54 protein-coding genes and 1 other RNA gene (2 of these 55 cut by a window edge) are annotated in these 56,299 nt (G+C 60.9%); 19 read left to right on the forward strand and 36 right to left on the reverse strand.

What is annotated here, in order from left to right; translation table 11 throughout:
* The 3 genes in view from ubiH to ATE40_RS16870 are tightly spaced (at most 55 nt apart) and all read right to left on the reverse strand, a layout consistent with a single transcriptional unit that may run on beyond the window.
* Positions 1 to 263 carry the 5' end (the start) of a 2-octaprenyl-6-methoxyphenyl hydroxylase gene (ubiH, locus tag ATE40_RS24790; protein ID WP_063917979.1) on the reverse strand. The gene continues 916 nt to the left of window position 1, outside the view, so only the first 263 of its 1,179 coding nucleotides appear in the window; it begins with the start codon at positions 261 to 263; its stop codon lies off the left edge, out of view.
* A 4-nt stretch (positions 264 to 267) separates the two neighbouring features.
* Positions 268 to 1,581 (reverse strand): Xaa-Pro aminopeptidase, encoded by a 1,314-nt coding sequence (pepP, locus tag ATE40_RS16865; RefSeq protein WP_063917980.1) that lies wholly within the window; start codon positions 1,579 to 1,581, stop codon positions 268 to 270.
* Positions 1,582 to 1,636: 55 nt separating this feature from the next.
* Entirely contained in the window at positions 1,637 to 2,215 is a 579-nt protein-coding gene (locus ATE40_RS16870) for a YecA/YgfB family protein (RefSeq protein ID WP_025160211.1), read from the reverse strand.
* A gap of 319 nt (positions 2,216 to 2,534) precedes the next feature.
* Here ATE40_RS16870 and zapA point away from each other — a divergent pair, with 319 nt between their 5' ends.
* The 3 genes from zapA (at position 2,535) to ATE40_RS16885 (ending at position 3,749) form a co-directional block, all read left to right on the forward strand.
* The gene (gene zapA / locus ATE40_RS16875) at positions 2,535 to 2,864 is read left to right on the forward strand and encodes a cell division protein ZapA (RefSeq protein ID WP_019455629.1); all 330 of its coding nucleotides are present in this window, start codon (positions 2,535 to 2,537) and stop codon (positions 2,862 to 2,864) included.
* Between the two features lie 41 nt (positions 2,865 to 2,905).
* A non-coding RNA gene (gene ssrS / locus ATE40_RS16880) (6S RNA) lies at positions 2,906 to 3,088 on the forward strand.
* Positions 3,089 to 3,140: 52 nt separating this feature from the next.
* Entirely contained in the window at positions 3,141 to 3,749 is a 609-nt protein-coding gene (locus tag ATE40_RS16885; protein ID WP_063917981.1) for a 5-formyltetrahydrofolate cyclo-ligase, read from the forward strand.
* 53 nt (positions 3,750 to 3,802) lie between these two features.
* On the opposite strand, the gene serA is transcribed toward ATE40_RS16885, so the two are convergent.
* Together serA and rpiA are read right to left on the reverse strand one after the other, a co-directional pair.
* Entirely contained in the window at positions 3,803 to 5,041 is a 1,239-nt protein-coding gene (gene serA / locus ATE40_RS16890; protein WP_025160210.1) for a phosphoglycerate dehydrogenase, read from the reverse strand.
* Positions 5,042 to 5,334: 293 nt separating this feature from the next.
* On the reverse strand, positions 5,335 to 5,991 hold the full coding sequence (gene rpiA, locus ATE40_RS16895) for a ribose-5-phosphate isomerase RpiA (protein ID WP_063917982.1): 657 nt from the start codon (positions 5,989 to 5,991) through the stop codon (positions 5,335 to 5,337).
* Positions 5,992 to 6,195: 204 nt separating this feature from the next.
* Here rpiA and ATE40_RS16900 point away from each other — a divergent pair, with 204 nt between their 5' ends.
* Positions 6,196 to 7,089: a LysR family transcriptional regulator ArgP gene (locus ATE40_RS16900; RefSeq protein WP_019455625.1), complete on the forward strand. Its 894-nt coding sequence runs from the start codon at positions 6,196 to 6,198 to the stop codon at positions 7,087 to 7,089.
* Between the two features lie 48 nt (positions 7,090 to 7,137).
* On the opposite strand, the gene ATE40_RS16905 is transcribed toward ATE40_RS16900, so the two are convergent.
* Positions 7,138 to 7,869, reverse strand: a complete 732-nt coding sequence (locus tag ATE40_RS16905) for an oxidative stress defense protein (protein ID WP_071892035.1) — start codon at positions 7,867 to 7,869, stop codon at positions 7,138 to 7,140.
* 121 nt (positions 7,870 to 7,990) lie between these two features.
* Positions 7,991 to 8,608 (reverse strand): arginine exporter ArgO, encoded by a 618-nt coding sequence (gene argO, locus ATE40_RS16910; RefSeq protein ID WP_019455623.1) that lies wholly within the window; start codon positions 8,606 to 8,608, stop codon positions 7,991 to 7,993.
* Positions 8,609 to 8,817: 209 nt separating this feature from the next.
* Between argO and ATE40_RS16915 the strand changes: the two genes are divergently transcribed.
* Positions 8,818 to 9,516 carry an RluA family pseudouridine synthase gene (locus ATE40_RS16915; RefSeq protein WP_063917984.1) on the forward strand — a complete coding sequence of 233 codons (699 nt, stop codon included), beginning with the start codon at positions 8,818 to 8,820 and terminating at the stop codon, positions 9,514 to 9,516.
* A 7-nt stretch (positions 9,517 to 9,523) separates the two neighbouring features.
* On the opposite strand, the gene ATE40_RS16920 is transcribed toward ATE40_RS16915, so the two are convergent.
* Positions 9,524 to 10,063: a DUF2058 domain-containing protein gene (locus ATE40_RS16920; RefSeq protein WP_025160208.1), complete on the reverse strand. Its 540-nt coding sequence runs from the start codon at positions 10,061 to 10,063 to the stop codon at positions 9,524 to 9,526.
* Positions 10,064 to 10,381: 318 nt separating this feature from the next.
* Here ATE40_RS16920 and ATE40_RS16925 point away from each other — a divergent pair, with 318 nt between their 5' ends.
* From ATE40_RS16925 to ATE40_RS16935, 3 genes are all read left to right on the forward strand, one after another.
* Positions 10,382 to 11,359, forward strand: coding sequence for a DUF1852 domain-containing protein (locus tag ATE40_RS16925; protein ID WP_019455621.1), 978 nt, complete (start codon positions 10,382 to 10,384; stop codon positions 11,357 to 11,359).
* A gap of 25 nt (positions 11,360 to 11,384) precedes the next feature.
* Complete coding sequence (locus ATE40_RS16930; protein WP_025160207.1) at positions 11,385 to 12,416, forward strand: methionine synthase; 1,032 nt, start codon at positions 11,385 to 11,387, stop codon at positions 12,414 to 12,416.
* 172 nt (positions 12,417 to 12,588) lie between these two features.
* Positions 12,589 to 13,938: an MFS transporter gene (locus ATE40_RS16935; RefSeq protein WP_063917985.1), complete on the forward strand. Its 1,350-nt coding sequence runs from the start codon at positions 12,589 to 12,591 to the stop codon at positions 13,936 to 13,938.
* 82 nt (positions 13,939 to 14,020) lie between these two features.
* Here the strand turns inward: ATE40_RS16935 and mscS are convergent, their stop codons facing one another.
* Positions 14,021 to 14,887: a small-conductance mechanosensitive channel MscS gene (gene mscS / locus ATE40_RS16940; protein WP_019455618.1), complete on the reverse strand. Its 867-nt coding sequence runs from the start codon at positions 14,885 to 14,887 to the stop codon at positions 14,021 to 14,023.
* 205 nt (positions 14,888 to 15,092) lie between these two features.
* On the opposite strand from mscS, the gene ATE40_RS16945 reads away from it, so the two are divergent.
* Positions 15,093 to 15,761 carry a DUF1345 domain-containing protein gene (locus tag ATE40_RS16945; RefSeq protein ID WP_019455617.1) on the forward strand — a complete coding sequence of 223 codons (669 nt, stop codon included), beginning with the start codon at positions 15,093 to 15,095 and terminating at the stop codon, positions 15,759 to 15,761.
* Positions 15,762 to 15,817: 56 nt separating this feature from the next.
* Here ATE40_RS16945 and fbaA read toward each other — a convergent pair whose 3' ends face one another.
* The 4 genes from fbaA to ATE40_RS16965 form a co-directional block, all read right to left on the reverse strand.
* On the reverse strand, positions 15,818 to 16,897 hold the full coding sequence (gene fbaA / locus ATE40_RS16950; protein ID WP_019455616.1) for a class II fructose-bisphosphate aldolase: 1,080 nt from the start codon (positions 16,895 to 16,897) through the stop codon (positions 15,818 to 15,820).
* Positions 16,898 to 17,013: 116 nt separating this feature from the next.
* Positions 17,014 to 18,177, reverse strand: coding sequence for a phosphoglycerate kinase (gene pgk, locus ATE40_RS16955; protein ID WP_025160206.1), 1,164 nt, complete (start codon positions 18,175 to 18,177; stop codon positions 17,014 to 17,016).
* A gap of 70 nt (positions 18,178 to 18,247) precedes the next feature.
* Entirely contained in the window at positions 18,248 to 19,264 is a 1,017-nt protein-coding gene (gene epd / locus ATE40_RS16960; RefSeq protein WP_004931582.1) for an erythrose-4-phosphate dehydrogenase, read from the reverse strand.
* Positions 19,265 to 19,577: 313 nt separating this feature from the next.
* Positions 19,578 to 20,537: a LysR family transcriptional regulator gene (locus ATE40_RS16965; RefSeq protein WP_275507215.1), complete on the reverse strand. Its 960-nt coding sequence runs from the start codon at positions 20,535 to 20,537 to the stop codon at positions 19,578 to 19,580.
* Positions 20,538 to 20,619: 82 nt separating this feature from the next.
* Here ATE40_RS16965 and ATE40_RS16970 point away from each other — a divergent pair, with 82 nt between their 5' ends.
* The 5 genes from ATE40_RS16970 to ATE40_RS16990 all read left to right on the forward strand — a co-directional run bounded on the left by ATE40_RS16970 (position 20,620) and on the right by ATE40_RS16990 (position 27,333).
* Positions 20,620 to 21,705, forward strand: coding sequence for a tartrate dehydrogenase (locus ATE40_RS16970; RefSeq protein WP_004931578.1), 1,086 nt, complete (start codon positions 20,620 to 20,622; stop codon positions 21,703 to 21,705).
* A gap of 365 nt (positions 21,706 to 22,070) precedes the next feature.
* Positions 22,071 to 23,681: a BCCT family transporter gene (locus ATE40_RS16975; protein ID WP_063917986.1), complete on the forward strand. Its 1,611-nt coding sequence runs from the start codon at positions 22,071 to 22,073 to the stop codon at positions 23,679 to 23,681.
* Between the two features lie 25 nt (positions 23,682 to 23,706).
* Complete coding sequence (locus ATE40_RS16980) at positions 23,707 to 24,831, forward strand: aromatic ring-hydroxylating oxygenase subunit alpha (RefSeq protein ID WP_063917987.1); 1,125 nt, start codon at positions 23,707 to 23,709, stop codon at positions 24,829 to 24,831.
* A gap of 46 nt (positions 24,832 to 24,877) precedes the next feature.
* Positions 24,878 to 26,326: an NAD-dependent succinate-semialdehyde dehydrogenase gene (locus tag ATE40_RS16985; protein WP_063917988.1), complete on the forward strand. Its 1,449-nt coding sequence runs from the start codon at positions 24,878 to 24,880 to the stop codon at positions 26,324 to 26,326.
* A gap of 41 nt (positions 26,327 to 26,367) precedes the next feature.
* Entirely contained in the window at positions 26,368 to 27,333 is a 966-nt protein-coding gene (locus ATE40_RS16990) for a PDR/VanB family oxidoreductase (RefSeq protein ID WP_063917989.1), read from the forward strand.
* Positions 27,334 to 27,363: 30 nt separating this feature from the next.
* Here ATE40_RS16990 and ATE40_RS16995 read toward each other — a convergent pair whose 3' ends face one another.
* The 4 genes from ATE40_RS16995 to ATE40_RS17010 form a co-directional block, all read right to left on the reverse strand.
* Positions 27,364 to 28,434: an ABC transporter ATP-binding protein gene (locus ATE40_RS16995; protein ID WP_019455608.1), complete on the reverse strand. Its 1,071-nt coding sequence runs from the start codon at positions 28,432 to 28,434 to the stop codon at positions 27,364 to 27,366.
* A complete protein-coding gene (locus tag ATE40_RS17000; protein WP_019455607.1) occupies positions 28,427 to 30,196 on the reverse strand; it encodes an ABC transporter permease in 1,770 nt (589 codons plus the stop codon). Before ATE40_RS17000 ends, ATE40_RS16995 begins: the two co-directional genes overlap by 8 nt.
* Positions 30,197 to 30,274: 78 nt before the next feature.
* Positions 30,275 to 31,363 carry an ABC transporter substrate-binding protein gene (locus ATE40_RS17005; protein ID WP_025160204.1) on the reverse strand — a complete coding sequence of 363 codons (1,089 nt, stop codon included), beginning with the start codon at positions 31,361 to 31,363 and terminating at the stop codon, positions 30,275 to 30,277.
* Positions 31,364 to 31,529: 166 nt separating this feature from the next.
* A complete protein-coding gene (locus ATE40_RS17010) occupies positions 31,530 to 32,447 on the reverse strand; it encodes a DMT family transporter (protein ID WP_063917990.1) in 918 nt (305 codons plus the stop codon).
* Between the two features lie 293 nt (positions 32,448 to 32,740).
* On the opposite strand from ATE40_RS17010, the gene ATE40_RS17015 reads away from it, so the two are divergent.
* The 3 genes from ATE40_RS17015 to brnQ all read left to right on the forward strand — a co-directional run bounded on the left by ATE40_RS17015 (position 32,741) and on the right by brnQ (position 35,517).
* Complete coding sequence (locus tag ATE40_RS17015; protein WP_019455604.1) at positions 32,741 to 33,073, forward strand: tRNA-binding protein; 333 nt, start codon at positions 32,741 to 32,743, stop codon at positions 33,071 to 33,073.
* Positions 33,074 to 33,103: 30 nt separating this feature from the next.
* On the forward strand, positions 33,104 to 33,985 hold the full coding sequence (locus ATE40_RS17020) for a 2OG-Fe dioxygenase family protein (protein ID WP_063917991.1): 882 nt from the start codon (positions 33,104 to 33,106) through the stop codon (positions 33,983 to 33,985).
* 209 nt (positions 33,986 to 34,194) lie between these two features.
* Positions 34,195 to 35,517, forward strand: coding sequence for a branched-chain amino acid transport system II carrier protein (brnQ, locus tag ATE40_RS17025; RefSeq protein ID WP_019455602.1), 1,323 nt, complete (start codon positions 34,195 to 34,197; stop codon positions 35,515 to 35,517).
* A gap of 69 nt (positions 35,518 to 35,586) precedes the next feature.
* Here brnQ and tkt read toward each other — a convergent pair whose 3' ends face one another.
* Positions 35,587 to 37,581, reverse strand: coding sequence for a transketolase (gene tkt, locus ATE40_RS17030; RefSeq protein ID WP_049274185.1), 1,995 nt, complete (start codon positions 37,579 to 37,581; stop codon positions 35,587 to 35,589).
* Positions 37,582 to 37,819: 238 nt separating this feature from the next.
* Between tkt and loiP the strand changes: the two genes are divergently transcribed.
* Positions 37,820 to 38,572 carry a metalloprotease LoiP gene (gene loiP, locus ATE40_RS17035; protein WP_019456034.1) on the forward strand — a complete coding sequence of 251 codons (753 nt, stop codon included), beginning with the start codon at positions 37,820 to 37,822 and terminating at the stop codon, positions 38,570 to 38,572.
* Between the two features lie 41 nt (positions 38,573 to 38,613).
* Here the strand turns inward: loiP and ATE40_RS17040 are convergent, their stop codons facing one another.
* The 14 genes from ATE40_RS17040 to ATE40_RS17105 all read right to left on the reverse strand — a co-directional run bounded on the left by ATE40_RS17040 (position 38,614) and on the right by ATE40_RS17105 (position 51,584).
* On the reverse strand, positions 38,614 to 40,254 hold the full coding sequence (locus ATE40_RS17040) for a thiamine pyrophosphate-binding protein (protein WP_063917992.1): 1,641 nt from the start codon (positions 40,252 to 40,254) through the stop codon (positions 38,614 to 38,616).
* 52 nt (positions 40,255 to 40,306) lie between these two features.
* A complete protein-coding gene (locus ATE40_RS17045; RefSeq protein WP_019456036.1) occupies positions 40,307 to 41,776 on the reverse strand; it encodes an aldehyde dehydrogenase in 1,470 nt (489 codons plus the stop codon).
* Positions 41,777 to 41,792: 16 nt separating this feature from the next.
* Positions 41,793 to 42,587 carry an aspartate dehydrogenase gene (locus tag ATE40_RS17050; RefSeq protein ID WP_063917993.1) on the reverse strand — a complete coding sequence of 265 codons (795 nt, stop codon included), beginning with the start codon at positions 42,585 to 42,587 and terminating at the stop codon, positions 41,793 to 41,795.
* A 15-nt stretch (positions 42,588 to 42,602) separates the two neighbouring features.
* Positions 42,603 to 43,397 (reverse strand): SDR family oxidoreductase, encoded by a 795-nt coding sequence (locus ATE40_RS17055; RefSeq protein WP_019456038.1) that lies wholly within the window; start codon positions 43,395 to 43,397, stop codon positions 42,603 to 42,605.
* Positions 43,394 to 44,212 carry an alpha/beta fold hydrolase gene (locus ATE40_RS17060; protein ID WP_063917994.1) on the reverse strand — a complete coding sequence of 273 codons (819 nt, stop codon included), beginning with the start codon at positions 44,210 to 44,212 and terminating at the stop codon, positions 43,394 to 43,396. The genes ATE40_RS17055 and ATE40_RS17060 overlap by 4 nt, the downstream gene beginning before the upstream one ends.
* Positions 44,212 to 44,736 (reverse strand): cupin domain-containing protein, encoded by a 525-nt coding sequence (locus ATE40_RS17065; protein ID WP_019456040.1) that lies wholly within the window; start codon positions 44,734 to 44,736, stop codon positions 44,212 to 44,214. The genes ATE40_RS17060 and ATE40_RS17065 overlap by 1 nt, the downstream gene beginning before the upstream one ends.
* Positions 44,737 to 44,768: 32 nt before the next feature.
* A complete protein-coding gene (locus ATE40_RS17070) occupies positions 44,769 to 46,025 on the reverse strand; it encodes an MFS transporter (RefSeq protein ID WP_016930045.1) in 1,257 nt (418 codons plus the stop codon).
* A 23-nt stretch (positions 46,026 to 46,048) separates the two neighbouring features.
* Complete coding sequence (locus ATE40_RS17075; RefSeq protein WP_063917995.1) at positions 46,049 to 47,260, reverse strand: NAD(P)/FAD-dependent oxidoreductase; 1,212 nt, start codon at positions 47,258 to 47,260, stop codon at positions 46,049 to 46,051.
* Positions 47,257 to 48,198, reverse strand: a complete 942-nt coding sequence (locus ATE40_RS17080) for a VOC family protein (RefSeq protein ID WP_063917996.1) — start codon at positions 48,196 to 48,198, stop codon at positions 47,257 to 47,259. The genes ATE40_RS17075 and ATE40_RS17080 overlap by 4 nt, the downstream gene beginning before the upstream one ends.
* 109 nt (positions 48,199 to 48,307) lie before the next feature.
* Positions 48,308 to 49,102, reverse strand: a complete 795-nt coding sequence (locus tag ATE40_RS17085; protein ID WP_004937625.1) for an IclR family transcriptional regulator — start codon at positions 49,100 to 49,102, stop codon at positions 48,308 to 48,310.
* Positions 49,103 to 49,139: 37 nt separating this feature from the next.
* Complete coding sequence (locus ATE40_RS17090; protein ID WP_063917997.1) at positions 49,140 to 49,895, reverse strand: SDR family oxidoreductase; 756 nt, start codon at positions 49,893 to 49,895, stop codon at positions 49,140 to 49,142.
* Positions 49,892 to 50,935: an aromatic ring-hydroxylating oxygenase subunit alpha gene (locus tag ATE40_RS17095; RefSeq protein ID WP_025160349.1), complete on the reverse strand. Its 1,044-nt coding sequence runs from the start codon at positions 50,933 to 50,935 to the stop codon at positions 49,892 to 49,894. The genes ATE40_RS17090 and ATE40_RS17095 overlap by 4 nt, the downstream gene beginning before the upstream one ends.
* Before the next feature lie 20 nt (positions 50,936 to 50,955).
* Positions 50,956 to 51,264, reverse strand: a complete 309-nt coding sequence (locus ATE40_RS17100; RefSeq protein ID WP_019456046.1) for a recombinase-like helix-turn-helix domain-containing protein — start codon at positions 51,262 to 51,264, stop codon at positions 50,956 to 50,958.
* A 2-nt stretch (positions 51,265 to 51,266) separates the two neighbouring features.
* On the reverse strand, positions 51,267 to 51,584 hold the full coding sequence (locus ATE40_RS17105; RefSeq protein WP_004937614.1) for a non-heme iron oxygenase ferredoxin subunit: 318 nt from the start codon (positions 51,582 to 51,584) through the stop codon (positions 51,267 to 51,269).
* A 397-nt stretch (positions 51,585 to 51,981) separates the two neighbouring features.
* Between ATE40_RS17105 and ATE40_RS17110 the strand changes: the two genes are divergently transcribed.
* Positions 51,982 to 53,223: an MFS transporter gene (locus ATE40_RS17110; RefSeq protein WP_063917998.1), complete on the forward strand. Its 1,242-nt coding sequence runs from the start codon at positions 51,982 to 51,984 to the stop codon at positions 53,221 to 53,223.
* Positions 53,224 to 53,333: 110 nt separating this feature from the next.
* On the opposite strand, the gene ATE40_RS17115 is transcribed toward ATE40_RS17110, so the two are convergent.
* The 4 genes from ATE40_RS17115 to ATE40_RS17130 form a co-directional block, all read right to left on the reverse strand.
* Positions 53,334 to 53,486 (reverse strand): Hok/Gef family protein, encoded by a 153-nt coding sequence (locus ATE40_RS17115; RefSeq protein ID WP_004937610.1) that lies wholly within the window; start codon positions 53,484 to 53,486, stop codon positions 53,334 to 53,336.
* A 334-nt stretch (positions 53,487 to 53,820) separates the two neighbouring features.
* Positions 53,821 to 54,741, reverse strand: a complete 921-nt coding sequence (speB, locus tag ATE40_RS17120) for an agmatinase (RefSeq protein WP_004937606.1) — start codon at positions 54,739 to 54,741, stop codon at positions 53,821 to 53,823.
* Between the two features lie 352 nt (positions 54,742 to 55,093).
* Entirely contained in the window at positions 55,094 to 55,726 is a 633-nt protein-coding gene (gene msrA / locus ATE40_RS17125) for a peptide-methionine (S)-S-oxide reductase MsrA (protein WP_338053988.1), read from the reverse strand.
* 115 nt (positions 55,727 to 55,841) lie between these two features.
* Positions 55,842 to 56,299: the 3' portion of a cytochrome c biogenesis protein DipZ gene (locus tag ATE40_RS17130; protein WP_063919979.1), read on the reverse strand. It continues 1,276 nt past the right edge of the window; the window shows 458 of its 1,734 coding nt (coding positions 1,277-1,734); its start codon lies beyond the right edge, outside the window; the stop codon is at positions 55,842 to 55,844.

The raw sequence follows: 56,299 nt of genomic DNA on the forward strand, positions 1-56,299 counted from the left end.
CCGGCGTGGCCGCGATCGCTGACGTGCACCTGAGTGATCGGCGTGGCGCAATCGCGCAGCGCCGGCCAAACGCCGATGCGCGTCAACTGTTGGCAAGTGCCCTGCGCCAGCGCGATGGCGCGAGCGTCAAAGCCCGGGTGGCTGCGGTCGTCCGGCCGAGTCGCCTCGACCAGATCCACCGCCATTCTTCCCTGAGTGAGCGACGAAATGGCCAGCGCCAGCGTCGCGCCCGCCATACCGCCGCCAACGATAATTACGCTCATTCCGTTACCTTGCCGCCGCCATCAACGCTTCGATGGCATCGGCGTCTTTCACCACGGTGGCGGTCAGGTTTTCATTGCCGTCGGCGGTGATCACGATGTCGTCTTCGATACGGATGCCGATGCCGCGGTATTCCGCCGGCACGTCCGCATCCGGCGCGATATACAGCCCAGGCTCCACGGTCAGCACCATACCCGGCTCCAGCAGCCGATCGCGGCTCGGCGTGCCATAATGGCCGACGTCGTGCACGTCCAGGCCCAGCCAGTGGCTCAGCCCGTGCATAAAGAACTGACGGTGGGCCTGCTCGGCGATCAACTGGTCGACTTCACCTTTCAATACGCCCAGCTCCACCAGCCCGACCACCATGATGCGCACCACTTCGTCATTGACTTCGCGGATGCTGGTGCCGGGTTTGAACAGCTCCAGCGCACGCAGCAGCGACGCCAGCACGATGTCGTACACTGCGCGCTGCGGCCGGCTGAACTTGCCGTTGACCGGGAAGGTGCGGGTAATGTCGCCGGCGTACCCCTGATACTCGCAGCCGGCGTCGATCAACACCAGATCGCCGTCGCGCATCTGGCTCTCGTTCTCGGTGTAGTGCAGGATGCAGCCGTTTTCGCCGCTGCCGACGATGGTATTGTAAGACGGGTAACGGGCGCCTAGGCGGGTGAATTCATGATGAATTTCCGCTTCCAACTGGTATTCGAACATGCCCGGACGGCATTTTTCCATCGCGCGGGTATGTGCCAACGCGCTGATCTCGCCGGCGCGGCGCATCACCGCCAGCTCCTGCGGCGATTTGAACAGCCGCATGTCGTGCAGCCACGGCCGCCAGTCGGTGACGGTGGCCGGCGCCTGCAGATTCTGGCGGAATCCCTTGCGCAGCTTGTCCAGCGCGCCGAACAGGATCTGATCGGCGTAGGCGTATTCGCCCTGCGCGTGGTAGACCACGTCCAGGCCATTCAGCAGCAGGTGCAGCTGGTCATTGATTTCATCGAACGGCAGCGCGCGATCCACGCCCAGCTTCGCCGGCGCGGCGTCTTGCCCCAGACGGCGGCCAAACCAGATTTCCGCCGTCAGGTCGCGCACCCGGTTGAACAGCACGCTGTGGTTGTGCGTTTCGTCGCTTTTGATCAGCACCAGCACCGCTTCCGGCTCATTGAAGCCGGTCAGGTACCAAAAGTCGCTGTTCTGCCGGTAGGGATAGTCTGAATCTGCACTGCGCGTCGTTTCCGGCGCAGAGAAAATAACCGCCGCGCTGGCCGGCGCCATTTTCGCCAACAGCGCCTGACGGCGGTTGTTGAATTCCTGCTGAGTCATTACCTTCTCCTGAAATCATGCCATCCGCACCGCCGGCGGAGGGGCGATAGAACGTTTAGTGCAGCGTCGGTTTGATATTTTCCGGCGCCGTCGGCTTGTGACGAGTGAATTCGCCGTAGCACATGATGGCGGCGACCCGCACATACTCCGCCACTTCTTCCAGCGACTGTTCCAACTCTTCCTGATCTTCGTCTTCGTCGTAGCCCAGCTGCGCGATGTTACGCAGATCGTCGATCGCTTCACCGACCTCGTCTTTCACCTGGGCCAGCTTCGGCTGCATCATGCCCAAACCGAGCAGGAAGTGGTTGACCCAACCGGCCAGCGCGTCGGCGCGATCGAACACGCTGACGATCTCCCCTTCGGGCAGCATCAGTTGGAACAGGAATTCGTCGTCTTCCAGCGTTTCACGCGTCGCTTCATACAGCTGCTGCAACGGTTGGCTGAGCGCCTGCGGGAAGGCGACGCCTTCATTGGTCAGATCGTGCACCAGCGCCTGCCAGCCGGCATCACGGCTGCCGCCGCACAGCAGGCCGCTGATCAGGCCGTGCATTTCTGCCGCGGTCAACGCCACCGACTGTTGGTTGAGGGCCACGGTCAAAGATTGGTAACTTGGAAATGTATTCTGTATAGACATGCGCATTCGTCATCGTTGGCAGGATAAGTTCGTGGTATGCTACCACCAAGGTCCGTCGCTATACCAGATAAGCGCGACACCTCAGTGGCTAGTTATAATCGTGATGTGGCAGGTCTCACACTGCGCCGGCGGGTGACGAAAGTGCGGTAAATACGCATTTTGAAACCCTTTTTTGACTGGCGATGTCTGCCGCAGTAGATTACAACCAGGTACTGAAAAAGGGGTTGTATCTTGGTACCGAGGTATATATAGTGGCGCCCGCTTTGACGGCCCGGCCAGGGCGGACAAGGCTGGCGCGAAATTTAGGCAGGAAGGTGGCATGTCTGCACAACCGGTAGATATTCAAATTTTTGGCCGCTCGTTAAGAGTCAATTGCCCGCCAGAACAACAAGATGCGTTGAATATGGCGGCGGACGATCTTAACCAACGGTTGCAAGATCTAAAAGTTCGCACTAGAGTCTCCAATACTGAGCAACTGGTTTTCATCGCGGCATTGAACGTCTGTCACGAACTTGCTCAAGAACGGTTGAAAACCCGTGACTATGCGTCCAATATGGAACAACGCATACGGATGCTGCAGCAGACCATTGAACAAGCGCTGCTTGAACAAGGTCGCATCTCTGAACGTCAGGATGTGCAATTCGAATAACTTAAGTTGTTGAAATCACAGTTTTCAGCAACGAGTACAAAATTTCTCTGAGATGTTCGCCAGCGGGCCAGTCCCCTGAGCCGATATTTAGTACAAACAGAATGTGTTGCTCCGCGATCGGTGAGCACGCTCGGTGCGCCGAGAAGCCTTAAGATTGCGACGGCACGTTCACCTTGAACCATGGGTTCAAGGGTTACAGCCTGCGACGGCATCTCGGAGATTCCCCTTCTCAGCGGTTTATGTGTGCTGAACGCCACACTGAGCAAGCCTGATACGATGCCTTTTCAACCCCAATTCGCGCAGCAGCGCCAAGCCATTCGTCAACTCATTCGCCAACGTCGGCGCGAACTTACGCCGGGCCAGCAACGCTTTGCCGCAGAAAAGATAACCGAACGTCTCGTCGCACACGGCCGTATTCAGGCGGCGCACAGCATCGCGGTATTCCTGTCGTTTGACGGCGAACTCGATACCGGGCCGCTAATCGAGCGTTTGTGGACGCTCGGCAAACGGGTTTACCTGCCGGTGCTGCATCCGTTCAGCCCGGGGCACTTGCTGTTCCTACGCTATGCGCCGGAAACGCCGCTGGTGCGCAACCGCTTCAATATTCTCGAGCCGCACCTCGATGTGCGCCAGGTGCTGCCGCTGGGCGAGCTGGACGTGGTGTTGACACCGCTGGTGGCGTTCGATCATACCGGCCAGCGTCTGGGCATGGGCGGCGGCTTTTACGATCGCACCCTGCAAAACTGGCAGAGCGACGGCCCCTATCCCATCGGCCTGGCCCATGATTGCCAACAGGTGGAAAGCCTGCCGATCGAGCATTGGGATATCCCGCTGCCGGAGATCCTCACCCCGCTCTGCAGCTGGGCGTGGCGCGAGCCCAAATAGCAAAAGGCCGGAATCCATCCGGCCTTTTTCTTTCATTGCGGCATGCCGCCGAATCAGAACAGCAGACGGGCGCGAATGGTGCCGTCGATGGCCTTCATGCGCTGCAGCGCGGCGTCGGCGCGCGCGGTTTCCGCTTCGATATCGATCACCACGTAGCCGATTTCCGGCCCGGTTTGCAGGTACTGCGCGGCGATGTTAACTCCCTCTTCGGCGAAGATCTGGTTAATCTGCGTCAGCACGCCCGGACGGTTTTCATGAATGTGCAGCAGGCGGCTGGCGTTCGGGCCATGCGCCGGCAGCGACACTTCCGGGAAGTTGACCGCCGACAGCGTCGACCCGTTGTCGGAATACTTCGCCAGTTTGCCGGCCACTTCGTCGCCGATGTTCTCTTGCGCTTCCTGAGTTGAGCCGCCGATGTGCGGCGTCAGCAGCACGTTGTCGAACTCACACAGCGGCGAGTTGAACGGATCGCTGTTGGTCGCCGGTTCTTCCGGGAAGACGTCGATCGCCGCCCCCGCCAGATGATTGCTGGCCAACGCATCGCACAGCGCGGGGATATCCACCACGGTGCCGCGCGAGGCGTTGATCAGAATGGCGCCCGGTTTCATCAGCGCCAGCTCTTCTGCACCCATCATATTCTTGGTGGCCAGCGTTTCCGGCACGTGCAGCGTTACCACGTCGCTCATATTGAGCAGATCGGACAGATGGCGCACCTGTTGCGCATTACCCAGCGGCAGCTTGTTCTCGATATCGTAGAAGAACACCTTCATGCCCAGCCCTTCGGCCAGAATGCCCAGTTGGGTGCCGATATGACCGTAGCCGATGATGCCCAATTTTTTGCCGCGCGCCTCGTAAGAGCCCACGGCCAGTTTGTGCCACACGCCGCGGTGCGCCTTGGCGTTGGCGGCCGGAATGCCGCGCAGCATCAACAACAGCTCGCCCAGCACCATTTCGGCCACGGATCGGGTATTGGAGAACGGGGCGTTGAAGACCGGAATACCGCGCTTGGTCGCTGCGTTCAGATCAACCTGGTTGGTGCCGATACAGAAGCAGCCCACCGCCACCAGCTTTTCTGCGGCGGCGAAGACCTCTTCGGTCAGATGCGTGCGCGATCGGATGCCGACGAAGTGCGCATCGCGGATGGAGGCCTTCAGCGATTCGGTGTCTAACGCACCCTTGTGGTATTCGATGTTGGTATAACCGGCGGCACGCAGATTGTCTACCGTGCTCTGATGAACCCCTTCCACCAACAGGAATTTAATCCTGTCTTTCTCCAATGATACTTTTGCCATTTACCCGACCCTATGTTCAGACTTCAGAAGCGGCTGTTGCGACACAGCTCCCATCCAACATAACAAAAATAACGCGGGCGGCAATACAAACGATTGCCTGCCCGGCAGGACAAGGCGCAGCGTTCCTGGCGGTTTCTGGCAGAAAATGCCATAGGGAAAGTTTTCGGCAGAAGCTTTGGGGAGTCAGTTTTCACAATGTGACATAAGTCACCAAATTTGCCGCTTTTCAGAAAAGATATTTTAACCGAAGAAATTTTGCGGCCCGGCATGACCGGGCCACAGGCCATGGCGGCTTATTTGACCACTTTCACGCCTTCCGACGTGCCGACCAGCGCCACGTCCGCGCCGCGGTTGGCGAACAGCCCAACGGTCACCACGCCGGCGATGCCGTTGATCTTGTTCTCCAGCGCGATGGCGTCGGTGATGACCAGGTTATGCACGTCCAGGATCACGTTGCCGTTGTCGGTCACCACGTTTTGGCGATACTCCGGCAGGCCGCCCAGTTTCACCAGCTCGCGCGCCACGTAAGAACGCGCCATCGGGATCACTTCCACCGGCAGCGGGAACTTGCCCAACACGTCTACCTGTTTGCTGGCGTCGACGATGCAGATGAATTTCTTGGCGATGGCGGCGATGATCTTCTCGCGCGTCAGCGCTGCGCCGCCGCCCTTGATCATCTGCATATGGCCATTGATTTCGTCCGCGCCGTCCACGTAGATATCGAGCGAGTCCACTTCATTGCTGTCGAATACGTGGATGCCGAGGCTTTTCAGCTTGGCGGTGGAGGCGTCGGAGCTGGACACCGCGCCTTCAATCTGGTGCTTGATGGAGCCCAGCGCGTCAATAAAGTGGGAAGCGGTCGAGCCGGTGCCAACCCCGACGATGGTGCCCGGCGTTACGTATTCCAGTGCCGCCCAGCCTACCGCTTTTTTCAGTTCGTCCTGCGTCATAATATGTCCCTTGCCTCTGTACGAAAACGTGTGCGTATTATAGGGTAAAACGCTGTTTTTCACGCCGGCAGGATCACACTTATTTACCGCATCCCGCATTTTTACCCGCTTTGCGGCGAGTTGGTGGCGTGATTTTTCCACCTGCGCCGCGCGCAAAATGTGGCATAGTGCCGGTATCATTCTAATTTAAGGGATATCTTTCCGATGAAACGCCCAGACTATCGTACGCTGCAAGCGCTGGACGCGGTGATCCGTGAGCGCGGCTTCGAGCGCGCCGCTCAAAAACTCTGCATCACGCAATCGGCGGTATCCCAACGCATCAAACAGCTGGAAAACCTGTTCGGCCAGCCGCTATTGGTCCGTACCGTGCCGCCGCGCCCGACCGAACAAGGGCAAAAGCTGCTGGCGTTGCTGCATCAGGTGGAGCTGCTGGAAGAAGAGTGGCTTGGCAACGACACCGGCGTCGATACGCCGCTGCTGCTGTCGCTGGCGGTCAACGCCGACAGTCTGGCGACCTGGCTGCTGCCGGCGCTGAAACCGGTGCTGGCGGACTCCCCCATTCGTCTGAATCTGCAGGTGGAAGATGAAACCCGTACCCAGGAGCGGTTGCGCCGCGGTGAAGTGGTGGGGGCGGTGAGTATTCAGCCGCAGCCGCTGCCGAGCTGCCTGGTGGATCGGCTGGGGGCGCTGGACTACCTGTTCGTGGCCTCCAGCGGCTTCGCCGAGCGCTACTTCCCCAACGGCGTCACCCGTTCCGCGCTGCTGAAAGCACCGGCGGTGGCCTTCGACCATCTCGACGACATGCACCAGGCGTTCCTGCAGCAGAACTTCGATCTGTCGCCGGGCAGCGTGCCCTGCCACATCGTGAACTCATCGGAAGCCTTCGTGCAGCTGGCACGCCAGGGCACCACCTGCTGTATGATCCCGCATCTGCAGATCGAAAAGGAGCTGGAATCCGGTGAACTGATCGACCTGACGCCGGGGCTGTACCAGCGCCGCATGCTGTACTGGCACCGCTTCGCGCCGGAAAGCCGCATGATGCGTAAAGTGACCGATGCGTTGCTGGAACACGGTCACCAGGTGCTGCGCCAGGATTAAAACGAAAAAAGGTTCGCCGCAGCGAACCTTTTCTTCAATACCACACCTTTACTGCGCGGCGTTGCGCTGCAGCTCGAACACCACATCCACCTGATCGTCGAAGTGAATGCTTTGCTGTTCATAGGTCTGCGCCGCATCGCTTTCCGCCGCCGCACCGGCCGCCTTATACATCCGCGCCACCGGCATCGGCTGGTAGTTGGCGACCCGATAGCGAATGCTGTACACCGGCCCCAGCTTGGCGTGGAAGCCTTTGGCCAGGGATTCGGCCTGTTGAATCGCGTTCTCGATCGCTTTTTGCCGCGCCTGTTCGCGATACACGTCCGGCTTGGCGACGCCCAACTCCACCGCACGGATCTCGTTCAGGCCGGATTTCAACGCGCCGTCCAGCAGCTCGTTCAGCTTGTCCAACTGGCGCAGCGTCACCTGCACCTGGCGCACCGCACGGTAGCCCTTCAGCACCGACTCGCCGGTTTTCAGGTAGTCGTATTCCGGCTGGGTGCGCAGGTTGGCGGCGCTGATGTCTTTCTTCTCGATGTTATTTTTCTGCAGGAAATCAAAGTACTGCGCCACGCGCTCATCCACCTGCTTCTTCGCCTGAGCGGCGTCTTTGGAGGAAACGCTCACTTCGATCGCCAGGGTGGCGATGTCCGGCGTGGCGTCCACGCTGGCGGTGCCGGAGGTGACGACATGCGGCCCTTCAGGCACTTCGGCCGCCTGCAGCGCCATCGGTAACGTCCCTAATCCGACCATTGCGGCCATAGCCAATGCTTTTAGCTTCACAGTGTCTCCTTAATGACAGGCTGTCTCTGATCGCCGGCTTTTCCCCGTGAGAACCGCCGGATTCCTGGCATCAAACGTAGCATATCGCGCGGCGTTTTGAATTCGGATTAGTGACAAATTCTTATAAATTTGCCCCCTGCCAGGCCAGCTGCAGCGCGATGCCCCACATCACCAGCCCGACCAGCGCATTGATGATGCGCTGCGCCCGCTGCGTGTTCAGCCAGGGCGCCAGCCAGGAGGCCAACAGCGCCAGCCCGAAGAACCACACGACCGATGCGCTGACCGCGCCGAGCGCAAACCAGGAACGCACGTCCGCCGTCAGCTGCCCACCCAGGCTGCCGAGCACCACGAAGGTGTCCAGATAAACGTGCGGGTTCAGCCAGGTGACCGCCAGCATGGTGACCACGATGCGCCAGCGGCTCTGCGCCAGCTCTTGCGCCGCAGCCTGCGCCGGCTGCGGACTGAAGGCGGAACGGAACGCGCCCCAGCCGTACCACAGCAGAAACGCCACCCCGCCCCAGGTCACCAGCGCCAGCAGCAGCGGCGAACGGGTCAGCAATGCGCTGCCGCCGAAGATGCCGGCGCAGATCAGCACGATATCGCTCAACGCGCACAGCGCGGCGATCATTAAATGGTACTGACGCCGAATGCCCTGATTCATCACGAATACGTTCTGCGGGCCCAGCGGCAGGATCATGGCGGCGCTCAGGGCAAAACCCTGCAGGAAGACGGATAACATGGGGATTCCTCGAATGATAAAAGGCGCCGGACGAGGGCGCGAATCGGTCAACACGCGCATCATACGAGGAAGCGATCATTAGGTGAAATTGATGTTTCTAATCAAGTATCAGAAGCGCTAATACTCCAACCGGCGGGATTGCGCCGTCAAATTCGCCCATCGGCGAAAAATTCGCTATCATCCGCTCCCCCTCACCAGCCGGCCGCACGATGTCTACGATTATCGATACCTTCATCGCCCCGCCATGTCATGACCAGATAGAGATCCTCTATCAGGACGCTCATCTGGCGCTGATCAATAAGCCGGCCGGGCTGCTCAGCCTTTCGGGCAAGAATCCGCAAAATCTCGATTCGGTGCACCATCGGCTGGTGCAGCTCTTACCCGGCTGCACTTTGGTGCATCGTCTGGATTTCGGCACGTCCGGCTTGATGGTGGTGGCCCGCAATAGGGCCGTCAACGCCGCGCTCTGCCGACAGTTCAGCGAACGCACCGTCAGCAAAGTGTACAGCGCGCTGCTCTGCGGCCATCTGGCGGATAACGAAGGAGTGATAGACGCGGCGATCGCCAAAGATCCGGCGCTGTTCCCGCTGATGTCGATTTGCGCCCTTCACGGCAAGCCCGCCCGTTCCCGCTATCGGGTCGTCGAGCGTTTTTATCGTATCGTGGAGGATGGGACATCGCTGCCGCTGACGCGGGTGCAGCTCACCCCGGAGACCGGGCGCACCCATCAGCTGCGTATTCACAGCCGGCAGTTGGGCCACCCTATTTTAGGCTGCGATCTGTATGGCGGCCGCCTGCTACCGGGCACCGAACAGACGCCGCGGCTGATGCTGCACGCCAGCGAACTGGATTTTGTGCACCCCATCAGCGGAGAACGGATAACCGCTCGTCACGCCGCGCCGTTCTGAACGCGGCTTACCACATCAAATCGTCGGGCACTTTAAAGTCGGCGTACGGATCGTCTTCATCCTGCTCTTCCTGACTCAGCGCGCTGTGCAGCACAATGCTGGCCGCATCGCGCTGCGCGATTTTATCGGCGACGCTGGCGGGGATAATCGCGTATTCACACTCTTCGCGGTTCTCGACCACCAAGCGTGCGATGGCAAGACGGCCATTGATCAGCTGGGTCTGGGTCGCTTTATCCACCAGGATTTTCTTGATCAGGTTGCCGTCGGTGAAGTTAAAACCGATATCGCCTTTCGCCAGGACGATGCGGTTCATCTCGATCAGTTGCTTCACCTGCGCTTTGTATTCTTTGGACAGCGCGGCTTGCTTTTGCTGCTCGCTCAGCTGCTTATCGCGTTCAAGCTGCGCCTTTTTATTCTCTTCCACCGCCTCTCTGGCCTCACGGGCCTGAACGCGTGATTTTTTAGCCGTTCTTTGGACTTTGGCCATTTTCTTGCTGGTTACCAAGCCCGCTTTGAGCATCTGCTCTTGTAAGGTGAGTTTTGTCATGTTCGTGTCTGAAGCCGTGGGGTCATGGTGGGGATTATACCCGTAATGTTTCAGGCTGCACCAGCTTGCCGCCTCGGCGCATAAGGCGGTTTGCGCGGCCGGATCGCGGCGGAAAACTGCCTGATGCGCCAGATCATGAACGCGGCTCATGTGGTAATGAAATTAAGTCTCTTTCACTCCCCTCGGGACTCTGGCAAAAATAGACCTCATTAACGACAGACAATATGAAAGCGGCTGAATAAAAAAATATAAAAACAACTAATTGATAAAAATAGATAAAACCAGCCCTCATATCATATAACAGGATGCTATAAGACGATGAATAAAGACTTTACCTTTACGATTAAGAGCAGTTCTTTCAATGAAGATTATAACCCTTCTGAAAGTACGCGTATCACCACCAACTTTGCCAATTTGGCCAGAGGGGAAAACCGCCGGGAGAACCTGCGCAATACGTTGGTGATGATTGACAATCGCTTCAATACGTTGGCGCATTGGGATAACCCCAAGGCCGATCGTTATTCGGTCGAGCTGGAAATCATCTCGGTTGAGATGCGCATTGAAGATCACGGCGCCAGCTTTCCGGTGATCGAAATCCTGAAGACCAACATTATTGATAAAAAAACGCAAAAGCGTATCGAGGGTATCGTCGGGAACAATTTCTCGTCTTACGTGCGTGATTATGATTTTAGCGTCTTGCTGCCGGCGCATAACCAAAACGCAGCGGAGTTCAACATTCCGGATGACTTCGGCGATTTGCACGGCAATATCTTTAAGCATTTCGTCAATTCAAAGGCATACCATGAAAACTTTAGCAAACCGCCGGTGATCTGCCTCAGCGTGTCCAGCAAAGACACCTATCATCGGACGGGCAATCACCACCCGGTATTGGGTGACGAATACCGCCAAGACGGCGCTTCGTTGACCGACCGGTATTTCAAGAAAATGGGCCTGCAGGTGCGTTATTTCATGCCGAAAAATAGCGTCGCGCCCCTGGCCTTTTATTTCCCCGGTGATTTGCTGAGCGATTACACCGACCTTGAGCTGATTGGCACCATCAGCACGATGGAGACCTTCCAAAAAATCTATCGGCCTGAAATTTACAATGCCAATTCGGCGGCGGGGCAATGTTATCAGCCAAGCCTGAATAACCAGGACTATTCATTAACCAAGATTGTTTATGATCGCGAAGAGCGTAGCCAGTTAGCGATTGAGCAGGGGAAATTCACGGAAGAGCAATTTATCAAACCCTACAAGCCTATTCTTGAGCAGTGGTCTGCTCACTACGCGCTTTGATTAACTCAAATACAGGTCATCCATCATGAAAATATTGCTCCCTACATCGACCGCCGGCAGCTTGCCCAAACCTTCCTGGCTGGCCCAACCGGAAACCCTGTGGTCGCCCTGGAAATTGCAGAATGAAGAATTAATCGAAGGGAAACAGGACGCCCTGCGTTTATCGCTGGCGGAGCAACAGTTGGCCGGCATCGACATCGTCAGCGATGGCGAGCAAACGCGTCAGCATTTCGTCACGACGTTCATTGAGCACCTCAGCGGCGTCGATTTCGAGCAACGCCAGGTGGTGAAAATCCGTAATCGCTATGATGCAAGTGTTCCGACCGTGGTGGGTGCGGTCGAGCGTCAAAAGCCCGTTTTCGTTGAAGACGCCAAATTTTTACGCCAGCTGACCAAGCAGCCGATTAAATGGGCCCTGCCGGGGCCGATGACCATGATCGACACGCTCTATGACAACCACTATAAAAGCCGTGAAAAATTGGCCTGGGAATTCGCCAAGATCCTCAATCAGGAAGCCAAAGAGCTCGAGGCCGCCGGCGTCGACATCATTCAGTTTGATGAGCCCGCCTTTAATGTGTTCTTTGACGAAGTGAATGACTGGGGCATCGCCGCCCTGGAAAGGGCCATCGAAGGGCTGAAGTGCGAAACGGCGGTGCATATCTGCTATGGGTACGGCATTAAAGCCAATACCGACTGGAAGAAGACGCTGGGTTCAGAGTGGCGGCAATATGAAGAGGCGTTTCCTAAACTGCAAACGTCTAATATCGATATCATCTCGCTGGAATGCCATAACTCGCACGTGCCTATGGACCTGCTTGAACTGATCCGCGGTAAAAAGGTGATGGTCGGCGCCATTGACGTGGCGAATCATGCCGTCGAGACGCCTGAAGAAGTGGCCGCTACGTTGCGTAAGGCGCTGCAGTTTGTCGATGCCGACAAGCTCTATCCGTCGACCAACTGCGGCATGGCCCCTCTGCCTCGTCAGGTCGCCCGCGGCAAGCTGAATGCCTTAAGTGCAGGCGCCGAGATCGTGCGCCGGGAACTGTTGGCCAAATAACCTTGCCAAGCGCCCGCCACAGGTACCTCCTGCGGCGGGCGATGATCATCGACGCCCTCTCCCCGCAACGCCCCCCCTCTGGTGTATACTCGGGTTTCTACGCGATGCCAGCCACAGCGGCCTGAACGGCCCCTCAGCCAGCCCACAACAGCTTAATAACAGTGGAACCCTCATGAGCCCAGATACCGCTCGCATCAGCGAAATCATCGATCGCGCCAGGATCTCACCCTACCAAATCCTGATCCTGACCTTATGTTTCCTCATCGCCCTGCTGGACGGCTTCGATACCGCCATCATCGGCTATATCGCCCCGGCGCTGCGCGAAGAGTGGAATCTGCTGCCTGCGCAGCTCTCCCCCGCCTTCGGTGCGGGGTTGTTCGGCCTGCTGCTCGGCAGCCTGCTGTTCGGGCCGCTCGCCGACGCCATCGGCCGCAAGCGCGTGCTGCTCGTCGCGGTGCTGGTGTTTGGCGGCTGCACCCTGGCTTCGGCCTATACGCATTCGATCGAATCCCTGACCCTGCTGCGCTTCATCACCGGCATTGGCCTCGGGGGCGCGATACCGACCTGCATCACTCTCAGCTCGGAATACTCACCGGCGCGCCGGCGCATGTTGATGGTCACCCTGAGCTGGAGCGGCTTCACCGCCGGGTTGGCCCTGGGCGGCCTGCTGGCCGGGCAGATCATTCCGACGTTCGGCTGGCGCGGCCTGCTGCTGGTCGGCGGTATCGCGCCGTTGGCGCTGCTGCCGCTGCTGGCCTGGCAGATGCCCGAGTCGGTGCGCTTTATGGCCGCCAGCGCCAAACACGCCGATCGGCTGCGCCGGGTGGTCGAGCGCATCACCGGCCAGCGTTGGGCCGGTGTGACGATTGTCGATGACGAGCGTCCGGCGCAGGTCAAATCGCCGATATCACACCTGTTTATCGAAGGCCGCGCCGTGCGCACCCTGCTGCTATGGGCGGCGTTCTTCTGTTCACTGTTTGTGTTCTATCTGCTCACCAGCTGGCTGCCGACTCTCCTCAAAGACGCCGGTTACGACATCGTCCACGCCTCGCGCATCGGAGCCATGGTGCCGCTCGGCGGTACCCTGGGCGCCATCCTCATGGCGCTGCTGATGGACCGGATCGGGCCCTACCGCGTGCTGGCCGTCTCCTACCTGGGCGCCGCGCTGGTGATTGGCGTTACCGGTTACCTGATGGGCGACGCCTACACGCTGGCCGCCATTGTGTTCCTGATCGGCTTCGGCGTGGCCGGTGCACAGAACGGCCTGAATCTGGTTTCCGCCACCCTCTACCCAACCGCAGCCCGGGTGACCGGCGTCAGCTGGGCCATGGCCAATGGCCGCTTCGGCTCAATTGTCGGCTCGATGCTCGGCGCCTGGATGATGACCGCAGCCGGATCGCCGGAAGTGTTCTTCCTCTGGCTGGCGTTGCCGGCGCTGCTGGGCGCCGCCGCCATCTTCCTGCTTTATCGCCTCAGCCTGCGTCGCCGCGCGCCGCTCACCGAACCGGCGGCCGGCGTCTGAACTCGCGGAAAAGAAAAGGCCGAGATGCCATTGGCAGCGTCTCGGCCCGCAATAAAAAAGGGGGCCAAGGCCCCCTTCTCTGTTATTCCGCCTTGGCGGAAGCGTCTTCGGTGCGATACAGATGCACGTCCATCTGCGGGAACGGAATGCCGATGTTGTGGGCATCCAGCGCGCGCTTGAAGTTTTCCATCAGATCGAAGTACACGTTCCAGTATTCCGCGTTAGTGGTCCAGGAACGAGTCACGAAGTTCAGGGACGATGGCGCCATCTCGTTCAGACGCACGGTCACGCCTTTGGCGTGCATGATGCGCTTGTCGGCGGCGATCACGTCGCCCAGCACCTTCTTCACCACGTCGATATCGGCGTTGTAGGCCACGCCCACCACGATATCCACGCGGCGGTTCGGTTCGCGGGAGTAGTTGATGATGTTGCCGGCGATGATTTTACCGTTCGGCACCACGATGGTTTTGTTGTCGGAAGTCCGCAGGGTGGTGGAGAAAATCTGCACCTGATCGACGGTGCCGGCCACGCCGCCCAAATCGACATATTCACCCACACGCAGTGGACGGAAGATCACCAGCAGCACGCCGGCGGCGAAGTTGGACAGCGACCCTTGCAGCGCCAGACCGACGGCCAAACCGGCGGCACCCAGCACGGCGATCACCGAGGTGGTCTGCACGCCGACGCGCCCCAGCACCGCGATGAAGGTGAATGCCAGCACGCCGTAGCGCACGATCGCCGACAGGAAATCCGCCACCGTGGCGTCGATGCCGCGCAGCTTCATTACGCGGTTCAGCGCATTGCCGACCACGCGCGCCACGATCGAACCGATAATCAGGATAACGATGGCAGCGACGATATTCACCGCATACTGGATCAACAGATCCTGGTTCTTCACCAACCAGTCGCCGGCACCGTTGATGCCGTCTACTACATTCAAATCTTTCATTCGTGTCGTCCTAACTCAGTCCCTAACGGGAGAAACTCGCAAAAATACACTGGCCTCGATAGCCAGTAGGAAACCACCGCCTTAGGGTAACCAACATTAAAGGCTCATGCCAACCGTCAGCGTTAAAAATAGCCGAAACCGCGCGCCGCTTCTTCTATGCTGAGAACAGCGCGTTGGCCATTTCACGATAAGGGATCCGTTTTTCATGCACATTCGCTCTTCGCTCAAACACTATTGGCAAGTGCGGCCCAGGCTGCTGTTTTCCGTCGGCGCCGGGCTGCTGTGCTTTCTGCTGCTGCCAGCCCAGCTCTCGCTGCTGCAGCGCTTGATGATCGGCTGGAATACGCTGGCCTGGCTCTATCTGCTGTTTCTCTGGCGGCTGATGCTGATCAGCACGCCGCAGCACATTCGCCAGATAGCCCGGCGGCAGGACGAAAGCGCCAGCATGGTGCTGGCGCTGGTCAGCCTCGGTTGTCTGGTCAGCTTATTGGCGATCCTGTTTGAATTGAGCAGCGCCAAACAGGTGGCCGGCTCGCTGAAAACGCTGCATTTGCTGCTGACCGGCGCCACGCTGGTGGTCTCCTGGCTGCTGCTGCCGACCGCTTTCACCATGCACTATGCCCACCAGTTCTATCGTCAGGGCGCGCAGCAGAATCCTTTGCCGTTGCTGTTCCCCGGCAACCTCACCGAGCCGACCTATCTGGACTTCGCCTACTTCTCCTTCACCATCGCGGTGGCGTCGCAAACCGCCGATGTGGCGGTCGGGGCGGCGGAGGTGCGTAAGGTCACCCTGCTGCAGTCGGTGATCTCCTTCGCGTTCAACATGCTGATCCTGGGCCTGTCTATCAACGTCGGCGCCGGCCTGCTGGGCTGAAAACGAAAAAGGCTCCCCGCAGGGAGCCTTATGCATCGTGCAACAGGTGCCGAAGATTACAGAACGTCTACCGCGTTCAGATCTTTGAAGGCCTGCTCCAGACGCGTCACCATGCTGGTCTGCGCTGCGCGCAGCCATACACGTGGATCGTAGTATTTCTTGTTCGGCTGATCGGCGCCTTTCGGGTTGCCCAGTTGGCCCTGCAGGTAAGCTTCGTTCGCTTTGTAGTACTGCAGGATGCCGTCCCAGGTCGCCCATTGGGTATCGGTGTCGATGTTCATCTTGATCACGCCGTAGCCCACGGACTCTTTGATCTCTGCGTCGGTAGAGCCGGAACCGCCGTGGAACACGAAGTTCAGGCTGTTGTGCGGCAGGTTGAATTTCTTGGACACGTAGTCCTGAGAATCACGCAGGATGGTCGGGGTCAGCTTGACGTTGCCTGGCTTGTACACGCCGTGCACGTTACCGAACGAAGCGGCGATGGTGAAGCGCGGGCTGATGGCGTTCAGTTTTTCGTACGCGTAAGCCACGTCTTCCGGCTGGGTGTACAGAGCGGAAGCGTCCATATGGCTGTTGTCCACGCCATCTTCTTCACCGCCGGTGCAGCCCAGTTCGATTTCCAGCGTCATGCCGATTTTGGCCATGCGCTTCAGGTATTCGCTGCAGATCTCGATGTTTTCTTCCAGCGACTCTTCAGACAGATCGATCATGTGGGAAGAGAACAGCGGTTTGCCGGTAGCGGCGAAGTGCTTCTCGCCGGCGTCCAGCAGGCCGTCCAGCCATGGCAGCAGTTTCTTCGCGCAGTGGTCGGTGTGCAGGATCACCGGCACGCCGTAGTGTTCAGCCATCTGGTGAACGTGGTGCGCGCCAGAGATAGCGCCCAGAATCGCTGCGCCCTGAGGCACATCGGTCTTCACGCCTTTGCCGGCGATAAACGCGGCGCCGCCGTTAGAGAACTGAACGATGACCGGCGCACGTACTTTAGCTGCGGCTTCCAGCACGGCGTTGATGGAGTCGGTACCCACGCAGTTTACCGCTGGCAGCGCAAAGTTGTTCTCTTTAGCAACTGCGAAGACTTTCTGAACGTCATCACCCGTGATGACACCCGGTTTTACGAAATCAAAAATTTTAGACATGTTACTTTGTCCTGTTTCGTCGGCCGTAGATGGATGTAAATCGATGTTTTCACGCCGCGCAGCCTGTGCCGCGCGGTATAAAACAAACGGGCGGCTTTCGCCTCCCGTTGTCTGAATTACTGCTTAGCGCGCTCTTCCAGCATCACGACTGCAGGCAGCGGTTTCCCTTCAACGAATTCCAGGAATGCGCCACCGCCGGTGGAGATGTAGGAAATTTTGTCAGCGATACCGAACAGATCGATGGCTGCCAGAGTGTCGCCGCCGCCAGCGATGGAGAAAGCGTCGCTATCGGCGATCGCGCGGGCGACAATTTCGGTGCCCTTACGGAAGTTAGGGAACTCGAATACGCCAACCGGGCCATTCCACAGAATGGTCTTGGCGTTCTTCAGGATAACGGCCAGACGCTCGGCAGAGACGTCGCCCATATCCAGAATTTGCTCGTTGTCCTGGATCTCGTTGGCCTGCTTCACGGTCGCGGTCGCGGTTTCGGAGAATTCGGTCGCGACGCGCACGTCGGTCGGAACCGGAATGTCGCAGGTTTCCAGCAGTTTCTGCGCGTTCGGGATCAGATCAGGTTCGTACAGAGACTGGCCCACGTTGTTGCCCTGCGCCGCCACGAAGGTGTTGGCGATGCCGCCGCCGACGATCAGCTGATCGGCGATTTTGGACAGAGAATCCAGCACGGTCAGTTTGGTGGAGACTTTAGAACCGCCCACGATAGCGACCATCGGACGGGCCGGGTTGCCCAGAGCCTTGCCCAGCGCTTCCAGCTCAGCGGACAGCAGCGGGCCGGCACAGGCGACTGGCGCGAACTTGCCCACGCCGTGGGTGGAAGCCTGCGCGCGGTGCGCGGTACCGAACGCGTCCATCACATACACGTCGCACAGCGCCGCGTATTTCTTGGACAGGGTTTCGTCGTCTTTCTTTTCGCCCTTGTTGAAGCGAACGTTTTCCAGCACCACCAGTTCGCCTTCGGCGACGTCGACGCCATCCAGATAATCCTTCGCCAGACGCACTGGGGATTTCAGGTGATCTTTCAGGTAGTTGACCACAGGCAGCAGGGAGAATTCTTCGTTGTACTCGCCTTCGGTAGGACGACCCAGGTGGGAGGTTACCATCACGCGGGCGCCTTGCTTCAGCGCAGCTTCGATAGTCGGCAGGGAAGCGCGGATACGCGCGTCGGAAGTCACTTTACCGTCTTTTACCGGCACGTTCAGATCGGAGCGGATCAGTACGCGTTTACCCGCCAGATCCAGATCGGTCATCTTAATTACAGACATGGTGAACCCTCTTTATTGAATCTCTATAAAATTGCCTGAGCAGCGCGCCAATCACGCCGGCGCCGCCGTACTAGAAACCGCTGGCGGCCATTGCCCGTGTTGTATCCAACATCCGATTGGCAAAGCCCCATTCATTGTCGCACCAGACCAAGGTCTTTATCAGGTGCTGCCCGCTGACCCGGGTCTGCGTACCGTCGACGATAGCGCTGTGCGGGTCATGGTTAAAATCGATCGAGACCAATGGTAATTCCGTGTAGTCAACTATACCACGAAATGATTCCCTTGCGGCCTTTTGCAACAGCTGGTTGACCTCCGCCACCTTTACCGCGGCGCTGACGCTGACGCTCAGATCGATAGCCGTCACGTTGATGGTCGGCACGCGTACCGAGATAGCCTCGAAGCGATCGCAAAACTGCGGGAAGATGCGGGTGATGCCCGCGGCCAGCTTGGTGTCGACCGGAATGATCGACTGGCTCGCCGCGCGGGTGCGCCGCAAATCCGCGTGATACGCGTCGATCACCGGCTGATCGTTCATCGCCGAGTGAATGGTGGTCACGGTGCCGGACTCGATGCTGTAAGCGTCGTCCAGCAGCTTGATCACCGGAATAATGCAGTTGGTGGTGCACGAAGCGTTGGACACGATGCGATGCTCCGCCAGCAGCGTCTGATGGTTGACGCCGAACACGATGGTGGCGTCCAGATCGTTGCCGCCCGGATGGGCGAACAGCACTTTCTTCGCCCCCGCCGCCAGATGGGCCTCGCCATCTGCCCGGCTGCCGTACACGCCGCTGCAGTCCAGCACCACATCGACGCCCAGCTCGCCCCAGGGCAACTGCTCCACCGCCGGCTGATGCAACAGGCGAATCGCGTCATCCCCGACGCTCAGCGTGTCGCACTCTTGCCGCACATCCCAGGCGAAGCGGCCGTGGCTGGAGTCGTACTTCAGCAGATGGGCCATGCCCTCGGCGTTCGCCAGCTCGTTGATCGCCACCACGGAGATTTCCGCCCGTCGTCCCGATTCGTACAGTGCGCGCAATACGCTGCGGCCGATGCGGCCAAAGCCGTTTATCGCTATGCGGATGGTCATGCTGCTCCTGAAAAAGGGCCTTCCCCGCCGGGTTGATTCACCGGCGCCGGGCCGGCGCTGACTGGTTGTCTCACTAACCCGCATAGAGTAGTGGATCGCACCGCCCGCTGTGAATCGCCGCGTTTGCATTATTCCCGCGCTTCAGCGGCTTTTCGCCGCCGTCACATCAGCGTTTCTGTCGAAGAGTGCCTCAACTGAAACGCTTCAGCTGAGCATAAACCAAAGTTTTGGCAAAAGGAACAGGAGCAACAGTTCCACAAGTAACGGAGGGGAGTTTTACGAGCATAAGATGATCTGGCGCACATTTTTGGCCTCAAGGCCGCGACGAATTTTCACCTGCCGCCCCCGTTTCGCCATAGTGCTCGCGGAAATAGTCGCGCAAAAATTCGACCGTCACCCGCACTTTCGCCGACGTTGCCAGCCGGGAGACGTATACCGCCCAGATGTTGGCCGGCTGATAGTACTCCGGCAGGATATGCACCAGCCGGCCGCTGTCGATGTTCTCTTTCACGTCCCAGGCGGAACGCAGCGCGACGCCCTGCCCGTCCAGACACCACTGGTGCACGATTTCGCCGTGATTCGACGCCAGCGCCCCCGTCACCTTTACCGTCTCTTCGCCGCCCGGCCCCTGCAACCGCCACAGCCCGAACGGGTGGTCGCGCTCCTTGATCACCAGGCAGGCGCGGCCCGCCAGCTCCGCCGGGCTTTTCGGCACGCCGTGGCGCTGCAGGTACGCCGGCGAAGCGCACAGAATGCGCTGATTGTCCGCCAGCTTGCGCGCGATAAGATTAGGGGCGATATCGTCGCCGATGCGGATATCCAGATCGAATCCTTCACTGACCAGATCCACCAGCCGGTCGGACACGTCGAGCCGCAGTTCCAGCTGCGGATACTCCCTGGCCAGCGCCGACAGCGCCGGCGCCACGAAACGCCGGCCGAAGCCGAAGCTGCTGACCACGCGCAGCATGCCCTGCGGCGCCTGGCGCACTTCGGACAGTTCGTCCATCATCTGATCGACATCGTTGAGAATGCGCTGCGCCCATTCGTAGATGCGTTCGCCGTCTTCGGTGATCGCCACCCGCCGCGTGGTGCGATGCAGCAACGAGACGTCCAGCGCCTTCTCCAACAGCGCGATGCGCTTGCTGATAAAGGCCGGCGAAACGCCCAGCTCTTCGGCGGCGGCGGCGAACCCGGCGCGGCGCGCCACCAGCACGAACACCCGCAGGTCACTCAGGATCGGCATATTATTCATGATTCGTGTTTTATGTTTCACCGTTTTCGCGATTGATTAACAGTTAGTCAATTATAGGATAACAGTGTTGTCAATCTCCCCTACCTACAAATGAGACCTCTGTATGAGCAAAACTTACAAGATTGCCGCTATCCCCGGGGACGGTATCGGACGGGAAGTGTTGCCGGAAGGCATACGGGTATTGCAGGCGGCGGCGGCGCGCTGGGATCTGTCGTTGGAATTCGACACCTTCGAGTGGGCCAGCTGCGACTACTACCAGCACCACGGCCAGATGATGCCGGACGATTGGTTTGAACAGCTCAAGGGCTTCGACGCCATCTATTTCGGCGCCGTCGGCTGGCCGGATACGGTGCCCGACCACATTTCGCTGTGGGGTTCACTGCTGAAATTTCGCCGCGACTTCGAGCAATACGTCAACCTGCGCCCGGTGCGGCTGTTTCCCGGCGTGCCCTGCCCGCTGGCGAACAAGCAGCCGGGCGACATCGATTTCTACGTGGTGCGCGAAAATACCGAAGGGGAATACTCCTCGCTCGGCGGGCGGATGTTCGAAGGCACCGAACGCGAAATGGTGATCCAGGAGTCGGTGTTCACCCGTCAGGGCGTGGACCGCATCCTGAAATACGCCTTTGAGCTGGCGCAGCAGCGCCCGCGCAAGCGTCTGACCGCCGCCACCAAGTCCAACGGTATGGCCATCAGCATGCCGTACTGGGATGAGCGCGTGGCGGAGATGGCGCGCCAATACCCTGATATCGCCTGGGATAAACAGCACATCGATATTCTGTGCGCGCGCTTCGTGCTGAACCCCGAACGCTTCGACGTGGTGGTGGCTTCCAACCTGTTCGGCGATATCCTGTCGGATCTCGGCCCGGCCTGTACCGGCACCATCGGCATCGCGCCGTCGGCCAACCTGAACCCGGAACGCAACTTCCCGTCGCTGTTCGAGCCGGTGCACGGCTCGGCGCCAGACATTTTCGGCAAGAACATCGCCAACCCGATCGCCATGATCTGGAGCGGTGCGATGATGCTGGACTTCCTCGGCGACGGCGATGCCCGCTACCGCCAGGCGCACGATGGCATCCTGCAGGCGATCGAACGCATCATCGCCGACGGGCCGCGCACGCCGGACATGCGCGGCGACGCCTCCACCCAGCAAGTCGGCCAGGCGATCGCCGCCCTGCTGCAACGCTAAACGCCGTTGATTTTCCCACGCAGGGCGCTCTTTCGCGCCCTGCTTCGCCACGTCCGTTTTTCCGCTTCGATCGCCGCCGCAAATCCGCTGAAAACCACCGCAGAAAGCACGCCAATACCCCGGTCAAGATCACAACAAATTGTTTACATACTGTGTTTTATCCTTTTACAGATGCCCCAATTGTGGCCCTCCTGTAATTTGTGCACACTCGAAAATGTTAATGAAGAGTAAATATTCCCGGCGGCGTTCAGCCGGGGCGTTTGCTCCTCGCGGTGTAACAAAACAAAGGGTTCCAACCAATAAGGCCCGGGCGCCCCCCTACGCTTCGCGCACCGGCCCACCACCGATAACAGGAGTTCACTCCCATGCAGAGCACCCCTAAAAAGGATGTCACGCTCATCGCCATCAGCCTGTGCAGTATTGCGCTGATCGCCATTTGCCTGATGCTCTTTCCGGCTCAATCCGCGCTTATCGCCAACACCATTTTCAACGGCGTCACCCGGCTGTTCGGTTCAACCATTCAAATCCTGGTGCTGATCGCCCTGCTGGTGGTGCTGTATCTGGCGTTGAGCAAATACGGCAACATCCGCCTCGGCGAAGGCAAACCGCAATACTCCACGCTGGCCTGGCTGTTCATGTTCATCTGCGCCGGCCTCGGCTCGTCCACCCTGTATTGGGGGGTGATGGAGTGGGCGTATTATTACCAGACGCCGGGGCTGAACATCGCGCCGCGCACCCCAAAGGCGCTGGAATACAGCATCAGCTACTCCTTCTTCCACTGGGGCCTGAGCGCCTGGGCGACCTATGCCCTCGCTTCGCTGATCATGGCCTACCACTTCCACGTGCGTAAGAACAAAGGGCTCAGCCTGTCGGGGATCATTTCCGCCATCACCGGCGTGCGCGCCAACGGCCCGATCGGGCGGATGGTGGATCTGATTTTCCTGGTCGCCACCGTCGGCGCCCTCACCATTTCGCTGGTGCTGACCGCCTCCACCTTTACCCGCGGGCTGACGGCGTTGACCGGCATCCCGGATAACTTCACGGTACAGGCAACGGTGATCCTGCTGGCGGCGGTGATCTTCTGTCTCAGCTCCTACATCGGCATCGACGGCGGTATGCAGCGCCTGAGCAAAATGGTCGGCTGGGGCGCCTTCGCCTTTGCCGGGCTGGTGCTGCTGGTCGGCCCGACCGAGTTCACCATCAACAACACCATCAACGCCATCGGCCTGACGGCGCAAAACTTCCTGCAGATGAGCCTGTTCACCGACCCGATGGGCGACGGCAGCTTCAGCCGCAGCTGGACGGTGTTCTACTGGCTGTGGTGGATCTCCTATACCCCGGGCGTGGCGATGTTCGTCACCCGCGTCTCGCGCGGCCGCAAGATTAAAGAGGTGATCTGGGCGCTGCTGCTCGGCAGTACCCTCGGCTGCTGGTTCTTCTTCGGCTCGCTGGAAAGTTACGCCATGCACCAGTTCATCAGCGGGCAGCTCAACGTGCCGGAGATCCTCAGCACCCAGGGCGGCGAAACCGCCGTGCAGATGCTGCTGACGGCGCTGCCGCTCGGCAAGCTGTTCCTGGCCGCCTATCTGTTCATCATGATCATTTTCCTGGCCTCCCATATGGACGCCGTGGCCTACACCATGGCCGCCACCAGCACCCGCAACCTGCAGGAAGGGCAAGATCCCAGCCCGATGCTGCGCCTGTTCTGGTGCGTAGTGATCACCCTGATCCCGCTGTCGATCCTGTTCACCGGCGCTTCGCTGGACACCATGAAAACCACGGTGATCCTGACCGCACTGCCGTTCCTGCTGGTGCTGCTGGTGAAAACCTACGGCTTCGCCCGCTGGCTGAAGCAGGACTACGCGGCCATTCCGGCGCACCTGATCGAAAGCAGCCCGCCGGCGCTGCCCGAGGCGCCACCGGCCGCCGAACTCTCCGCTCCATCGTCGTATCAACCACGCCCTATGGCGAAATGACAATAAGAAAGAGGAAGGTTAACTTATGAGCACTCTGATCCCTGAATTTACCTTACCGAAAGATTTCTGCGCCGACGCCCGCGAGGCTTACACCATTCCGGCCCGTTTCTATACCCACCAGGCGGCGTTCGAGCACGAAAAAGAGCAGGTGTTCGCCACCAGTTGGATCTGCGTGGCGCACCGCAGCGAGCTCGCCGAACCGAACGACTACATTACCCGCGAGATCATCGGCGAAAACATTCTGGTGGTGCGCGGCCGCGACAAAGTGCTGCGCGCCTTTTACAACGTCTGCCCGCACCGCGGCCACCAGCTGTTGGCGGGTGACGGCCGGGCGAAAAACGTCATCACCTGCCCTTACCACGCCTGGGCGTTCAAGCTGGACGGCGAGCTGGCGCACGCGCGCAACTGTGAAAACGTGCAGAACTTCGATAAAGAAAACTCGCACCTGATGCCGGTGCGGGTCGAAGAATACGCCGGGTTTATCTACGTCAATCTGGACTCGCAGGCCGGCACGGTGGAAGACCAGCTGCCGGGCCTCGGCGCCAAAGTGCGCGAAGCCTGCCCGCAGGTCGACGATCTCAAGCTGGCGGCGCGCTTCGTCACCCGCACCCCGGCCAACTGGAAGAACATCGTCGACAACTACCTCGAGTGCTACCACTGTGGCCCGGCACACCCCGGCTTCGCCGACTCGGTGCAGGTCGATCGCTACTGGCACACCCTGCACGGCAACTGGACGCTGCAGTTCGGCTACGCCCGCCCTTCAGAGCAGTCGTTCAAGTTTGAAGAGGGCAAAGAAGCCAGCTTCCACGGCATCTGGCTGTGGCCGTGCACCATGTTCAACATGCCGCCGCTGGAAGGCATGATGACGGTGATTTACGAATTCCCGGTCGATGCGGAAACCACCCTGCAGCACTACGACATCTACTTTACCAACGCCGAGTTGAGCGAGGAGCAGCTCAAGCTGATCGACTGGTACCGCGACGTGTTCCGCCCGGAAGACCTGCGGCTGGTGGAGAGCGTGCAAAAAGGCCTCAAATCGCGCGGCTATCGCGGGCAGGGGCGCATCATGGCCGACGGCGCCGGCAGCGGCGTCAGCGAACACGGCATCGCCCACTTCCACAATCTGCTGGCGCAGGTTTATCAACCCTGATGCGACGGGGCCCACGGGCCCCTTTCCCTGACTTGTGAGGTTCTTTGTGAATATTTCCGATCGGGCGCTACTGCGTCAACAGGCATACATCAACGGCCAGTGGCGCGACGCCGACAACCAGGAAACGCTGCCGGTGAGCGATCCTGCCACCGGCCAACTCATCGGCAGCGTGCCCAATATGGCGACGGCCGAAACCCAACGGGCGATCGACGCCGCTCAGCAAGCGCTGGAAGGCTGGCGCGCGCTGCCGGCGCAACAGCGCGCCCAGCTGCTGCGCCGCTGGTTCGAACTGATGTTGGAACACCAGCAGGATCTGGCCAGCCTGATGACGCTGGAACAAGGCAAACCGCTGGCGGAGTCGCTGGGCGAGATCCGCTACGCCGCTTCCTTTATCGAATGGTTCGCCGAACAGGCCAAGCGCACCAACGGCAACATCATTCCTTCGCCGAGCAGCGACAAACGCCTGATGGTGCTGAAGCAAGGCATCGGCGTGTGCGCGGCGATCACGCCGTGGAACTTCCCGGCGGCGATGATCACCCGCAAGGCCGCGCCGGCGCTGGCGGCCGGTTGTACGCTGGTGGTCAAACCCGCCAACGAGACCCCTTACTCGGCGCTGGCGATGGCCGAGTTGGCCGAGCGCGCCGGCATTCCCGCCGGGGTGTTCAACGTGGTGACCGGCAACTCGCAGGCGATCGGCGCCGAGCTGACCCGCCACCCGCAGGTGCGCAAACTCAGCTTTACCGGTTCCACGCCGGTGGGCAGGCTGCTGATGCGCCAGAGCTCGGACACCATCAAGAAGGTATCGCTGGAACTGGGCGGCAACGCGCCGTTCATCGTGTTTGACGATGCGGACATCGATGCCGCGGTGGAAGGCGCGCTGATCGCCAAATACCGCAACGCCGGGCAGACCTGCGTGTGCGTCAACCGGTTCTACATACAACGCGGCGTTTACACCCAGTTCGCCGAAAAATTTGTCGCCCGGGTAGCGGCGCTGCAGGTCGGCAACGGCTTCGAACCGGGCGTGCAAATAGGCCCGCTGATCAACCGCAAGGCGCGCGACAAGGTGCTGGAGCTACTCGATGATGCGCTGAGCAAAGGCGCCCAGGTGCTGACCGGCGCCACGCCGCACGCGCTGGGCGGCAACTTCTTCACCCCGACGGTGCTGGGCGACGTGCAGCCCGGCTCACTGCTGCTGGAAGAAGAGATCTTCGGCCCGGTCGCGCCGCTGGTGGTGTTCGATGACGAGGCCGAGGCGATTCGCCAGGCCAACGATACCATCTACGGCTTGGCCGCCTACTTCTACACCCGCGATGCGGCGCGCATCTGGCGCGTTTCGGAACGGCTGGAGTACGGCATGGTCGGCATCAATACCGGGCTTATCTCCAACGAAGTGGCGCCTTTCGGCGGGGTGAAACAGTCGGGCCTGGGGCGCGAAGGCTCCGAATACGGCATCGAAGACTATCTGGAGCTCAAATACCTGTGCCAGGCGGTATAACTTTTTCATGCGCGGGGACGCCCGCGCTTTGGAGCCAATGAATGACCAGCTATCAGATGCTTGATGTTCGCGTCGTCGACATCGAAACCGTCACCGCACAGGTCAAGCGCTTTACCCTGGCGGATCCCCAAGGCCGGCCGTTGCCCGCCTTCAGCGGCGGCAGCCACATCATCGTGCAGATGCAGGACGGCGAGCGGCGCTACAGCAACGCCTATTCGCTGCTCAGCTCGCCGTTCGAGCTCGAACATTATCAGATTGCCGTCCGACGCGAATCCCCTTCCAAAGGCGGTTCCGACTTCATGCACGACCGCCTCGCAGTCGGCGATGCGCTGACCATCAGCACCCCGAATAACCTGTTCGCGCTGGCGCCGGAGGCGCAGCATCACGTGCTGATCGCCGGCGGCATCGGCATCACGCCGTTTATGGCCCATCTGCACGAGCTGCAGCGCAGCGGGCAACGCTATCATCTGCACTATTGCTTCCACAGCGAGGAACACAACGCCTTTCAGCAACAGCTGATGCAAGCGCCATTCGCCGACCACGTCAGTTGTCATGTCTCCAGCCTTAACGGCCGGTTGGATCTGGCGCGCACGCTGGCCGACGTGGAACCCGGCGCTCATATCTACGTCTGCGGCCCAGCGGCGCTGAACGAAGCGGTTTACCAGATCGCCGCCGAACTGGGCATTAACCCGGCGCGTTTACACAGCGAGGCCTTTGCCGCCGAAAACACGGCGGGCGGCGCCTTTACGCTGGTGCTGGCTCGCTCGGGCGTTGAGCTTGAAGTGGCGGAAGACATGACCATCCTGCAGGCGCTGGAAAACAGCAAGGCGGCCAAGGTTGAGTGCCTGTGCCGCGAAGGCATTTGCGGCACCTGTGAAACCCGCATCGTCGAAGGGGAAGCCGATCACCGCGATCAGTATCTCAGTGACGAAGAGCGCGCAGCGCAGCAAACCCTGTTGATCTGCTGCTCACGCGCCAAAGGCAGCCGGCTGGTGCTGGATCTGTAAACGAAGCGCCCGCATCAGCGGGCGTCCTGATTAGGCTTTCGGGAATATCCACAGATGCTCGGCCGGCAGGGAGAGCCGGCACAGCGCCTGCTCGCGCGCCTCGTGGCCGTAGGCGCGCACCACGAAATCTTCGGCCACGGTGCGGAACAGGTATTCCCAGCGATCGCCGAGATACATGCTGGTCAGCAACGGCAGCTCAAGCTGGTTGCCCTGCGGATCTTCGCCCAACCGCACGCGCTCCACGCGGATCACCGCCGTCCCCTCCTGGCCAACCTGCACGCCTGCGCCCGCTTTGCCCCACAGCGCCCAATCCTTGCCTTCGATACGCGCCCGATCGCCTTCCAGCGCCACGATCTTGCCCGGCAAGCGGTTGTTGCTGCCCATGAACTCGGCGGTGAACAGCGTAGTGGGCGAGCCGTACATCTCCTGCGGCGTGCCCTGCTGCTCGATTTTGCCGTTATTGAGCAGCAGGATGCGATCGGAGATGGCCATCGCCTCGTTTTGATCGTGAGTCACCATCAGGGCCGACAGACCAAGTTTGATGATCAGTTCACGCAGGAATACCCGCGCCTCTTCACGCAGCTTGGCGTCGAGGTTGGACAGCGGCTCATCCAGCAGGATCACCGGTGGGTTGTAGACCAGTGCGCGGCCGATCGCCACGCGCTGCTGCTGGCCGCCGGAAAGCTGGTGCGGGTGGCGCTTGGCTAAATGCCCCAGCCCGAGCTGATCCAGCACCGCCTGTACCCGCTGGGCGATCTCCGCCGAGCCGGTCTTACGCAGCTTCAGCGGGTAAGCGACGTTCTCAAACACCGTTTTATGCGGCCACAGGGCGTAGGACTGAAACACCAGCCCCAGATTGCGCTCTTCGGCGGGAATTTCGCTGCGCGCGCTGCCGTTGTACACCGCGCTGTTGCCGATGACGATCCGTCCCTGGCTCGGTTTCTCCAGCCCGGCCACCGCCCGCAGCAGCGTGGTTTTGCCGCTGCCCGACGGGCCCAGCAACGAGACCACTTCGCCCCGTTTGAGATCCATCGACACCCCTTTCAGCACCGGGTTGTCGCCATAGGTCAAATGCAGATTCTCTACCGAAAGTTCAATCATGTAATTTCACTCCAAAGCGCAAGGCGATCCCTAACCCCAGCACCACCAGCAGAATATTGATGAACGACAGCGCGGCGACGATATCGATAGCGCCCGCGGCCCACAGGGAAACCAGCATCGAGCCGATGGTTTCCGTGCCCGGAGACAGCAGATACACCCCGGTGGAATATTCGCGTTCAAAGATCAGGAACATCAGCAGCCAGGAGCCGATCAGGCCGTAGCGCGACAGCGGAATGGTCACGTGGCGGGTGATCTGGCCGCGGCTGGCGCCGGCGCTGCGCGCCGCCTCCTCCAGCTCCGGCCCCACCTGCAGCAGCGTGGAAGAGATCAGCCTCAACCCATAGGCCATCCACACCACGGTGTACGCCAGCCAGACGCTGAAGATGGTGCTGCGCAGCGAACGCAGCCAGACAATCCCGTTCTCACGCAGCCACTCGGCCATCGGCAGCGCCGACAGCCACCCTTCCTTGAGCGATTTGTCCAGCCACATCGGCAGGAACAGAAACACCCACAGGAACGCCAGACCGGCCAACAGCCCCGGCACCGCGCGCGGCACCAGCACGCTGTAGTCGAGGAAGCGCGTGGCGCCATCCGGCTTGCGGTGCATGGCGATGCCGATAAACAGGTAACACGCCACCGCCAGCGCCCCGCCGATCACCCCGATCGCCATCGAGTTGACGATGGCGCGCAGCAGGTTGGGCTGCGCCCAGATGGTGCGGAAGGTGTTGATCGACAGTTCGTCCCAGACAGACACGCCCACGCCCCAGTTGGAGATAAAGGCCCGCAGCACCACGCCGATCAGCGGCACGCCGATGGTGATGGTCAGCCAGAACACCACCACCGCACCGGCCACCCAGCGCCATTTGCCGAGCGGCAATGCGCGAGCCTGCGAGGCTTTGCCCTTGACGGTGACGAAGCGGTTGGCGGTGCGCATCAGCCGGCGCTGCAGCATCACCAGCGGAATGGTGATGCAGATCAGCACCACCGCTACCGCCGCCATCAGATGGTAAGACGGCGTGCCCAGCTTGTTGGTCAACTGGTACAGGTAGGTCGCCAGCACCAGGTTGCCTTCCGGATCGCCCAGCACCAGCATCAGGCCGAACACTTCCAACCCGAGGAAGAACAGCAGCACCCCGGCGTACAGGATAGACGGCCGCACCATCGGCAGGCTGACGGCGGTCATCACCTGCAGCGGTGTAGCGCCGGCGGTGCGCGCCGCTTCTTCAACGTCAGAACCCACGCTGCGCAGCGCCGAGGAGATGTACAGGTAGGCGTGGGGCACGTGCGTTAACCCGGCGATCACCACAATGCTGGCCATCGAATAGATGTTCCACGGCACGAAGCCCAACAACGCCTCCGCCCACAGTGAGAAGAAGCCCACCGGCCCCGCCGCCACCACATAGCCGAAGCCCAGCACCATCGGCGACACGAAGATCGGCACCAGAATCAGCGGTTCGATGATCCGCCGCCCCGGCAGATCGGTGCGCACCATCAGGAAGGCCAAAATGCCGCCGAGCGGGATGGCGATGATCACCAGACCGAATGCCAGAATAAAGCCGCTTCTCAGCGCCTTGTAGAAATCCGGATCGGTAAAGATGAACTCGAAGGCCTCCAGGCTGAAGACCTTGGAAGGGGAGAAAAACGGAGCCGAGAGGAAGCTTTGAATGATGATAAAAGACAGGGGGACATAGATAACCAGCGCGGTTATCAACACCACCAGGCCGCGCGGCAGGCTCTGCCACTTTCTGCGCCATGCTTGCATAAATGCTCCCTATGGTTGTAAACGACGACCAAAGGGCGCGCGCCGGTGCGACAGGCGCGCGTCCGAATGCAGTCCCTGTTATTTCGCCGCCGCGGCGCGCCATTGTTTGATGTAGTCGAGACGCTTGGCCGGCTGCAGATATTCCAGCAGGCTGTCGTCGACCGGAATCGGCTTGAGCGCATTGCCCAGCAGCTTGGTCATGCCGTCGATGTCGTTCTTGCCTTCGATATCGTTGCGGATCGAGGGAATGTCAGCCTGGTTGGCGAGGATATTTTGCCCTTTCTCCGACAGCACGTAGTCGAACCACAGCTTGGCGGCGTTAGGGTTGCCGGCCTCTTTGCTGATGAAGCTCACGCGCGACAGCACCAGGGTGTAGTCTTTCGGATAGACGATGCCAAGCGACGGATCGCTCTTGGCGCGCGCCTCGGCGTACGAGCCAAGGATATTGAAACCGATCAGGTTTTCACCGGAAGAGACGCGCTCCATCATGGTGCCGGTGGAGGATTGCACCGCCAGCCCGCCCTTGGCCACGTCAGCCAGCGTTTTGAAGTAGTTGGGATCGGCCTTGAAGTCCTGCACCGACAGCATGAAGCCGACGCCGGATTTTTCGATGTCGTAAGTGGTGACTTTCTTCTTGAATTTGTCCGTCTGGCCGGCGATCAGCTTGGCCAGCGCCGCATGCGAATCCGGCACATCCCCTTGCGGGATCAGGCGTTTGTTATAGATAAACACCACCGGCTCATAGGTCGTGCCATACACTTTCTCTTGCCATACCGCCCATTTCGGCAGTTGAGCCTGCTCGGGGGAGGCGTATTCCTGCGCGTAATCGCCCGCCAGTTTCAAAATGGTGTCCATCGACGAGCTCCACACCACGTCGCCGCTGGTGCCGCCGGCCGCCTGCTCGCTGATAAAGCGGTTATATAGCTCGGTGCTGTTCATGTCGTTGTATTCGACCTTGATGCCCGGATACAACGCCTCAAACCCCTGGATCAATGGCGCTGCCGCCTTGGTGTCGGTGGTCGAGTAAATCACCACCTTGCCTTCTTTCTTCGCGCCGTCGACCAGCTTCTGATAGTCGGCGGGGTAACCCGCCGGGAAGGCCGCATAGGCGGAAACGGAACCCAGTAAGGTGATTGCAGCCACGGTAGCGCTGATTCTTTTCATCATCATCCATCCCCTGATAACATTTAACAAACCAAAAATTAACATATAGTTAATAAGCACGACGAGGCAACGGCGTTGCTTTGTTATCTTTCGGTTTTGTGAGGTTGGACGATTTTCAAACAATGAAAAAGCCCGACAGCGCGGGCTTTGCGGTACTGACTGTCGCAGACTATTCTGCCAGGCCAGAGCGCCGCAGCAGGCGAATTCGCTGTACGATGGCGACCCCCAGCAGCGTCAGGACGAAACCCGCCAACTGCACCAGCGACAGCGACTCGCCAAACAGCGCGTAAGCCTGCAGCGCCGCCGCCGGCGGTACCAGCAGCATCAGCGCGGTAATGCGAGTCAAATCGCCGTGGCGCACCATCCAGATGAACAGCGCGGTGCCGCCCAGCGACAAGACGCCGGCCGACCACAGCAGCGAGAACCACAGCGTTGGCGAATTATCCCAGGCACCGGAGCCCATCACGGCCGCCAATACGCCGGTCACGATCGCCGCGCCGAGATGCTGAATAGCGCCCGCCGCCCGCAGATCGGCCGCCGCCAGCGAAGACTTCTGCACCATGATGCCGATCGTCAGCGCAACGATGCTGCCAAAGCCCATCAGGATCGGCAGCAGCGCCATATTGCCGACGTCGATGCCGGTCAGCCGGGGGGAAAGCACCAGCGCAACGCCGATAAAACCGACGGCTAACCCGGCCCAGGAGCGCAATCCTATCGGTTTGCGCAGCACCAGCGCGAAAATCAGCGCGGTGAACAGCGGCTGCAAGCCGCCGATCAGCGACATCACACCAGCCGCCAGGCCGTTCGCCACCGCCCACCAGCTTGCGGCGAGGTAAACGCCGTTCATCAGCATGCCGGTCAGCAAGTGCATGACGAACTGGCGCCCCTTGGGCCAGGCGCAATGCAGCGCCAGCAGAGCGAATACCGCCGCGGCGATCAAAAAGCGAAAGGTCAGGAACAGGTTGGGATCGGCATGATCCGCCACCGCCCGCGCGGCGATAAATCCCGTCGACCAAATTAATATCAGGAAAAACGGCGCGATAAATGCCTGACGCCGATCGCGTTTTGCATTGTGGGTTATTTCCATGTCACTACCTGAACAAATGCGATTGATGAATTACTGCCAAGCATACTAACCAATTTAACACTGTCTTAACAGCGTTGGCGCAGCGCTCATACCAACGTACTCGCCCTAATCATCCGAAAATAAGGAGGTTTCAATTTTATATAATTTACAAAGCTTATAATTAACCCCATCAGGTTACATAAATGTAAATTAATTACTACATCCGACGAGGAATATCTCTCCATTAGCCACATTGCCGGGATAATTTCCCTTTGCTAGCCTTCCTGAAGCCACTCAATTAACCGGACTGTCCCATGGCCGAAATCACTGATTTTATGAAGCTGGATATGCGTATCGGCGAAATTATTTCCGTGGAATATAACGACAAGGCGTTAAAGCCCGCCTATAAACTGCGTATTGATTTCGGTGAGGAAATTGGCATTAAAAACAGCTCGGCGCAATTATGCGAGAACTATAAGGAAGATGAACTGCTCGGCAGAAAAGTCATCTCCGTCGTTAATTTCCCCGCCAGACGGGTTGCCGGATTTAAATCCGAAGTGTTGGTACTTGCCGCGGTCACCAGGGATCAAGGCACTGTCTTGCTGAAACCCGATTTCGATGTCGAAATCGGCAGCAAGATTTCATAACCGCCACATCATTCGTGAGGCAACCGAGAAATGCGACAGTTATCCCTGCTTGATGAAGTTAAGAAGGCCTACCAGGAACACCGCTCAGCCTTTATCCCCGGCGACACCATGCAAGAGATTCTGCTGGCGCTGGGCGCACGGCCGGAAGATTTCGCCAAGCTGCAGCAGGTCAGCGGCAATCTGGCGGACGACCCCACGCTGCCTTTCCGCAAGTCCAGAAACGGCCGCTTCTGTTTCGACTTCGATCGCGCCCAAATCGAACGGCTGGAGTTCCAGCCGTTCGTGCTTTCCGTCGAGGAAGACTTCATCCGCTACGATTCTGGCCAGGTCCGCCATTTTCGCGGCATCAACGACGATCTGCAGCTGAATACGGCCTTTCAGGCGCTGATGAAATTCAAAGCCTATGTGATCGACGGCGTAAGCGTGACGCCTCGCGCCCGGCTTAATCAGGATATCAACAAGTTCGTCTGCACCGTATTCAACCTGCGCACCGTCACCACGCCGCATATGCTGGGCGAACCGGCGCTGGAGGGCGTGCACAGCGACGGCGTCGACCACACCATGACAACTTTCCTCGGCTGCGACAACATGACCGCCGACAGCGCCAAGACTTTTATTCACGATATGCGCGAAACCAGCGGCATCAAATTCGATCAGGCCCGGCAAGAGTTGATTCTGGGAGAAATACAGCACCGGCATTTCCTCGACACCCTGCTGATCGTCGACCACGAGCGCAAACACAGCCTCTCGCCGGTGGAAGCGCAGGACAAACGTAAAGATTCGACCCGCGACATGCTGATCTTCTTCACCCGCAAACCGGTCGAAGACGGCCACGTTTCTTTCGCCTACGACTCTTTCAAACCGCATATCGAAATCCCGCTGTCGATAGACATGGTGGCGCGCGCAAGCTGACGCAACGCCCGCAGCGCCTTGCCGGCCGCCGTTATTCATCATGGGCGGCCGGTTCACGCCAGGATAAACGGCGCTGCATTAATCAGGTTTTTATCGCCGAATTATTATATCCTGCCGGACGAAAATTTTTGCGGGCGCTCGCTGCCCTACGCGCCTGTCCTCTGCAGCCAGGCCGTTTATTTCATGAATACAGGCAGTGCCATACCGTTATGACCAAGAAATTATCCTCGAAAGACATTATCGCCCTGGGCTTTATGACCTTCGCCCTGTTTGTCGGCGCCGGCAACATCATTTTCCCACCGCTGGTGGGACTGCAGTCCGGTGAGCATCTGTGGTCGGCCGCCCTCGGCTTTATGGTGACCGCCGTCGCTCTGCCGGTGATCGCCGTGATCGCGCTGGCGCGCGTCGGCGGCAGCATCAGCCTGCTGACCGGCCCAATCGGCCGCCGCGCCGGCCTGCTGCTGGCGACCGTCTGCTACCTGGCGCTTGGCCCGCTGTTCGCTACGCCACGAACCGCCAATGTCTCTTTCGCTCTCGGCATCGCGCCTTTCACCGGCGACGGCGCCCTGCCGCAGTTCATCTATAGCCTGCTGTTCTTTACCCTGGCGATGATCGTCTCGCTGTATCCCGGTCGCCTGCTCGATAACGTCGGTCATATTCTGGCACCGCTGAAAATTCTGGCGCTGGCTGCGCTCGGCATCGCCGCCCTGATCTGGCCCGCCGGCGCGCCGCTCTCCGCCGTCGGCAGCTATCAGGCATCGGCATTTTCCACCGGCTTCGTACAGGGTTATCAAACCATGGATACGCTGTCGGCGTTGATGTTCGGCTCCATTATCGTCACCGCCGCCCGTTCACGCGGCGTCAGCGACAGCGGCCTGCTGCTGCGTTATACCCTGTGGGCCAGCCTGATCGCCGGTGTCGGCCTGACGCTGGTCTATATCTGCATGTTCAAGCTCGGCGCCGGCAGCGGCAGCCTGGTCGGGAGCGGCGCTCAGGATGGCGCAGCGATCCTGCACGCCTATGTGCAGCACACCTTCGGCGATCTGGGCAGCGTCTTTATGGCGGTGCTGATGTTCATCGCTTGCCTGGTGACGGCGGTCGGCATGACCTGCGCCTGCGCGGACTTCTTCTCCCGCTACCTGCCGCTTTCTTATCGCACGCTGGTGGTCCTGCTCGCCCTCTTCGCCATGCTGGTTTCCAACATGGGGCTGACCAATCTGATCCGCGTCTCGCTGCCGGTGTTGACGGCGATCTACCCGCCCTGCATCGCGCTGGTGTTGCTCAGCTTCAGCCAGAACCGCTGGCGCAGCGCCAAACGCGTCTTCGTGCCGGTGATCGCCACCAGCCTGGCGTTCGGCCTGGCCGACGGTCTGAATTCCTCCAGCTTCAGCGGCCTGCTGCCCGCCTGGTTCGACACGCTGCCGCTGGCCGAACAGGGCCTGGTCTGGCTGCAGCCGACGCTGTTGGTGCTGTTGCTGGCGGCGGCTTATGACCGGTTGCGCAGCGCCGAAAGCGCCAACGCCGCGTCGTAAGCGCAGGTTTCGTCCATAAAAAAAGCCGGTCATGATGACCGGCTTTTTTATCGGCTGACGCCAGGCGGCTTACTTCAGCAGCGCCTGCGCCTTGGCCACCACGTTGTCCACGGTGAAGCCAAACTCGGCGAACAGCTGCTCCGCCGGCGCCGACTCACCGAAGGTGGTCATGCCCACGATGGCGCCGTTCAGCCCCACGTACTTGTACCAGTAGTCCGCGATACCCGCTTCCACCGCCACGCGCGCCGTTACCGCCGCCGGCAGCACCGACTCGCGGTACGCCGCATCCTGCTTGTCGAACGCATCGGTCGACGGCATCGACACCACGCGCACCTTGCGGCCCGCCGCGGTCAGCTTGTCCGCCGCTTCCACCGTGATGCCCACTTCGGAGCCGGTGGCGATCAGGATGACGTCCGGCGTGCCCGCGCAGTCTTTCAGCACGTAGCCGCCGCGGTACACGTTCGCCAGCTGCTCTGCGGTGCGCGGCTGCTGGGTCAGGTTCTGGCGCGAGAACACCAGCGTGGTCGGGCCGTCGTTGCGCTCGATGCCGTACTGCCACGCCACCGCCGATTCCACCTGGTCGCACGGGCGCCAGGTGCTCATGTTCGGGGTCACGCGCAGGCTCGCCAGCTGCTCCACCGGCTGGTGGGTCGGGCCGTCTTCGCCCAGACCGATGGAGTCGTGGGTGTAGACGAACACGTTGCGCAGCTTCATCAGCGCCGCCATGCGCACCGCGTTGCGGGCGTATTCCACGAACATCAGGAAGGTCGCCGAGTACGGCAGGAAGCCGCCGTGCAGCGCGATGCCGTTGGTGATGGCGGTCATGCCGAACTCGCGCACGCCGTAATGAATGTAGTTGCCCGCCGGGTCAACGTTCAGCGCTTTCGAGCCGGACCACATGGTCAGGTTGCTCGGCGCCAGGTCGGCGGAGCCGCCCAGGAACTCCGGCAGCACCTTGCCGAACGCTTCCAGCGCGTTCTGCGACGCCTTGCGGCTGGCGATGTTGGCCGGGTTGGCCTGCAGTTTTTCCACGAACGCTTTGGCGTCGGCTTTCCAGTCGGCCGGCAGCTCGCCGTTCATGCGGCGCTTGAACTCGGCAGCCTGCTCCGGGAAGGCCTTGGCGTAGGCGGCGAACTTGTCGTTCCAGGCCGCTTCCTTGGCCTGACCGGCTTCCTTGGCGTCCCACTGGGCGTAGATGTCCTGCGGGATTTCAAAGGCGGCGTATTTCCAGCCCAGCGCTTCGCGGGTGGCGGCCACTTCGGCTGCGCCCAGCGCGGCGCCGTGCACGTCATGGGTACCGGCCTTGTTCGGCGAACCGAAGCCGATAACGGTCTTGCACATCAGCAGCGACGGCTTGTCGGTCACCTTGCGGGCTTCTTCAATCGCCGCCTTGATGGCGTCCGGGTTGTGGCCGTCGACGTTGCGCACCACGTGCCAGCCGTAGGCTTCGAAACGCAGGGCGGTGTCGTCGGTGAACCAGCCGTCGACGTGGCCGTCGATGGAGATGCCGTTGTCATCGTAGAAAGCGGTCAGCTTGCCGAGCTTGAGGGTGCCGGCCAGGGAGCAGACTTCGTGCGAGATACCTTCCATCATGCAGCCGTCGCCCATGAAGGCGTAGGTGTGGTGGTCGACGATGTCGTGGCCAGGGCGGTTGAACTGCGCCGCCAGGGTGCGTTCGGCGATGGCGAAGCCGACGGCGTTGGCGATGCCCTGGCCCAGCGGGCCGGTGGTGGTCTCAACGCCCGGGGTGTAGCCGTACTCCGGGTGGCCCGGGGTTTTGGAATGCAGCTGACGGAAGTTCTCCAGCTCGCGCATCGGCAGGTCGTAGCCGGTGAGGTGCAGGAGGCTGTAAATCAACATGGAGCCGTGGCCGTTGGAGAGCACGAAACGGTCGCGGTCAGCCCAGTGCGGGTTAGTCGGGTTGTGGTTGAGGTAGTCACGCCACAGGACTTCGGCGATGTCCGCCATGCCCATAGGGGCACCCGGGTGGCCGGAATTTGCTTTTTGTACGGCGTCCATGCTGAGTGCGCGGATGGCGTTGGCAAGCTCTTTACGAGAGGACATGTTTTACTCCAGGTCGGATAAAAAAAGCAGTCAAGTTCCCTATTTTCTCAGACTCCACATCACAACGGCAATCCCTAATGCCAAATGAGAGCGAGTTCACCACTTATTAGCACGATTGGACGCTTTTTCGGAATAACACTATTCTCGCCCCGGCTGGCGTACACTAGGCTCTTGCGACAAGATTTCCTCCAAGCAAAATGACTTTTTTACCTTGTTACCTTCACAGGAAGATGGCGTTATGAAGATCCGTACCTCTTTGATTGCGTTGGGCATTGCCACCTTGGCAACCGGCTGTCAAAACCTGAACACCGAAACCTTGATGCAGTCCGGCGCGCAGGCGTTCCAGGCGGCGACCCTGAGCAACAACGACGTTAAGGCCCTGAGTGATAAATCCTGCGCCGAGATGGACAGCAAGGCACAAATCGCGCCAGCCGACAGCACCTACGCCAAGCGCCTCAACAAAATCGCCGCGGCGCTGGGCGACAACATCAACGGCACCCCGGCCAACTACAAGGTCTACGTGACCAAAGACGTCAACGCCTGGGCGATGGCCAACGGCTGCATCCGCGTTTACAGCGGCCTGATGGACATGATGAACGACAACGAAGTGGAAGGCGTGCTGGGCCACGAAATGGGCCACGTGGCGCTGGGCCACACCCGCAAGGCGATGCAGGTGGCTTACGGCACCGTGGCGCTGCGCACCGCGGCGTCCTCCGCCGGCGGCGTCATCGGTTCACTGTCGCAGTCGCAGCTGGCAGACATCGGCGAGAAGCTGGTCAGCGCCCAGTTCTCGCAGAAGCAGGAAAGCGAAGCGGATGATTACTCGTTCGATCTGCTGAAAAAACGCGGCATCGATCCGAACGGTCTGGCCACCAGCTTCGAGAAGCTGGCCCAGATGGAAGCCGGCCGCCAGAGCAGCCTGTTCGACGATCACCCTTCTTCCCAAGCGCGCGCGCAGCACATTCGCGATCGCATCGCCGCAGAGAAATAACCGCAAGAACGCCCGGCGATTGCCGGGCGTTTTTTTCCGTCTCAATACAGCGTTTTCTGCGGCGGCCCGGCGAAGGTCAGCGGCCCGACCTGCTTCATGTCCACCTCTACCACCGACGGCCCCGGGTAGTTGATCGCCTCGGCCAGCACGCCGTTGAACTGTGCCGCTGCGTCCACCTTCCAGGCTTTCAGCCCCATCGCTTCGGCGATCTGGGTGAAGGCCGGCGTGTGCAGCTCGTTGTAATACTGGCGCCCGGCGAAGTACTTGTCCTGAATGCCGCGCATCACGCCATAGCCGCCGTCGTTCATGATCAGCAGGGTGATATTCACCTGTTCCTGCGCCATGGTCGCCAGCTCGCCCAGGCCCAGCGCCAGACCGCCGTCGCCCACCAGCCCCACCACCTTGCGCTGCGGGTTGGCAATCGCGGTGCCGATGGCCATCGGCAGCCCCATGCCGATGGCGCCCGCCAGCGAGTGAATGTTACACAGCGGCGAGATCGCGCGGAACAAACGGCTGCCCCAGACGCTGCCGGAAACGGTGATATCGCGCACCAGCAATCCATCCTGCGGCAGCGCGGCGTCGATGGCGTCATTGAGTTTGGCGTATTCACCGGACTGCTGACGCAGCGCGTTCTCCGCCTGCCGCACCGCTCCGGCGATCTCGGCATCCCACTCGGCGTTGACCTTCTCGCCGGGGGCCAGCCGCGCCGCCAGCGCCGTCAGCAACGCGACGCAGTCACCGTTGACCTGCTCATCGGCCAGGTAATTGCGGTTGGCCGCCGCCGGATCAATGTCGATCTGCACCAGCGGGCGCGGCAGCGGCAGCGTCCAGGTGCGGGTTTCATTACTGCGCAGGCGCGAACCGGCCACCAGCGTCAGATCGCACTGCGTCAGGATCGCTTCGATGCTCGGTGAGTTATGGAACGCCCGTAGGCTACGTGGATGGCTGTCCGGCAGAATGCCGCGCCCGTGGGTGCTGGAGATTACCGCCACGCCGGCGTCCGCCAGCTTGCGCACCGCGTCGCCGCAGGCCAAGGCGCCGCCGCCTAACCACAGCAGCGGACGCTTGGCCTGTTTCAACCGCTGATGCAGCCGCTCCACCGCCGCATCATCCGCCTTCGGCAATGGCGCCGGCGCCAACGGTTCGCTCAGCACCGAACGGGAAACCAGGCTGCTTTGAATATCGATCGGGATCTCGACCGCCACCGGGCCGCAGGGCACGGTTTGCGCATCCAGGATCGCCCGCTGGATCACCGCCACCGCCTGCTCAGGCGAATTGACCCGATAAGCGCGCTTGGAGCAGGCGCGCAGGAAGCCGAGCTGATCGCGGGTTTCATGAATAAAGCCGGCGTCGGCGTCCAGATAGGCTTTCTCTACCTGGCCGGTGATATGCAACAGCGGCGTGTTGGCGTTGAACGCCTCAATCATCGCCCCCACCGCGTTGCCGGCGCCGGCGCCGGTGCTGGTCAACGCCACGCCCAGACCGGAGAAGCGCCCGTGCGCGTCGGCCATGGTGACCGCACCGGCTTCGCCGCGCGCCGGCACGAAACGGATCTTATCGCGCTGCCCCACCGCATCGGCGATCGGCAGATTATGAATCGAAATGATGCCGTACATCGCCGACACCGCGTACTGTTCCAGAGTCCGGGCTATCGCCTCGCCAACCGTGATTTTATCGCTCATCATCTGCCTTCTTAGGGTATTCGTTATTAGGATTATGCGTAGAGGTGTCGGCCTAGTCGCTCCAGCGGTTCACCTGATGGCTCAGCGCCAGATACAGGCTTTTCTGCTGCATGTAGGCCTTGATGCCGTTCAGGCCTTTTTCGCGGCCCAGCCCGCTTTCCTTGAAACCGCCGAACGGCGTGGAAATCGAGAACGTTTTGTAGGTGTTGACCCAGACGGTGCCGGTTTCCAGCCGTTCCGCCAACGCCATCGCCCGCGGGAAATCACGGCTCCAGATGCCGGCCGCCAGGCCGTACACCGAGTCATTGGCCTGTTCAATCAGCCGTTGTTCGTCGTCGAACGGCAGCGCCACCAGCACCGGCCCGAAGATCTCCTCCTGGCAGACGCGAGCGTCGTTGTTCAATCCTTCGATGATGGTCGGCAGGTAATAACTGCCGTTCGCCAACTGCGGATCGGCCGGCGCTTCGCCGCCGATGAGCACCCGGCCGCCCTCCTGCCGCGCCAGCGCCACGTAGTCCGCCACGCTTTGCCGATGTTTGGCGCTGATCAGCGGACCAAGATGCACACCCGGCACCAGCGGGTTGCCGATGCGCAACCCCGCCGTCAGTTCGGTCAAGCGCGCCAGCAACGGCTGATACAGCGAACGATGCACGAACAGCCGCGAACCGGCGATGCACGCCTGGCCGGCGGAGCTGAAAATGCCGTAACAGATGCCGCGCGCCGCCTGTTCCAGATCGGCGTCCTCCAGCACGATGGTCGGCGATTTACCGCCCAGCTCCAGCGACGTGGGGATCAGCTTGTCGGCGGCGATGTGCGCCAAATGGCGCCCGGTGCCGGTACCGCCGGTAAAGGCGATCTTTTTCACCAGCGGATGACGCGCCAACGCCTCGCCGATCACCGAACCTTTGCCCGGCAATACGCTGAGCAACCCGGCCGGCAGACCCGCCTGTTCGAACAGCTCAGCCAGCTTCAGCGCCATCAGGGGCGTGGCTTCGGCCGGTTTGAGCACCACCGCGTTGCCCGCCGCCAGCGCCGGCGCCACCTTCTGCATTTCGCTGGCGATCGGCGAATTCCACGGCGTAATGGCGGCGATCACCCCCATCGGCTGATACTGGCTGAGCGTCATCACCTCGGCGCTACGCGGAGTCGGCAACTCGCCTTCCAACACTTCGCAGGCGGCGGCGAAGTAGCGCGCGGTCGCCGCCGCGCTGGCCACCAGGCCGCGGGTTTCCGCCAGCGGCTTGCCGTTGTCGCGGGTCTGCAGCTCGGCCAACTGCTCCTGCTGCGCCAGGATCAGGTTGCTGACGCGGTAGAGGATCGAGGCGCGCTGATGCGGCACCAACCCGCGCCACTCCGGCGCGCGCCAGGCGCGTTCCGCCGCCTCCACCGCCTCGTTCACGTCCTCGACGTTAGCGGCGCGCAGACGCGCGTTGACGCTGCCGTCGGCCGGGAATACCGAAGTCATCTCTTCGCCACGCCCTTCACGCCAGCGCCCGGCGACAAAAATATTCAATCGTTCCATGCTTCGCTCCTGCCCTTCAGGCAATAAAACCGCCGTCCACCAGACGGCGGCAGGCTTGTACCGCGCTCAGCGCCGCCAGGGTTGATGTTTTGGGATTGCTCGCCAGCGGGGTGCCGCTCAGCTCGATGTGGAACTCGCCAAAATCGCCGCACACCTGCAGACGATGGGTATTGCGCCGGGTGGCGGGATCGACCTGCAGACGCACCCGGGTGGCATCCATCCCCAGGCCGTTGAGCGCAATAGTGGCCGCCACGTTGGCGTTGGCCGGGAACAAACGCGCCGCTTCGCGCGCCGATCCTTCAAAAAATACCTGCGCCTCGCTCACCGCATCGAGGTCGATCAACTGCTCCGCCTTGCTGCCGCGCCAGCTGGCCGGACTTTTGCTGGCCTGGTAGGTCACGCTCTCCAGCCCGCCTTCGCGCGCCGACGCCAACCCGTCCATTCCCGCCACCGCACCGGACAGCACGATCAGCCGCCCTTGATGGCTGCGGCAGGCCTGCTGCAGCCGCTGTTGCAATGCGGCGTCCGCCAGCGCGCCGGTCGAGATCACCGCCAGCGGCCAACCGCGTTGCAGCACCGCTTCGCCGAACTCCGCCACCGCCTGCTGGCTGGCGCACTCCAGCACCAGATCCGGCCGCTGCGAACACTGCTCGGGATGGGTCAGCGCCTGCACCTGCCCGCCGAAGGCCTCGGCGATCGCCGCATGATGAGCTGCGCGCGCCAGGATCCAGCCGACCTCCACGCCTTCCGGCAAACGGGCGATCACTTCCTTCGCCATCGCACCGTAGCCAATCATCATGATCTTCTTCATCTTTTTCGGCCCCTGCTACACATGGCGGTTAAAGCCGCCGGAAACGTCCAGCGCCGCGCCGGTGGTAAAGGAAGCCAGCGGCGAAGCGAGGAACAGCAGCGCCTGCGCCGGCTCCTGCGGTTTGCCGAGGCGCTTCATCGGGATGCCGCGTCGTTCGGCGATCGCCGCCGTCCACTGCTCCCAGCTTTGATCTTTATCGCTGCGCTCTTCGAAACGGCGGCGCCATTGGCCCGACTCCACCATCCCCAACAGGATCGAGTTAACGCGAATGCCTTTGTCCACCAGCTCTTTCGACAGCGTCAGCGTCATGTTGAGCAGCGCGGCGCGTGCCGCCGAGGTGGCGATCATGTGTTCTTCCGGCTGCAGCGCCAGCAGCGAGTTCACGCAAGTGATCGACGCGATCGCCGAACGCTCCAGCGCCGGTAAAAACGCCTGCACCGGGTTAATCACGCCGAACAGCTTCAGCTCGGCTTCATGCAGCCAGGCTTCGCGCGGCGTCTGGTCAAAATGCGCGACGAAGCCCTGGCCGGCGTTGTTGATCAGCAGATCCACGCCGCCGAAATGCGCCGTCACCTGGGCGGCGAACTGCGCCACCTGCTGCGCGTCCAACACGTCACAGCGCAGCGCCAGGATCTCCGCCTGCGGGAAGTCCGCGCGCAGGCTGGCCTCCGCGCCAGCCAGTTTGTCCGGATCGCGGCCGCAGAACGCCACCTTCGCCCCTTCGGCCAGCAGCAGCTTCAGGGTTTCGAAACCGATGCCCGACGAACCGCCGGTCACCACCGCCACTCGATTCTCAAGCTGAAAATTCATCGTTGGATTGCTCCCGTAAAGTCCCGCAGATAGCGGTTGAAACACCCCGGTGCATCGAGGTAGCTGGCGTGGCCGGCGGCGGCGATCAGGCGCAGCGTCGCGTCCTGATCGCGCGCCAGCTCGCCCGCGTTCTCCGGCGGCGTAATGCGATCCTGTTCGCCGCACCACACTTCCAGCGGGCCGCGATAGCACGCCAGATAACGGCCGATATCGTCGTTGGCCAGCATCCAGGCGGCGCGCAGAAAACCGTCGGGATCGAGCTGCTGCATGCCGTTGCGCACCCAGGCGATGTCCTGCGGATCCGCCCCTTCGCGCAGCAACGCCGCCGCCCGCTGCTCGCCGTAGCCGACCGGCCCCAGCGTCTCTATCATTTGTTGGCGCTGGCCGTATACCTGCCGGCGTTTTTCCTCCGGCGCCGTGGCGTACCCCTGCGCCGGATCCGCCAACACCAGCCCGCACAGCCCATCCGGATAGCCGGCGGCGTAGGCGCTGCCGATCAGCGCCCCCAGCGAATGGCCGACGATCAGCGGCTGCACCAGCTGCAGCTCATCAATCAGCGCCGCCAACGCCGCCGCATAACCGGCGGCATCGGCCTGCGGATCCGCCAACGGCAGGCTGCCGCCGTAGCCCGGCGCGTCCCACGCCACCAGACGGTGACTGCCCGTCAGGCCGCTCTCGTTGAACTGCTTGATCCACGAGGCGGATCCGGAGCTGATGCCGTGCAGCAACACTACCGGCCGCCCCTGCCCAGCCTCGCGCCAGCTCAGGGTGTACGCCCCGCAGCGCGCCCGTTGGCGTTGCGCCAGGCCGTTCATCAGTTGCGCTTCACTTTGGACAGCGGGTGATCCGCCGGATAGGTCGGGATCTCCGGCTTGGCGGTGCCGAGCATCACGCACATCAGCGCCTCTTCCTCGCCGTGATTGAACAGGCCGCGATACACCCCCGCCGGCACCGAGATCAGATCGCGCTCTTTCAGCTTGGTCTCGTAATACTCTTCGCCATCCTGGATCATCAGCGTGATGCTGCCTTTCAGCATGAAGAATACTTCCTCCACGTCGTCATGCAGGTGCAGCGGGCCCTCGCACTTCGACGGCAGCACCATGGTGGAAAAGGTGAAGTTGCCCGCCGGAATGGTATTGGCGTCGCTGGCCACGCCGGTGGCACCGGTGCCGATGTAGCGCATCTGCGCACGACGGTATTTCGGATCGAAGTCGGCCTGGAATTTCAGCGCATTCCAGTCGTATTTCCGGCCTTCGAAACGGGCGATGCGCGACTCCACCCAGTTCTCTATCGACAGATCCTGCGGCTTGACGCCGGCTTTGTTCTCAACCTGAGACATGTTGTCACTCCTCTGTTGAATCGATTGGTTAATCAGTACTTTCTCAGCAACGGCAGCAGAATGAGGCAGCCGACGAACGCCATCACCACCAGGAACAGCAGGCCGTTATCCATATTGCCGGTGGCGGCGATCAACGCCCCCATCAGCACCGGCGCCAGCGCGCCGGCAAAATTGCCCAATCCGTTGAAGATGCCGCCGGCGGTGGCGCTGACCTTGCTGCTGGTCGCCTTTGCCAACAGTGCGAAAATATTCGGCGCGCCGGCGCCCCACATAAAGGTGCTGAAGGCCATGGCGGCGATCACGCTGTAAGTGCCCTGCAGATGCAGCACCACTGCCAGGCCGAGACCGGCGCCGCACAGCGACAGGAAGCAGGCCAGCGCGCGGCGATCCAGCTTGTCCGACAGCCAGGCGCCCAGCACTTCGCCGAGCAGCATGGCGATGAACGGCAGCGAAGAGAGGTAACCGGCATGCTCCAGATGAATGCCTTTGCCCTTGATCAGGTAGCTCGGCAGCCAGCCGTTCATGCCCCACAGGTAGGTCAGGAAGGCGATGTTGAACAGGCAAATCATCCAGAAGTGCGGACTGCGCAACAGCTCGCGGCGGTGCTGTTTGCGCTCGGAAACCGCCGGTTTGGCCGCCGCCGCCGGACGCGATACGTTCAGGTGGCGCATGCCGAACAGCACCAGCAGCATCACCGGCAGCGTCAGAAACGCCATAAAGAAGAAGGTCGCCTGCCAGTCGAAGGTATTGAGGATGTACAGGGTAACCGGGAAGCCGAGCGCGGCCCCCAGCGGCGTGCCGAGCAGCCACAGCATGGTGGCGCGCGCCTGCAGCTGCGGCGGGAAGGCCTGGCGAATAATGGCGTAAGCCATCGGCAACAGCGGCCCTTCGGCGATGCCGAGCAGGATGCGCAGCGTCATCATGGCGTGATAGGAACGCACCAGCCCCATCAACACCATCAGCACGCCCCACACCACCATCATGCCAATCAATACTTTAACCGGGTTAAGCCGATCGCCAATGCCGCTGAGTAGCATCGAAGAAATGCCGTACGAGAACAGAAACGCGCTCATCAGCAACCCCAGCCGCGCCGGGTCAAAACCGATGCCCAACGCCTGCTGAAACTCGGCGTCGGAAAACAGCGCAGCGATGCTGATCTTGTCGAAAAACGCCAGCAGCACGCAGGCAAACAGCGCGATCGGCACCGACCAGCGCACCCGCTGCTGCGGATTTTCGGCAACGGTTTCCCCCGCCCGTCCAGCGCGGGCGTCAATGTCTTGAGTAGTCATAAAACGCTCCCGAGGTTCGGGCGTTATTTCAACGCCATCAAAGAAAACTCCGCATCCGCCAGCTGCTGCGGATCCAGCACCCGGCCGCTCGCCAGCCAACGCTTGCCGAGCTTGATGGTGCGCGCATCATTGAACGCCACCATCTGCACCAGCTGCCGATCGGCGTTCAACGTGAAGAACACCTGCGACTGCGGCGTGCGGCGCACCACATGGTGCACGCCGCCGCTCGGCACGCCGAGGATCTGGATATTGGCGTCGTATTGATCCGACCACAGCCAGGCCACGTCGTCATACGGGGCGGCGAAGGCATCGAGCATCGCGCAGGCGGTGCTGATGGCCTGATTTTGCGCGTAGGCCCAGGACTGCAGGCACAGGCCGAGCGTCGGGTGGCGCGCCACGTCGCCGGCGGCGAAGATCGCCGGATGGCTGGTGCGCCCCTGACCGTCGACCACGATGCCGGACTCGATCGCCAACCCGGCGCTGCGCGCCAGTTCGAGATTCAGCTCGACGCCGATCCCCACCACTACCAGATCGAACGCCTGCGGATCGCTGAGTTCGCTGCCGATCCAGGCCGCGCCGTCACGATCTTCCAGCGAGATTTCGCCGCAGCCGCACAACAGCTTGACGCCCTGCTGGCGATGCAGCTCGAGCAACGCCTGTGAGACGTCGGCGCCGACGCTACGCATGCACAGCGCGGGTTGGCGTTCAAACACCGTCACCTCGGCGCCGAGACGGCGCGCAGAAGCGGCGATCTCCAGCCCGATCCAACCGCCGCCGACGATCGCCAGGCGACGGCAGCCCTGCAGCCCCTGCCGCAACCGGGCCGCATCGTCCCAGGAACGCAACGTCATGACGCGCGGGTGCTGCGCCCAGGCGGCGCCCGGCAAACGCGGCCGCCCGCCGGTGGCGATCAGCAACTGCTCGAACTGCAGCCGTTGCCCGTCGCTGAGCGTGACGATTTGATGCTCTGCGTCGATGGATTCGGCGCGTAGCGGGCGGCGCCAGTCGATATTCAGCTCTGCCACCGCCTGTTCGCTGAACAGCCGGCTGAGGGGAGCGGCGGCATCCAGCAGCGCCGCTTTCGACAGCGGCGGCCGCTCGTAAAAATCGTAGGGTTCGTCGCTGACAATCGTCAGCCGGCCGCTGTACCCCCGGTCGCGCAGCGTCTTGGCCGCCCAGCCGCCGGCCTGGCCGCCGCCGACGATGACGATGCCCGCGTGTTCCGGCTGGTTCATAACGCCTCCGCCTTTTTATGCTGGCGGCGCGTGTCGTGATCGATGCCGCCTTCTACCGCCCATTCGGTGAAGGAGACCAGCGAATGCTCTAGCTCACGCGGCTGCCAGTTTTCCGTCAGATAATCGTCGTTGGTGTAGTACTCGAACGCGCCGCCGGTCGGGCTGTTGACGTACCAGAAATAGGCCGAGGAAATCGGGTGACGGCCGGGGCCGATAAAGGTGCTCCACCGCTCTTTGTTCATGGCGATGCCGCCGCCGATCACCTCATGGATATCGCGCACGGTGAACGCCACATGGTTCAGGCCGCGTGGACGATTAGGCAGCTTCAGCAGGAACAGGTTATGGTGGCCGCCGCGCGCCTGGGTACGCAGGAAAACGGCGCGATCGATGTAGCGATCCGATACCTGGAAATCCAACAGCTCGCGGTAGAAACGCTCGGTCGCCGCCAGATCCTCAACGAAGAACACCACGTGGCCGATGTTGATCGGCTGCGCTTGCGAATAGACCGGGCTGGGTTGATCGATGCGGCGCACGTCGCCCCATTGGTTGATCGGCGTGACCGGCACCTCGACCGCCTGCTGGCGGCTGACGACGAAGCGCAGCGTCATGCCGTTAGGATCGAGGCATTCCAGCGCTTCTCCCACCTGACGGAAGCCGGGCATCAGCGCCAAACGCGGCTGCAGGCGCGCCAGATCGGCGGGCGAGGCCACGCCCCAGGTCATGCGGCGCAGGGTGGAACCGCCTTCAAACGCCGCAGGCAGCACCGCGCTTTGCATCGGATGCAGGACGACCCGCGCCCCGCTCAGGGTAGTGAATTCGCGCTGCGGTTCGCCCTCTTGTTGTGCGGCGGGTTGCAGGCCGAAGTCTCGCATGAATTTTTCGCAGGTTGGCAGATCTTCGACGCCAAATTCCAGTTTTTCGATTCCGATTACGCTCATTGTTCAGCCTCACGTTCTCGCTGCATACGTTTTTCAGGCATGATCGAACCCCGGCCCCTGTTTGCTATGGGCCTTATCCCTGCCTGAGTAAAAGAGTCGGTTCTGTCGGTTAGCCGACGTTGGCCTGCGGCGGCGCGCCCAGGAAGCCGGAAATTTTCTCCGCCGCGTCGCGCACTTCCATGCGCAGCCGCTCGCGATCCGCTTTCGGGATCTCATCGGACGGCACCATGATGCTGACCACCGCCTCGACCCGCTGCTCGCGGTTGAAGATCGGGTAGACGATCGAGGAGATGCCGTGGCGGAAGAACGATTCGCCGATCACATAGCCGCGCGCTTTGTCTTGCTGCACCATTTGCCACAGCGTTTCGCGATCCGCCGGGGTGCCCGGCGCATTGCCCGGCAGCTGGGCATCCGGGTAAAGCTGTTCGAACTCGCTGCGGGTGGCGCTGGTCAACAGCATGCGCCCGAGCGAGGTTTGGTGTACCGGCAAGCGGGTGCCGACGCTGACCTGATTGATCTGTGAACCGGCGGCACTGACGCGGGCAATATAGATCACGTCGCGTCCGTCGCGGATCGCCAGATGGCTGCTGCACTGGCTGCGATCGCGCAGCTGCTCGATCACCGGCTGGCCGGCCTGCGCCACGTCCAGCGACGCGATGTATTCAAAGCCGAGGCGCAGCACCTTGATGCCCAGCGCAAAAGTGTTGGTGCGCGGATTGCGCTCCAAAAAGCCCAGATGCTCGAGCGTTTGCACTACGCGGTAGGCGGTGGCCTTCGGCATATCGACCAGACGGTGCAGCTCGGCGAAGGTCATTTCCTTATGCTGCTCGCCAAACGCCAGCAGCAACTGCAACCCGCGATCCAGTCCCGGGATCAGATATTTACATGCTTGCTCGTCCGCCATGTTTCGCTCCTGCGCTGTGCGCCTGCCCAGTGGGCCGTCAGTTGAATACAAAGCCGCCGTTGACCGGCAACAGTTGGCCGGTGACGAAATCCGCCAGCGACGACAGCAGATAAAGCACCGTTCCATTTACATCGTTCGGATGCTGCGCGCCGGCCAGCGCACGCCCCTGCTCATACAGCTGATGACGTTCGGCAGGCACATACTCGGTGGCTTCCACCCGCGTCAGGCCCGGCGCGATGGCGTTAACGCAGATACCCTGCGGGCCAAGCTCGCGCGCCATCGATCGGGTCATCGCGATCACCGCACCTTTGCTGGCGACATAGGCCATCAGGCGCGGCGCGCCCCACAGCGCGGTGTCCGACGCCACGTTGACGATCTTGGCGTGCGGGCTGCGCGCCAGCAGCGGCACCGCCGCCTGGCTCACCAGCCAGGTGCCGCGCACGTTCACCTGCATCACCCGATCCCATAGATCGATATCGTATTCCATCATGGTTTTACCGCCGACGCCGGTCGCCAGCGCCGCGTTGTTCACCAGCCCGTCGATCCCGCCGCCGCCGGCGATCTTATCGAACGCCGAGCGGATCGAATCCGGAGACGCCAGATCGATGGTTTGCGTTTCCACCTGAGCGCCCTGCTCACGCAGCGCGGCGCCGCTCGCCGCCAGCTCATCCGCCAGAATGTCGCACATCACCACCTGCGCGCCGGCGGCGGCAATGGCGGAGGCGAAGCTATAGCCTAGGCCACGCGCCGCGCCGGTGACCACGATGCGTTTACCGTTCAGCAGTCCGTTCACTGCGCCGCCTCTCGCTCGCGCAGCGTCGCCAGCTGTTTCTGCGCTTCTTTCTGCATCAGGCGGCGCAGGCGAGAAAGGCCGACGTCGTGCTGGTACAAATATTCGCGGCCGCGGGCGTTAGGCGCCATGTTTTCAAGCACGATGCGATCCTGCTCGAGCACGTCCCAATGCAATGATTCCAGGCGATTGCGGTACATGAAGCGCCACATGTCGCGCTGCCAGTCTTTGACCTTACGGATGCGCCAGAAGAACACCCGGCAGTGATCCTTGTCTTCCGGCACCACCATGCCGATGATCCAAAAGTGGCCGCCCGGCCCGAAGCGCTTCTTATACGGGATCGACAGGCGCATCCAATACGCGCCGCTGTTGCCAAACTCCACCCAGTCGAAGTTGACGCCGATCTGGCCATTCTTCTTGAAGATAAACCCGCTGTCGGTCGGCTCCAGCCCCATGTCCGCCTTGCGGTCCCCTTCCGCCATCGAGTGCGAGGAAGAGTGCAGGTAGGTGCCGTGCATCGGATCCATCACGTTTTCCAGGGCGTATTGGTAGTTGCAGTTCCAGCTGGCGGTGCACAAGAAGTGGCTGTACGACGCTTCGTCCGCCAGCTCTTGCGGGAAAGTCAGCTCCGCCGGCGCTTCATCCGCCGTCACGCCGAAATAGAGGAACACGGCGCCATAGGCTTCTTTGGCCGGGTAAGAGCGCAAGCATTTTTGGCCCACCAGCGGGCAACGATCCACCGCCGGCACGTCTTTTACCGTCCCGTCGCCGCCGACTTCCACCCCGTGGTACCAGCAGGCGATGCGATCGCCGAGATTCCACCCCATGGAAAGCCGCGCGCCGCGGTGCGGGCAGCGGTCTTCCAACGCGTGGATCTGACCTTCACCGTCGCGCCACACCACGATTTGCTGCTCCAGACGGGTGATGCCGACCGGGTTGTTGCCCACTTCCCAACTGGCCAGCACCGGATACCACATGCCGCGCAATCCCTGGTCAAGATAGTCCTGCAAGCTCTGTTCGGAGGATGTTGTGTTTGCTGTCATTGTCTTCTCCCGGGTGTCGCTCAGAAACCGTTAACGTGAAGGAATTCGCGGAATGTCGCCTCATTCCACGGCTGGCCGCTGCGATCGAACAGACGGCGCTGATTCAACGCGCTGACGATCTGCTCCAGCTCCTCCGCTCCCTGATCGAAGATCGTTTCCAGCGCCGCCACCAGCGCGGTTTCGAAACCGTCCGGCACGCGGGCGCGGTTTTGCCAAACCACGTTGCGGAACTGGCCCGGCTGATGAATTTGACCGTTGCCGCCTTCGCGGGCCGGCGTCACCTGTTGGGTGTCCGGCAGCCAGGGATTGAAATCGGTGATGTGCTGCATGATTACTCCTCCGCGATAAAGGTGATCTGGATTTGGTTGTCGACCACCCGGGTGGGATAGGTTTGCAGATCGCGGCCGCCCGGCTCGCGCAGACATTGGCCGGTGCGCACGTCAAACAGCGCTTCGTGCAACGGACACTCAACCTTGCCGTCATCTACAAACCCTTGGCTGAGCAAGGCATAAGCATGCGGGCAGACGTCTTCCAGCGCGTAGTAGTTACCGTCGAGCAGGTAAACCCCGATCTCTTTTCCTTCCACTTTGCCGGAGAAAGGAAAATCTTCTTTCACCTGAGACACTTCGCACACATTCTTCCAGCTCATTGCTTTTGTCCTCTATCTGATTGTTTCATATATGAAACTCAGTTTCTTATTTAATACAGTCACTATAAGTCTGGCGAAACTTTCGTCAAGCGAGCGGAACGGCAAATGTTAATGAAAGGTTGTTTAAAAATGACAAATGCGGGAAAGATCACGAAATAATGCACCGATATGAAAAACCTATGTCAGTTGTGCGCTCCCCCGCTAATTTATGGCAAAAATTGCATTGATTCCGGCGACGTATTGCGCGTAAAAGTGTTCTCTCACTGTCTCTCACCTCTATTTGATAACAATAAATTTACATAACTTAGCCTGACCCCCCGCGTTTCTGCGCAATGGACTCCGCGGGTAAGTTTACTGCTGCCTGAATTCGTCAACCGCTCACACTGAGGAACGCGCCGTGCAACAACGTCAACGCTGGTTTGGGGTGATCGCCCTGCTGTTTCTGATCGTTATCGCCTATGCCGATCGGGTCAATATCGCCGTGATGTTGGTCAATCCTGACTTCCTGCAACACTTCCAACTCGGCGGCGACCGCGCCCATCAGGGCACGCTGATGACGGTGTTTTTACTCGGCTACGGCCTGTCCGCCATGCTGTTGACGCCGTTTCTGGAAACATTGATGGGTTACCGCCGCGCGCTGACGCTGAGCGTGGTGCTGTGGGCGCTGCTCACCGCCGCCTCGCCGCTGGCGGGATCGCTGATGCTGCTGTGCGTGGTGCGCGCGCTGCTTGGCGTCAGCGAAGGGCCGCTGTTCTCGCTGAAGACCATGTACATCAGCGATCATTTCGCCGCCGACGAGCGCGGCAAGCCCAACGCGGTCAGCGCGCTGGGCGTTTCGTTGGGGCTGGTGCTCGGCTTTCCGCTGGTGAGTTTTTTGATGGCGCATTTCGGCTGGGCGATGTCGTTTCACCTGCTGGCGCTGCTCAACCTGCTGCTGGGGCTGGCACTGGTGCGGCTGTTCGTTCATCCCCTCGCCTGGTCTTCATCCTCGCGCCCCACCGATCCGCAGCCGGTGCTGAGCCGCGTCTGGCACACCTTTGCGCTGGCCTGGCGCACGCCGATGCTCGGCTGGATCCTGCTGATCGAGATCGCCACGCTCAGCTATCTATGGGGCTCCAGCTCCTGGCTGCCGGCGTATCTGACCGATGAAAAGGGCTTCTCCATCAAGCAGATGGGCTGGATGGCCGCGCTGCCTTTCATCGTCAGCATCGCCTCCAAATATCTCGGTGGCGTGTTGCTCGATCGTATCCGCCCTTATCAGGCTCCGCTGATCTTCGTCTGCGGCGGCGCGGCGACCGCGCTGTGCATCTATGGCGTGATGAGCAGCCATCAGCTTGGTTGGATCGCCTTCTTCCTGCTGGCGGCCAATGCCTGTTGGGGCGCGCAAGGCGCGGCGATCCCGACCCTACTGCAACATTATGCGCGGCCGGAGGCGGTCGGCAGCGCCTATGGGCTGATCAACGGCATCGGCAATCTGTTCTCGGCGTTTGTGCCGATGGCGATGGGCATGGTGATGGCCAGCCAGGGTAAGGTGTCTTCAGGCTTTGCGGTGCTGATCGCCTCGCAGCTGCTGACGCTGCTGGCAGGCGGCGCACTGTTTGGCCGCATGTTGCTGGCGCGGCAGATGAAGCGGGCATAACCCCGTTCCCCTCTCCTGCGTAGCGGAAAACCGAATGCTTTAAGTGGGTGCTCAGGGATCTGGACGCCAACAACCAGCAGACGGGGGATATCCCCCGTCGCCGGGTTGCCTTACCGTTCGGATTCGTAAGCCAAAATGGCCGCAACCTCCGTAGTGCCCGATCGGATCCGCAGCTCACACAGCGTGCTGCGGGTTATCCATGCCAGCGATATTACCGTGGCACAAATAACCACCAATTTTAACAGGCTCCGTTTGTTCGGCATCATGCCTTCTTCTCCTTGCCTCGCGGCGGGTAAGAGGCTAACTTAACGTTGTTGGGCGTTAGAGTAGGCCTCGGGTTGATGGATATCACTCGGGGCTTTTCTCTTTGTACCTTTCACGCAGGCTCCAGATACAAAGATCCAGAGCACCCGCGCGCAGTATATTCATCCTCTCCGTTGCCCCCGTTTCTTTTTACTGACTCAGTTTCATTTCTGCGCAGAATTGCGCAAAGGCGTTGCAACAGGCTGAAAATCGCAGTGCGGAGGGCGACAAATGAAATAAAAAAAGCGGCCCCATACGATGGGAGCCGCTTTTTTAGCGAGGAGTGTCCTGGCGTCAGGCGTGTTTCTTCGCCGCCTGCAGGTACAGCATCTCCAGGCCCAGGGTCGCCGCGGCCAGCGCGGTGATCTCGGACTGGTCATAGGCCGGCGCCACTTCTACCACGTCCATGCCGACGATGTTCAGCGACTGCATGCCGCGCACCAGTTTCAGCGCACGATCGGAAGTCAGGCCGCCGATCACCGGCGTGCCGGTGCCCGGTGCAAACGCCGGATCCAGGCAGTCGATGTCGAAGGTCAGGTACACCGGCATATCGCCGACGATGCCTTTGATCTGCGTCAGCAGGTCGTCCACGCTGCGATCGTTCACCTGCGCGGCGTCCAGCACGGTGAAGCCGTTGTCATGGTCGAACTCGGTGCGAATGCCGATCTGTACTGAGTGATGCGGATCGATCAGGCCTTCGTTCGGCGCATGGTAGAACATGGTGCCGTGATCGAACTTGCTGCCGTTGGCGTAGGTATCGGTATGGGCGTCGAAGTGTACCAGCGCCAGTTTGCCGAAATGCTTGGCGTGCGCGCGCAGCAGCGGCAGGGTGACGAAGTGGTCGCCACCGAACGAGAGCATGCGCTTACCGGCCTTCAGCAGTTTCTCCGCGTGCGCCTGCAGCTTGTCGCTCATGTCCTGCGCATCGCCGAAGTTGAACACGATGTCGCCGCAGTCAACCACGTTCAGACGATCGCGCAGATCGAAGCTCCACGGCCAGCGGTTGCCTTCCCAGGCCAGGTTGGTGGATACCTGACGAATAGCCGCCGGGCCGTGACGGCCACCGGCGCGACCGGAGGTCGCCATGTCAAACGGAATGCCGGTGATGACCCACTCTGCATCGCTGTCGTAAGGCATGAAGTTCAGCGGAAAGCGCAGGAAACCAAAGGCGTTGGACACTAATGAATTATCGGACTGATGGCCTAAGGTGCTCATAGTAAACCCTCGTAGTTCAACAAGTTGCCGGGCGCAGATGCCGGGCCGTTACAAAAAAAAATCCCTCCCGCGTCGTTAGCCCGACGAGGAAGGGATTGATACCCTGGATAATTGGAGTTGCATCAAGAAGGCCAGGGCGGGAATCCCCAGGAACTTACTCAAGTAAGTGACTGGGATGAACGCACGCCGCCAACACAGAGGCAACTTCAAGTATGACGGGTAATTCGATGTTTGTTTCGGTATTGCCGATAAGGCGGATTATCACCGTATTTTGTCCGCGCTTCAAGCACGCAAATGATCCTGGCCGCTCGTCGTTAGCAAGTATAGAAGAACGCCGTCCAACTGCAGATGCTCATCGCGCGTTTACGTTGACCAACACCGGCTGTGGGCGGTAGCGGGTCGGGAAACGCTGCTCAAGCTGCTTGATTTTCGGCAGGTCGTTAATCCGAATATAAGGCGCATCGGGGTGATCGGTTAAAAAATTCTGGTGATACGCTTCCGCCGAATAGAAGTGAGCGTTGCTTTCGATACGGGTCATCAACGGCCGCTCAAAACTGCGGCTTGCCTGCAGCTGGGCCAGATAAGCGCTGGCGATCCGCTGTTGTGCGGCACTTTGCGGAAAGATAGCCGAGCGGTACTGGGTGCCGCTATCCGGCCCCTGCCGATTGAGTTCGGTAGGATCGTGCACCACCGAGAAAAATATCTGCAATAGCGCGCCATAGGAAACCTGCGTCGGATCAAAGGTCACCGCCACAGATTCTGCGTGACCGGTCATTCCTGTGCTGACGTTGTCATAATTCGCCGTTTTCGCTGCCCCGCCGGCATAACCAGAAACCGCACCGGTCACGCCTTTCACATGCTGAAAAACCCCCTGTACGCCCCAAAAGCAGCCACCGGCGAAAATGGCGGTTTCACTGTGCGAGGCATTTGCGGGTTCATCTATCGTCGGAGCGGGCAGCGTTACCGCCGCCGCCTCACCGCCCAGCGCCCACGCATTTCCCTGTCAAAGGATCATGCCGCTTAGGGCCATCGCGCCGGCGACGGTGCAAGCGCTCAGCAGCGAGTTAAACCTGTTTGCGCGTTTCATTCTGCCCCCTGGATTAGCCGAAGGTGAAAGCATAGGCCGACACACCGGCCCGCTCGAATTCAATGCTGAAGGTATGCTCTCCCGCCCCGTCGGTTTGACGAATCAGTTGGTAAAGCCGTTGATCGGTTATCACGCCACTGCCATCCGGCGCCACATCGACACCATGCATTTCACCCGGCGCTTTGCCATCCAACGTGACTTTGAACGCGATCGGCTGCCCCGTCGCGGCTGGGCCCAGCACTAAATGCAGATCGCGAGCGTGAAAGCGATAGACGATACGCCCGTCAGGCGTGTTCAGCGTGGCGCGTTCTGCCCCGATGGTCCAATTGCCCGCCAGCGCCCAGTGGTTCAGCGACAACAGGGGCGAGGCCGCATAGTCAGCGGCGCTATCCTGAACGGCAGGCGCCGAAGCGAAGTTTTCGGCACGTTGATATCCCAGGTAGGTTTCCGGCGAGATATCCGTCTGGCGAC

The sequence above is a fragment of the Serratia surfactantfaciens genome, from assembly GCF_001642805.2.
GTDB lineage: Bacteria > Pseudomonadota > Gammaproteobacteria > Enterobacterales > Enterobacteriaceae > Serratia > Serratia surfactantfaciens.

Excerpts from the sequence above, each read along its gene's own strand:
- ATE40_RS16970 (WP_004931578.1), top strand. The coding sequence starts at position 20,620 with ATGAGCAAAACTTACAAGATTGCCGCTATCCCCGGGGACGGTATCGGA.
- serA (WP_025160210.1), bottom strand. The coding sequence starts at position 5,041 with ATGGCAAAAGTATCATTGGAGAAAGACAGGATTAAATTCCTGTTGGTG.
- argO (WP_019455623.1), bottom strand. The coding sequence starts at position 8,608 with ATGTTATCCGTCTTCCTGCAGGGTTTTGCCCTGAGCGCCGCCATGATC.
- ATE40_RS16995 (WP_019455608.1), bottom strand. The coding sequence starts at position 28,434 with ATGATTGAACTTTCGGTAGAGAATCTGCATTTGACCTATGGCGACAAC.
- ATE40_RS17010 (WP_063917990.1), bottom strand. The coding sequence starts at position 32,447 with ATGGAAATAACCCACAATGCAAAACGCGATCGGCGTCAGGCATTTATC.
- ATE40_RS16980 (WP_063917987.1), top strand. The coding sequence starts at position 23,707 with ATGAGCACTCTGATCCCTGAATTTACCTTACCGAAAGATTTCTGCGCC.
- ATE40_RS17005 (WP_025160204.1), bottom strand. The coding sequence starts at position 31,363 with ATGATGAAAAGAATCAGCGCTACCGTGGCTGCAATCACCTTACTGGGT.
- ATE40_RS16975 (WP_063917986.1), top strand. The coding sequence starts at position 22,071 with ATGCAGAGCACCCCTAAAAAGGATGTCACGCTCATCGCCATCAGCCTG.
- ATE40_RS17100 (WP_019456046.1), bottom strand. The coding sequence starts at position 51,264 with ATGCAGCACATCACCGATTTCAATCCCTGGCTGCCGGACACCCAACAG.
- ATE40_RS17015 (WP_019455604.1), top strand. The coding sequence starts at position 32,741 with ATGGCCGAAATCACTGATTTTATGAAGCTGGATATGCGTATCGGCGAA.
- epd (WP_004931582.1), bottom strand. The coding sequence starts at position 19,264 with ATGACCATCCGCATAGCGATAAACGGCTTTGGCCGCATCGGCCGCAGC.
- rpiA (WP_063917982.1), bottom strand. The coding sequence starts at position 5,991 with ATGACGCAGGACGAACTGAAAAAAGCGGTAGGCTGGGCGGCACTGGAA.
- ATE40_RS16885 (WP_063917981.1), top strand. The coding sequence starts at position 3,141 with ATGCCTTTTCAACCCCAATTCGCGCAGCAGCGCCAAGCCATTCGTCAA.
- ATE40_RS16900 (WP_019455625.1), top strand. The coding sequence starts at position 6,196 with ATGAAACGCCCAGACTATCGTACGCTGCAAGCGCTGGACGCGGTGATC.
- ATE40_RS17065 (WP_019456040.1), bottom strand. The coding sequence starts at position 44,736 with ATGTCTCAGGTTGAGAACAAAGCCGGCGTCAAGCCGCAGGATCTGTCG.
- ATE40_RS17020 (WP_063917991.1), top strand. The coding sequence starts at position 33,104 with ATGCGACAGTTATCCCTGCTTGATGAAGTTAAGAAGGCCTACCAGGAA.
- ATE40_RS16925 (WP_019455621.1), top strand. The coding sequence starts at position 10,382 with ATGAATAAAGACTTTACCTTTACGATTAAGAGCAGTTCTTTCAATGAA.
- ATE40_RS17055 (WP_019456038.1), bottom strand. The coding sequence starts at position 43,397 with ATGAATTTTCAGCTTGAGAATCGAGTGGCGGTGGTGACCGGCGGTTCG.
- ATE40_RS16990 (WP_063917989.1), top strand. The coding sequence starts at position 26,368 with ATGACCAGCTATCAGATGCTTGATGTTCGCGTCGTCGACATCGAAACC.
- fbaA (WP_019455616.1), bottom strand. The coding sequence starts at position 16,897 with ATGTCTAAAATTTTTGATTTCGTAAAACCGGGTGTCATCACGGGTGAT.
- ATE40_RS17070 (WP_016930045.1), bottom strand. The coding sequence starts at position 46,025 with ATGACTACTCAAGACATTGACGCCCGCGCTGGACGGGCGGGGGAAACC.
- ATE40_RS17095 (WP_025160349.1), bottom strand. The coding sequence starts at position 50,935 with ATGACAGCAAACACAACATCCTCCGAACAGAGCTTGCAGGACTATCTT.
- ATE40_RS17040 (WP_063917992.1), bottom strand. The coding sequence starts at position 40,254 with ATGAGCGATAAAATCACGGTTGGCGAGGCGATAGCCCGGACTCTGGAA.
- ATE40_RS16870 (WP_025160211.1), bottom strand. The coding sequence starts at position 2,215 with ATGTCTATACAGAATACATTTCCAAGTTACCAATCTTTGACCGTGGCC.
- ATE40_RS17075 (WP_063917995.1), bottom strand. The coding sequence starts at position 47,260 with ATGAACCAGCCGGAACACGCGGGCATCGTCATCGTCGGCGGCGGCCAG.
- mscS (WP_019455618.1), bottom strand. The coding sequence starts at position 14,887 with ATGAAAGATTTGAATGTAGTAGACGGCATCAACGGTGCCGGCGACTGG.
- ATE40_RS17085 (WP_004937625.1), bottom strand. The coding sequence starts at position 49,102 with ATGGCGGACGAGCAAGCATGTAAATATCTGATCCCGGGACTGGATCGC.
- ATE40_RS17080 (WP_063917996.1), bottom strand. The coding sequence starts at position 48,198 with ATGAGCGTAATCGGAATCGAAAAACTGGAATTTGGCGTCGAAGATCTG.
- brnQ (WP_019455602.1), top strand. The coding sequence starts at position 34,195 with ATGACCAAGAAATTATCCTCGAAAGACATTATCGCCCTGGGCTTTATG.
- ATE40_RS17000 (WP_019455607.1), bottom strand. The coding sequence starts at position 30,196 with ATGCAAGCATGGCGCAGAAAGTGGCAGAGCCTGCCGCGCGGCCTGGTG.
- zapA (WP_019455629.1), top strand. The coding sequence starts at position 2,535 with ATGTCTGCACAACCGGTAGATATTCAAATTTTTGGCCGCTCGTTAAGA.
- ATE40_RS16930 (WP_025160207.1), top strand. The coding sequence starts at position 11,385 with ATGAAAATATTGCTCCCTACATCGACCGCCGGCAGCTTGCCCAAACCT.
- speB (WP_004937606.1), bottom strand. The coding sequence starts at position 54,741 with ATGAGCACCTTAGGCCATCAGTCCGATAATTCATTAGTGTCCAACGCC.
- loiP (WP_019456034.1), top strand. The coding sequence starts at position 37,820 with ATGAAGATCCGTACCTCTTTGATTGCGTTGGGCATTGCCACCTTGGCA.
- ATE40_RS16915 (WP_063917984.1), top strand. The coding sequence starts at position 8,818 with ATGTCTACGATTATCGATACCTTCATCGCCCCGCCATGTCATGACCAG.
- ATE40_RS17115 (WP_004937610.1), bottom strand. The coding sequence starts at position 53,486 with ATGCCGAACAAACGGAGCCTGTTAAAATTGGTGGTTATTTGTGCCACG.
- ATE40_RS16920 (WP_025160208.1), bottom strand. The coding sequence starts at position 10,063 with ATGACAAAACTCACCTTACAAGAGCAGATGCTCAAAGCGGGCTTGGTA.
- ATE40_RS17050 (WP_063917993.1), bottom strand. The coding sequence starts at position 42,587 with ATGAAGAAGATCATGATGATTGGCTACGGTGCGATGGCGAAGGAAGTG.
- pgk (WP_025160206.1), bottom strand. The coding sequence starts at position 18,177 with ATGTCTGTAATTAAGATGACCGATCTGGATCTGGCGGGTAAACGCGTA.
- pepP (WP_063917980.1), bottom strand. The coding sequence starts at position 1,581 with ATGACTCAGCAGGAATTCAACAACCGCCGTCAGGCGCTGTTGGCGAAA.
- tkt (WP_049274185.1), bottom strand. The coding sequence starts at position 37,581 with ATGTCCTCTCGTAAAGAGCTTGCCAACGCCATCCGCGCACTCAGCATG.
- ATE40_RS16935 (WP_063917985.1), top strand. The coding sequence starts at position 12,589 with ATGAGCCCAGATACCGCTCGCATCAGCGAAATCATCGATCGCGCCAGG.
- ATE40_RS17060 (WP_063917994.1), bottom strand. The coding sequence starts at position 44,212 with ATGAACGGCCTGGCGCAACGCCAACGGGCGCGCTGCGGGGCGTACACC.
- ATE40_RS16945 (WP_019455617.1), top strand. The coding sequence starts at position 15,093 with ATGCACATTCGCTCTTCGCTCAAACACTATTGGCAAGTGCGGCCCAGG.
- ATE40_RS17045 (WP_019456036.1), bottom strand. The coding sequence starts at position 41,776 with ATGGAACGATTGAATATTTTTGTCGCCGGGCGCTGGCGTGAAGGGCGT.
- ATE40_RS17105 (WP_004937614.1), bottom strand. The coding sequence starts at position 51,584 with ATGAGCTGGAAGAATGTGTGCGAAGTGTCTCAGGTGAAAGAAGATTTT.